This is a genomic window from Nostoc sp. (genome assembly GCF_036917095.1).
In the GTDB taxonomy this organism is placed as follows: Bacteria; Cyanobacteriota; Cyanobacteriia; order Cyanobacteriales; family Nostocaceae; genus Nostoc.
In genome coordinates, this window is sequence record NZ_JBALFH010000044.1 from 57,672 (window position 1) to 115,342 (window position 57,671).

At 42.1% G+C, this 57,671-nt stretch carries 47 protein-coding genes and 3 pseudogenes (1 of these 50 only partly in view); 28 read left to right on the forward strand and 22 right to left on the reverse strand.

The features are described from left to right. Positions 1 to 266 precede the first annotated feature (266 nt). The 4 genes and pseudogenes from V7L01_RS24725 to V7L01_RS24740 form a co-directional block, all read right to left on the reverse strand. The gene (locus V7L01_RS24725) at positions 267 to 983 is read right to left on the reverse strand and encodes an acyltransferase (RefSeq protein WP_335039407.1); all 717 of its coding nucleotides are present in this window, start codon (positions 981 to 983) and stop codon (positions 267 to 269) included. 626 nt (positions 984 to 1,609) lie between these two features. Next, the gene (locus V7L01_RS24730) at positions 1,610 to 1,741 is read right to left on the reverse strand and encodes a hypothetical protein (protein ID WP_335039409.1); all 132 of its coding nucleotides are present in this window, start codon (positions 1,739 to 1,741) and stop codon (positions 1,610 to 1,612) included. A 362-nt stretch (positions 1,742 to 2,103) separates the two neighbouring features. Next, positions 2,104 to 2,199, reverse strand: a pseudogene (locus V7L01_RS24735) (universal stress protein); the annotation flags it as partial. Between the two features lie 94 nt (positions 2,200 to 2,293). Continuing rightward, positions 2,294 to 3,796, reverse strand: a complete 1,503-nt coding sequence (locus V7L01_RS24740; RefSeq protein ID WP_335039412.1) for an acyl--CoA ligase — start codon at positions 3,794 to 3,796, stop codon at positions 2,294 to 2,296. 231 nt (positions 3,797 to 4,027) lie between these two features. Between V7L01_RS24740 and V7L01_RS24745 the strand changes: the two genes are divergently transcribed. Continuing rightward, entirely contained in the window at positions 4,028 to 5,170 is a 1,143-nt protein-coding gene (locus V7L01_RS24745) for a BMP family ABC transporter substrate-binding protein (RefSeq protein WP_335039414.1), read from the forward strand. Positions 5,171 to 5,416: 246 nt separating this feature from the next. Here V7L01_RS24745 and V7L01_RS24750 read toward each other — a convergent pair whose 3' ends face one another. Beyond that, on the reverse strand, positions 5,417 to 5,551 hold the full coding sequence (locus V7L01_RS24750; RefSeq protein ID WP_335039416.1) for a DnaJ C-terminal domain-containing protein: 135 nt from the start codon (positions 5,549 to 5,551) through the stop codon (positions 5,417 to 5,419). A 204-nt stretch (positions 5,552 to 5,755) separates the two neighbouring features. On the opposite strand from V7L01_RS24750, the pseudogene V7L01_RS24755 reads away from it, so the two are divergent. From V7L01_RS24755 to V7L01_RS24785, 7 genes and pseudogenes are all read left to right on the forward strand, one after another. Beyond that, positions 5,756 to 6,363: pseudogene (locus V7L01_RS24755) on the forward strand (efflux RND transporter permease subunit); the annotation flags it as partial. Positions 6,364 to 6,771: 408 nt separating this feature from the next. After that, complete coding sequence (locus V7L01_RS24760) at positions 6,772 to 7,050, forward strand: hypothetical protein (protein WP_335039418.1); 279 nt, start codon at positions 6,772 to 6,774, stop codon at positions 7,048 to 7,050. Between the two features lie 104 nt (positions 7,051 to 7,154). Next, on the forward strand, positions 7,155 to 7,292 hold the full coding sequence (locus V7L01_RS24765; RefSeq protein WP_335039420.1) for a hypothetical protein: 138 nt from the start codon (positions 7,155 to 7,157) through the stop codon (positions 7,290 to 7,292). Positions 7,293 to 7,353: 61 nt separating this feature from the next. Beyond that, positions 7,354 to 8,823: a sugar ABC transporter substrate-binding protein gene (locus tag V7L01_RS24770; RefSeq protein ID WP_335039422.1), complete on the forward strand. Its 1,470-nt coding sequence runs from the start codon at positions 7,354 to 7,356 to the stop codon at positions 8,821 to 8,823. 94 nt (positions 8,824 to 8,917) lie between these two features. Beyond that, a complete protein-coding gene (locus tag V7L01_RS24775) occupies positions 8,918 to 11,398 on the forward strand; it encodes a hybrid sensor histidine kinase/response regulator (RefSeq protein ID WP_335039425.1) in 2,481 nt (826 codons plus the stop codon). A 181-nt stretch (positions 11,399 to 11,579) separates the two neighbouring features. Then, positions 11,580 to 12,392 (forward strand): response regulator, encoded by an 813-nt coding sequence (locus V7L01_RS24780; RefSeq protein ID WP_335039428.1) that lies wholly within the window; start codon positions 11,580 to 11,582, stop codon positions 12,390 to 12,392. A 942-nt stretch (positions 12,393 to 13,334) separates the two neighbouring features. Next, positions 13,335 to 14,003 carry a sigma-70 family RNA polymerase sigma factor gene (locus tag V7L01_RS24785; RefSeq protein WP_335040817.1) on the forward strand — a complete coding sequence of 223 codons (669 nt, stop codon included), beginning with the start codon at positions 13,335 to 13,337 and terminating at the stop codon, positions 14,001 to 14,003. Between the two features lie 235 nt (positions 14,004 to 14,238). Here the strand turns inward: V7L01_RS24785 and V7L01_RS24790 are convergent, their stop codons facing one another. Beyond that, on the reverse strand, positions 14,239 to 15,813 hold the full coding sequence (locus tag V7L01_RS24790; RefSeq protein ID WP_335039430.1) for an AAA-like domain-containing protein: 1,575 nt from the start codon (positions 15,811 to 15,813) through the stop codon (positions 14,239 to 14,241). Positions 15,814 to 15,818: 5 nt separating this feature from the next. Then, positions 15,819 to 17,261 (reverse strand): AAA-like domain-containing protein, encoded by a 1,443-nt coding sequence (locus V7L01_RS24795; protein ID WP_335039431.1) that lies wholly within the window; start codon positions 17,259 to 17,261, stop codon positions 15,819 to 15,821. Positions 17,262 to 17,386: 125 nt separating this feature from the next. On the opposite strand from V7L01_RS24795, the gene V7L01_RS24800 reads away from it, so the two are divergent. The 4 genes from V7L01_RS24800 to V7L01_RS24815 all read left to right on the forward strand — a co-directional run bounded on the left by V7L01_RS24800 (position 17,387) and on the right by V7L01_RS24815 (position 24,375). After that, positions 17,387 to 19,363, forward strand: coding sequence for a CHASE3 domain-containing protein (locus V7L01_RS24800; RefSeq protein WP_335039433.1), 1,977 nt, complete (start codon positions 17,387 to 17,389; stop codon positions 19,361 to 19,363). Next, positions 19,332 to 20,879 (forward strand): sensor histidine kinase, encoded by a 1,548-nt coding sequence (locus V7L01_RS24805; RefSeq protein ID WP_335039435.1) that lies wholly within the window; start codon positions 19,332 to 19,334, stop codon positions 20,877 to 20,879. Before V7L01_RS24800 ends, V7L01_RS24805 begins: the two co-directional genes overlap by 32 nt. Before the next feature lie 174 nt (positions 20,880 to 21,053). Further along, the gene (locus tag V7L01_RS24810; protein ID WP_335039437.1) at positions 21,054 to 21,497 is read left to right on the forward strand and encodes a response regulator; all 444 of its coding nucleotides are present in this window, start codon (positions 21,054 to 21,056) and stop codon (positions 21,495 to 21,497) included. 64 nt (positions 21,498 to 21,561) lie between these two features. Beyond that, positions 21,562 to 24,375 carry a response regulator gene (locus V7L01_RS24815; protein WP_335039439.1) on the forward strand — a complete coding sequence of 938 codons (2,814 nt, stop codon included), beginning with the start codon at positions 21,562 to 21,564 and terminating at the stop codon, positions 24,373 to 24,375. Between the two features lie 104 nt (positions 24,376 to 24,479). Here the strand turns inward: V7L01_RS24815 and V7L01_RS24820 are convergent, their stop codons facing one another. From V7L01_RS24820 to V7L01_RS24840, 5 genes are all read right to left on the reverse strand, one after another. Further along, positions 24,480 to 25,004 carry a hypothetical protein gene (locus V7L01_RS24820; protein ID WP_335039441.1) on the reverse strand — a complete coding sequence of 175 codons (525 nt, stop codon included), beginning with the start codon at positions 25,002 to 25,004 and terminating at the stop codon, positions 24,480 to 24,482. 251 nt (positions 25,005 to 25,255) lie between these two features. After that, positions 25,256 to 26,758, reverse strand: a complete 1,503-nt coding sequence (locus tag V7L01_RS24825) for an HlyD family efflux transporter periplasmic adaptor subunit (RefSeq protein WP_335039443.1) — start codon at positions 26,756 to 26,758, stop codon at positions 25,256 to 25,258. Positions 26,759 to 27,163: 405 nt separating this feature from the next. Then, complete coding sequence (locus V7L01_RS24830; RefSeq protein ID WP_335039445.1) at positions 27,164 to 30,109, reverse strand: peptidase domain-containing ABC transporter; 2,946 nt, start codon at positions 30,107 to 30,109, stop codon at positions 27,164 to 27,166. 25 nt (positions 30,110 to 30,134) lie between these two features. Next, entirely contained in the window at positions 30,135 to 30,935 is an 801-nt protein-coding gene (locus V7L01_RS24835; RefSeq protein WP_335039447.1) for a peptidylprolyl isomerase, read from the reverse strand. Positions 30,936 to 31,171: 236 nt separating this feature from the next. Then, positions 31,172 to 31,930, reverse strand: coding sequence for a pre-peptidase C-terminal domain-containing protein (locus V7L01_RS24840; protein WP_335039448.1), 759 nt, complete (start codon positions 31,928 to 31,930; stop codon positions 31,172 to 31,174). 536 nt (positions 31,931 to 32,466) lie between these two features. On the opposite strand from V7L01_RS24840, the gene V7L01_RS24845 reads away from it, so the two are divergent. Continuing rightward, positions 32,467 to 32,670, forward strand: coding sequence for a hypothetical protein (locus V7L01_RS24845; RefSeq protein WP_335039450.1), 204 nt, complete (start codon positions 32,467 to 32,469; stop codon positions 32,668 to 32,670). A gap of 37 nt (positions 32,671 to 32,707) precedes the next feature. Then, complete coding sequence (locus tag V7L01_RS24850; protein WP_335039452.1) at positions 32,708 to 33,037, forward strand: hypothetical protein; 330 nt, start codon at positions 32,708 to 32,710, stop codon at positions 33,035 to 33,037. A 456-nt stretch (positions 33,038 to 33,493) separates the two neighbouring features. Here V7L01_RS24850 and V7L01_RS24855 read toward each other — a convergent pair whose 3' ends face one another. After that, entirely contained in the window at positions 33,494 to 34,258 is a 765-nt protein-coding gene (locus tag V7L01_RS24855; RefSeq protein WP_335039455.1) for a PPC domain-containing protein, read from the reverse strand. 981 nt (positions 34,259 to 35,239) lie between these two features. Between V7L01_RS24855 and V7L01_RS24860 the strand changes: the two genes are divergently transcribed. The 4 genes from V7L01_RS24860 (at position 35,240) to V7L01_RS24875 (ending at position 39,240) form a co-directional block, all read left to right on the forward strand. Next, a complete protein-coding gene (locus V7L01_RS24860; protein ID WP_335039457.1) occupies positions 35,240 to 35,431 on the forward strand; it encodes a bromodomain-containing protein in 192 nt (63 codons plus the stop codon). Between the two features lie 180 nt (positions 35,432 to 35,611). Next, positions 35,612 to 36,169, forward strand: coding sequence for an alpha/beta hydrolase (locus tag V7L01_RS24865; RefSeq protein ID WP_335039460.1), 558 nt, complete (start codon positions 35,612 to 35,614; stop codon positions 36,167 to 36,169). Between the two features lie 185 nt (positions 36,170 to 36,354). Beyond that, positions 36,355 to 36,927: an HdeD family acid-resistance protein gene (locus V7L01_RS24870; protein WP_335039463.1), complete on the forward strand. Its 573-nt coding sequence runs from the start codon at positions 36,355 to 36,357 to the stop codon at positions 36,925 to 36,927. Positions 36,928 to 37,155: 228 nt separating this feature from the next. Continuing rightward, entirely contained in the window at positions 37,156 to 39,240 is a 2,085-nt protein-coding gene (locus V7L01_RS24875; protein WP_335039466.1) for a glycoside hydrolase family 10 protein, read from the forward strand. A gap of 180 nt (positions 39,241 to 39,420) precedes the next feature. Here V7L01_RS24875 and V7L01_RS24880 read toward each other — a convergent pair whose 3' ends face one another. After that, positions 39,421 to 39,963 carry a DM9 repeat-containing protein gene (locus V7L01_RS24880; protein WP_335039468.1) on the reverse strand — a complete coding sequence of 181 codons (543 nt, stop codon included), beginning with the start codon at positions 39,961 to 39,963 and terminating at the stop codon, positions 39,421 to 39,423. Positions 39,964 to 40,460: 497 nt separating this feature from the next. On the opposite strand from V7L01_RS24880, the gene V7L01_RS24885 reads away from it, so the two are divergent. The 4 genes and pseudogenes from V7L01_RS24885 to V7L01_RS24900 form a co-directional block, all read left to right on the forward strand. Next, on the forward strand, positions 40,461 to 41,777 hold the full coding sequence (locus tag V7L01_RS24885) for an efflux RND transporter periplasmic adaptor subunit (RefSeq protein WP_335039470.1): 1,317 nt from the start codon (positions 40,461 to 40,463) through the stop codon (positions 41,775 to 41,777). A 437-nt stretch (positions 41,778 to 42,214) separates the two neighbouring features. Beyond that, positions 42,215 to 42,682 carry a hypothetical protein gene (locus tag V7L01_RS24890; protein WP_335039472.1) on the forward strand — a complete coding sequence of 156 codons (468 nt, stop codon included), beginning with the start codon at positions 42,215 to 42,217 and terminating at the stop codon, positions 42,680 to 42,682. Between the two features lie 259 nt (positions 42,683 to 42,941). Further along, entirely contained in the window at positions 42,942 to 43,682 is a 741-nt protein-coding gene (locus tag V7L01_RS24895; protein WP_335039474.1) for an SDR family oxidoreductase, read from the forward strand. Between the two features lie 545 nt (positions 43,683 to 44,227). Further along, positions 44,228 to 44,692, forward strand: a pseudogene (locus V7L01_RS24900) (DUF4351 domain-containing protein); the annotation flags it as partial. A gap of 166 nt (positions 44,693 to 44,858) precedes the next feature. On the opposite strand, the gene V7L01_RS24905 reads toward V7L01_RS24900, so the two are convergent. Then, complete coding sequence (locus V7L01_RS24905) at positions 44,859 to 45,197, reverse strand: hypothetical protein (protein ID WP_335039476.1); 339 nt, start codon at positions 45,195 to 45,197, stop codon at positions 44,859 to 44,861. A 141-nt stretch (positions 45,198 to 45,338) separates the two neighbouring features. Beyond that, a complete protein-coding gene (locus V7L01_RS24910; RefSeq protein WP_335039477.1) occupies positions 45,339 to 47,864 on the reverse strand; it encodes a sigma 54-interacting transcriptional regulator in 2,526 nt (841 codons plus the stop codon). A 185-nt stretch (positions 47,865 to 48,049) separates the two neighbouring features. On the opposite strand from V7L01_RS24910, the gene V7L01_RS24915 reads away from it, so the two are divergent. Both V7L01_RS24915 and V7L01_RS24920 read left to right on the forward strand, forming a co-directional pair. Continuing rightward, entirely contained in the window at positions 48,050 to 48,685 is a 636-nt protein-coding gene (locus V7L01_RS24915) for a transaldolase family protein (protein WP_335039480.1), read from the forward strand. A gap of 6 nt (positions 48,686 to 48,691) precedes the next feature. Then, positions 48,692 to 48,832: a hypothetical protein gene (locus tag V7L01_RS24920; RefSeq protein WP_335039483.1), complete on the forward strand. Its 141-nt coding sequence runs from the start codon at positions 48,692 to 48,694 to the stop codon at positions 48,830 to 48,832. Positions 48,833 to 48,852: 20 nt separating this feature from the next. Here V7L01_RS24920 and V7L01_RS24925 read toward each other — a convergent pair whose 3' ends face one another. After that, positions 48,853 to 49,623 (reverse strand): DUF1877 family protein, encoded by a 771-nt coding sequence (locus V7L01_RS24925; protein WP_335039486.1) that lies wholly within the window; start codon positions 49,621 to 49,623, stop codon positions 48,853 to 48,855. A 92-nt stretch (positions 49,624 to 49,715) separates the two neighbouring features. Here V7L01_RS24925 and V7L01_RS24930 point away from each other — a divergent pair, with 92 nt between their 5' ends. After that, positions 49,716 to 50,354, forward strand: a complete 639-nt coding sequence (locus tag V7L01_RS24930) for a Uma2 family endonuclease (RefSeq protein ID WP_335039489.1) — start codon at positions 49,716 to 49,718, stop codon at positions 50,352 to 50,354. 147 nt (positions 50,355 to 50,501) lie between these two features. Beyond that, positions 50,502 to 51,077 carry a TMEM175 family protein gene (locus V7L01_RS24935; protein WP_335039492.1) on the forward strand — a complete coding sequence of 192 codons (576 nt, stop codon included), beginning with the start codon at positions 50,502 to 50,504 and terminating at the stop codon, positions 51,075 to 51,077. Between the two features lie 68 nt (positions 51,078 to 51,145). Here V7L01_RS24935 and thrS read toward each other — a convergent pair whose 3' ends face one another. After that, the gene (thrS, locus tag V7L01_RS24940; protein WP_335039494.1) at positions 51,146 to 52,987 is read right to left on the reverse strand and encodes a threonine--tRNA ligase; all 1,842 of its coding nucleotides are present in this window, start codon (positions 52,985 to 52,987) and stop codon (positions 51,146 to 51,148) included. A gap of 393 nt (positions 52,988 to 53,380) precedes the next feature. Here thrS and V7L01_RS24945 point away from each other — a divergent pair, with 393 nt between their 5' ends. Next, positions 53,381 to 53,698: a DUF2605 domain-containing protein gene (locus tag V7L01_RS24945; protein WP_335039496.1), complete on the forward strand. Its 318-nt coding sequence runs from the start codon at positions 53,381 to 53,383 to the stop codon at positions 53,696 to 53,698. A gap of 322 nt (positions 53,699 to 54,020) precedes the next feature. Then, complete coding sequence (locus tag V7L01_RS24950; protein ID WP_335039498.1) at positions 54,021 to 54,350, forward strand: DUF2973 domain-containing protein; 330 nt, start codon at positions 54,021 to 54,023, stop codon at positions 54,348 to 54,350. 173 nt (positions 54,351 to 54,523) lie between these two features. On the opposite strand, the gene V7L01_RS24955 is transcribed toward V7L01_RS24950, so the two are convergent. The 4 genes from V7L01_RS24955 to V7L01_RS24970 all read right to left on the reverse strand — a co-directional run. Then, positions 54,524 to 54,769, reverse strand: a complete 246-nt coding sequence (locus V7L01_RS24955; RefSeq protein WP_335039499.1) for a DUF7219 family protein — start codon at positions 54,767 to 54,769, stop codon at positions 54,524 to 54,526. 46 nt (positions 54,770 to 54,815) lie between these two features. Further along, on the reverse strand, positions 54,816 to 55,091 hold the full coding sequence (locus V7L01_RS24960) for a hypothetical protein (protein ID WP_335039501.1): 276 nt from the start codon (positions 55,089 to 55,091) through the stop codon (positions 54,816 to 54,818). 300 nt (positions 55,092 to 55,391) lie between these two features. Beyond that, complete coding sequence (locus tag V7L01_RS24965; protein WP_335039503.1) at positions 55,392 to 56,915, reverse strand: chlorophyll a/b binding light-harvesting protein; 1,524 nt, start codon at positions 56,913 to 56,915, stop codon at positions 55,392 to 55,394. A gap of 83 nt (positions 56,916 to 56,998) precedes the next feature. Next, positions 56,999 to 57,671 carry the 3' portion of a chlorophyll a/b binding light-harvesting protein gene (locus V7L01_RS24970; RefSeq protein WP_335039505.1) on the reverse strand. The gene runs 386 nt beyond the window's last position, so the window shows 673 of its 1,059 coding nt (coding positions 387-1,059); its start codon lies beyond the right edge, outside the window; the stop codon is at positions 56,999 to 57,001.

The following is a 57,671-nucleotide window of genomic DNA, read 5'->3' on the forward strand; positions in this document are numbered from 1 at the left end:
TACTAAATAGGATGCAGCCGCAAAGAAAGATATTTGGGGAAATAGGCAGATAAAACAAAAAGTCACGCACGAACACCAAGATTGGCCCATGATTTAGATATAGGCTATAGGAAGTACCAAGTGCGATCGCCAATGGTATTGTAAGAGTCGGAGTACGAAAGAATGCTCAATTTTTCTGTTCTATTCTGTTCCCAAAAGATTGGGCATCTAACTAGTAAATAGCTGCCTGTGTTCAAAGAAAACTACCCAGGCAAACCTAATAAAACTTAGTTTGAAGATGATATAGGTAATTCTGTAGACTTGGCAATTTTCTTACCGTCGCGGCTTTTAATTACTCGTGCAGGTATACCCACAGCTATGGATAATGGAGGAATATCTTTAGTAACAACAGCGCCAGCACCGATAACACTGCCTCTACCAATGGTGACACCATCTAATACTTTCACCCCATGTCCTAGCCAACAGTCATCTTCAATCACGATCCCCTTAGAAGTAATACCTTGGTATTTAATTGGCTCCATTGGATCTGTAAAATTGTGATTATTGGCATATATTCCAGTGTGGGCTGCAATTAAGCAGTGCTTGCCAATCTTTATGTCTCCAGGGCCACCAATACAAACGCTAGGGCCAATAAAAGTATCTCGATCGATGTCGATGGAAGTATTGTTTAGTGCCCCGATGACAACGTTACGCTCAATGACAACTCCATTTTCTAGATTAATCCTATTATTCTCGTGTCCTTTTCCATCGATACGAACACCTTTAAAAATATAAACTCCATCCCCAATTGTAATAGAATCAGTACTAATAAATTCAACGCCATCTTGAATATAAACTGAGCTACCTATTTGCCCGAAAATAGCGCGATATAACAAATTACGTAACTTTACGCCTCCAAGGATTGTTGGGATGTCTCCTAATAAAGTAGTTAACAAAAGTTCTTGAAGTCGCTTCATTTTTGAAAAATGTTTCAAGTTATCCATAGCTCTATTATTCCCAGCTAAATTGTGAACTTGGAGATTCGTGGAATTATGAAATGCCTAAGTAAAGACATCCTGCATTTGAGTCTTGCTATCTACCATTTATATTTTTATATCTGCATTTTTAGATTGCAGATTAATAAAAAAAGATGGCTAATATAAAGTTTTCAAGCATTTGACAAAACCCAAGGCAAGCTCTAAGATTAGAAGCTATTAAATACAGGTGTTATTTAATTGTTAGACATAGCAAGACTTTAAATGCTGTATCTGTTTACAAGCAAATTTTGTAATTACAGCAGTTTGCAACCGTCTTAATTATGCCATTATATTATTTAGTACGTGTACTACTTGGAAATTAAAGAAAATACTTTTTAATATTCGGAACTGATTAATACTGAAGCTTAATGCTTTACCACAACATCAAATACCTAACTCTAGATTTATATTAGTTAGCAATTTGACAAGCTATTCTAATTCAGATATTCAGTTATAAAATATCAAAGTACTTATTTCAATTCAATTACATCTGTTTATGCTGTTCCAAAGTCGGAATTAAATTTACTCGCTGCCATCAAGATGTAATTGTTGAATTCCTCATAAAATTTCCAAGCAAGTACAAGCACATTAATTTAGGGGGGAGTATCTCCAACTTCAGCCATCACATTGAAGTTAACCATCGGAGCAAACAAATAAATACTTCCCCGATTACTATAACGGCTTCCTTGCAGCCAGTTTTTAGAGTCTGCTGCTGTTGTCATCATTACGTACACAGAGAATTTACATATTCACTAAAGCGCCTTTATAGTGACACAAGTAGTGTGCTTCCACTATCGTAGAAGAGAGTTATGAAATTATTATCAAGGAACAGTAAAGTTTAAAGTAAAAATATAAAGATTTCAAAAATACCATATTTTCATAATCAGTATTTTTGTAAATTTATGTATTAATTTTACTAAGAATAAGCCTCTATTAATTAAATAGATAGCCGCTAAAAATCACAGTAAATACAGATATAAAAAAGCAACCATTATTTTATTTTGGTGCTTCATTAGACTATAATTTTCTCGCTAATTTGTAATACAAAGCGTTGCCAGTAAACTTTTTACTTATATTCGAGAAAAAGCTACCTAAACAGCAACATAGGGATGTGGCTGCTGCGTAGCATTTGGGCTGTAGTACTGCCAATAACTAAGTGCCGAATACGGCTATGTCCGTAGGCAACACTACACTAAATCTTTAATTTAGTGGTCTTCAATAAGTGGCGGATCTCTTTTGTAAAGTCACAATCCTATGAGTGAAAAGTCCTGATGCTCCTACTGCACTATGTTCAACAATTTTGCCATAGCCAACCGTTGCAGTTTCCCGGTAGCACCACGAGGTAGTCGATCCAAAATGTGAACTTGCTTGGGAACTTTGAAGTCTGCCAGCATGGTTGAACAGTGGGCTAAAAGCTCTTTTTCGCTAGCTTCTGACTTGAGGACAACAGCGGCGTGGATATCTTCACCTAAAGATTTGTGAGGGACGGCAAAGGCCAAGGCTTCGGCGACGGCGGGATGGCGCAGCAAGACATCATCCACTTCCAAAGGAGAAATTTTTTCTCCACCCCGATTAATCAATTCTTTAATGCGTCCAGTCAAGCGGAGGTAGCCGTCTGCATCCAGTGTGCCCTGATCCCCTGTGCGGAACCAACCGGTTACAAAAGCTGTGGCGTTGGCTTCCGGGTTGTTTTCATAGCCATCTATAACATTGGGGGCTTTTACCACTACCTCGCCCAAGCTTCCCTGAGATAGCAGGTTGCCTTCGGAGTCCATGATGCCGACTTCCACACCAAAGCCATAACCGACAGTACCCGGTTTCCGGACTTTTGGCGGTAGGGGGTTGGTAGTCATTAAGTGAGATGCTTCAGTCATGCTGTAAGATTCCACCACAGGAGCATTGAGAGTTGCCTCTAGCTGTTCAATGATAATCGGAGGCAAGGGAGCGCTACTAGAACGAATGAAACGAAAGCGATTAGCTTTGACAATTTCTGTGTTGCGGCTAGCGCGAGCCAAAATTGTCTGGTGCATGGTTGGCGCTGCGGAGTACCAGGTAGGTTTGTAGGTATCTACCAGTTTCCAAAACTCTAGAGCATTAAAACCATTGGGACAAATTAGTGTGCCGCCCGATGCCAGAGTTGCCAGCAAACAGCCCACCAATCCGTGAATGTGGAACAGGGGCATTAGGCAAAGTGTAGTGTCATCTGCTGTGAGTGAGTAAGCACCAATGATGTTGCCCGCTGAGGCGATTAAGTTGCGATGACGAATTGGCACACGCTTGGGACGACTGGTGGTGCCGCTAGTGTGGAGAATCATCGCTAGATCGTCAGACTGAGGCAAGGGAGCTCTTAGCTGGGATCTGGGGGGAAGTTTCTCCTTGAGTAATTCAAAGTTCAATGTGCCGTCAGTGTTTACCTTGGCATTAATTAACATCATGTTGGGTGTGACGGCAGCAATAGCTGCTTCTGGCCCCTCATATAACGTAATCAGTGCATTTGCTTGGGTATCTTCGTAGTAAAAGGCAAATTCTTCTTGTTTGTATTTAGGATTTAAGGGTGCAGCAGTACCACACAGGGCGGCAGCTAAAAAGGTAATAGCCATTGGTGAACCGTTAGTCATGGCAATGGCAATGCGTTCTGGCCGTTTCAATCCAAAGCTGTTGAGTTGGGATACCAATCCAACAACATTCTCGCGCAATTGCTTATAAGTTAGCGATCGCCCCTCAGGCGTAACTAGGGCTGGATGATTGTCTTCTCCTACTAAAAGCTCAAATAAGTTCATTAAAAACCTCCAGTAAACCGCATCCCCTTATGGGAGTTGTGAGCAAAAGGGATTGGGAAAGAAACTCTTTTCTTGTCCCTCTTGTCCCCATGCCCAATTCAACCATTATTTGCTTTCTTTCGTAAGTAAGTTTACGGCAAAAAACAAGAGCTAAAATTAAGTCAATAGTGTGTTTGTCGCTACTAGGAATCAGAGAAATATTTTTCAGCAACTAAACCCCATCGATAAAATATGGATCGTCGGAATTTTCTAAAGTATGTCACTTTAGCAGGATCTAGCTTTGCCTTAACTAGTTGTGTTCAAGGCAAAAATTCCAAATCGCAGGGTGAGGTGCCTCCCTCAGCATCGTCTGTGACGGTAAATGAACCTCTCAAGGTAGGATTTGTTTATATGGGCGCTGTGGGTGATTTTGGCTGGACTTATGCCCACGATCTAGGTCGCAGAGACATGGAAGCCAATCTTCAAGATAAGGTAAAAACTACCTTTGTTGAAAATGTCAACGAAGCTGCTGACGCCGAAAGGGTGATTCGCCAACTAGCATTAGATGGTAACAAGTTGATTTTTACAACTTCCTTTGGGTACATGAACCCAACAATTAATGTTGCCAAAGACTTTGGTGATCTTGTCTTTGAACACTGTGCGGGATACAAACGTGCTGCCAATCTCGGCACTTATCTAGGACGCTTTGAAGAACCGCGTTACTTAACCGGCATGATTGCTGGCAAGATGACAAAATCAAATGTAGTTGGTTTTATTGGCGCATACCCAATTCCAGAAGTAATTCGGGGAATCAGTGCATTTACTCAAGGAGTGCGGCTAACAAATCCTCAAGCAAAAGTTAAGGTACTTTGGGTAGAAAGTTGGTACGATCCAACTAAAGAAAGAGAAGCGGCTCAAGCTTTGGTCAATTTAGGTGTGGATGTACTAACGCAGCATACTGGCTCTGGTGCAGTTGTCCAATTGGCTGAGGAAAAAGGCATTTATGCTTTTGGCTACAACACTGATATGAGTAAGTTTGGTCAAAAAGCCCACCTGACATCAGCTATTAACAAATGGGGCAAATTCTATACAGATAAAGCCTTGGCTGTAATGAGTAATACTTGGAAATCTCAAGAGGTTTGGGATGGGATTGGTCAAGGAATGGTGGATATTTCCCCGATGAATCAGGCGATTCCCGCTGATGTGCAACAACTGGTGAATGCGAAGCGCGATGAGTTTATTCAGGGTACTGCACATCCTTTTGATGGCCCCGTGAAAGACCAAAAAGGGGTGGTGCAAGTGCCAAAGGGTAAGGTGTTAGGCGATCAAAAACAACTGGCGATGGATTGGTATGTTGAGGGAATTGAAGGGTCAATTCCTAAGGTGAAATTATAGTAAGCAATATTTAAAAAATCAACAAACAGAATTACAATAATACCAATTCTTTCTGAAGCTGCATAGAATTCGATCCCCCCTAGCCCACGCCAGTCGCTCCACTTGGGGAGACCCCAAGACCGCGCTGGCTCCCCTTAAAAAGGGGGGAATTCAAAGTCCCCCAATTTATCGGGGGATTTAGGGGGATCAAGATATGTGCAACTTCACATTAAATTGGTATAAGCTTCCTGGCTGATGATGGTGGTTTTAGCTATTAATCTCTAAATTGATGTATAAATCGCCAGGAGCGCCATTGTGACGACCAGTATTACCTTCACCGATAATCGTTAAGCGATCGCCTGCTACACTATGAGGCTCAATAGCGATCGTAATTTTTCTCACTACTTGGTTTTGTCCCTCTCCCAAGCAGACAAAAGAGTTATTACATCGCCCTCTTCAAGGCAGTACGATTGTCCTAAGTCGTCCCCGTGCAGAGATATTCGATAGTACCTACAAGGCAAGATTTAGGGCATAAGCCTTAGTTTTTATGGTTTTACGGTTAACGGAACCGTATTGCATGTGAAACTAGCTACGGTAGTATTTTTAATCGATCCGGCGATTATTCTCTTGACTGTACCGTTAGCGTTGTTAGGCGCATTGAGTGCCTTAGCTTTGCGCGGTTTGGTTAATGATGTCTACGCCAACGTGGCTTTAGTGATGCTGATTGGATTAGCGTCGAAAAACGCGATTTTGATCGTCGAGTTTGCCAATCAAGCCCTTGAAGAAGGCGTGACAATTCGACAAGCAGCCATAACCGCAGCCCAAGAAAGGTTTCGTCCGATTGTAATGACTTCAAGCGCCTCCTTGCTGGGATTTTTCCCCTTGGTAATTGCCACCGGAGCCGGTTCTGCCTCGCGCTGGTCGTTACAGCCTTATTTGGCGGACTACTCGTAGCAACGATTCTGAGTTTGCTGATTGTTCCAGTGCTGTATGTAATCATCAAGACTTTGGAAGAACGCTTCTTGAAGAAAAAACCTGCTAAACCCTCCGAACCACCATCCCCAGATGGAAACGAAGATGGAAACCAAGATGGACAATCAAGAGTGATGCCAACTCCAGTCGGAGACGCTGCGCGAACAACGAACGCTCATCAAGATTCCTCTGTAATTGTTAGGCAAAATGATGATAACAGACGTAATGATTCGAGTAATTGAAAAAGGGAGTTAGGAGCAATACAGTTCAGTTAAGGAAATTTATCTGTTAAGGGAACTCCAAAAAATAAATTATCCAATTTTTGGAATCAAAACCACTTTTCTTCCCCCTGCCCCCTGCTCCCTTTCCTAAAAGCGATGGGAGATTTTTTTATTTTGAAGTCCCTAAGGCAGGCTCTTCTTGAGCAGGGGGAGAGAAAAAAGCTTAACCCAAGCGTATTGGCATAGAGAGTTGGGAGTTATTATCTTCATCTCCCTTATTCTTTTGTTTGCTCAGACTTCTCTCGTCATCTCCCCCAGTGTGCCTTATGTTACAAGAGGTAAAGATTAAGTTGCAACTTTAGGAGCTACTGAGACAATATAGGGGATCTCCTATTATTTAGCAAAATTATAAGCATTGGAGCAAAGCAAATGAATGGTAAACTGATCGCTTTCTCTGGCTTTGTGACAGCATTTGTGGGTGCAGGAATTGGTTTTATTGCTGCTAATTTATTTCCTTGCCCCTACACGAGTCAAATGTATCAAGATTTAGAGCAAAAATACGCCCTTGTAGGTGCAGTTGCTGGTTTGGTGATTGGTTCTAGTCAAGAAATGATTCGAGAACTCAAGCAAGAGCGGGATGCGGAAGAAGACTTGCTGCGGGATTTGAACAAAGCTATTCACTCAAGTATAGATAAAGACAATTACTGATTTGTTAGTGCAAGACATCGTTCTTTCAAAATTCGCTACACAACAACACACTACTCGGTGGAAGAAGTGGAAAAGTTGCGCTGGCTAAATTTCCATCCGAAAAGATGAATATTATCTATGAGTTAGTGCGTCCCGATGCTGGCGAAATTTTTTGGCAAGGGCGACAGATTAATATTAATAGTCTAGCGGAGGCAATATCTCTTTTAATTGGGATGGTGTTGCAGCACTTTAGTTTATTTTAAACAGCGACAAAAGGCTTTAAATTGGGTATATCTACTCAGTTTAAATATAAGCTCTATAAGTGTGGTACCCAGAAAAAAAGCCAGTCAAATTTCTAAAGTCAAGAATCAGCAAAGAACCAACGAAGCTTTTACCATAGTGCCAAGACGAATCAGCCGTCGCTATGCATTCATGGCATTGATACTCAGCTTGATAATCGTTGCTTGCACTAATACGTATCAATCATCCCCTTCTCCAGTCAATAAACTCTCCATTGAAAGTGCAGATTTAAGAATTTGGTGGGATAAAGGATTTACTGTGGATGAAGATGAAGCAATCCAGCAGTTAGTAAGCAATTGGGAAAAACAAACTGGTAACAAAGTCAAGCTTTCTTTCTATATTGGCGATGAGTTACCACAGAAGGCGCGTAGGGCTATTCAGGCAGGTAATGCACCCGATATCATGATGAGTTATGGCGCTGAGAGAGCATTAAATCCGCGTCTGGCTTGGGAAGGGAAACTGGCAGATGTAACGGATGTAATTAAGCCAGTCAAAAATCTTTATCCTGAGTATGCCCTGCAATCTGTTAATTATTATAATAATGCTGCAAAAAAGCGAAGTTACTATGCAGTTCCAATCAATCAGGCAACGGTTCATATTTTCTACTGGCGAGACTTGCTAGAGCAAATAGGTCGCAGTAAAAGGGATATTCCCAAAGATTGGGATGGTTTTTGGGAGTTTTGGAAACAAGTGCAGAACGATCTGCGAATGAAACAGCAAAAGCAGGATATTTATGGGTTAGGTTTTCCTTTCTCTGCTGGAGCTTCAGATACCTACATATTTTTTGAGCATATTTTAGAAGCATACGATGTGCAAATTCTCGACTCAAAAGGTAAACTGCTGATTGATGACCCAAAGGTCAGACAAAAAATTGTCCAAACCTTAGATTGGTATGCCAAATTTTACCAACAAGGTTATGTGCCACCAGATGCAATCAATTGGTTAAATCCAGATAATAATCGCAGCTTGCTCAACCGTGTGGTGGTGATGACTCCTAACAACACCCTCTCAATTCCTTGCTCTGTCCGCCAAGATGCCGGCACCTATCGCAATAAGCTTGGCATCTTAAAATTTCCCAACAAACCCAACGGCAAGCCAATGCGTTATCTACTCACACTTAGGCAAGCAGTTTTATTCGCCGATTCCCAGCAACAGACAAAAGCTTTGAATTTTCTTGCATATCTCATTCAATCACAAGTGATAGATAAGTATCTGAAAGCTGCTGGCGGCTGTAATTTACCAGTCATAAAACCGCTTTGGCAAGACCCATTTTGGAAAAACCCAACCGATCCCCATGTTTCAACTGCGGCCAAGACGGTGACAGAAGGTTCAACGCGGCTATTTTATTATGTGCAAAACCCAGCATACAGCGTAGTTTTAGAGGAGAATATCTGGGGAAAAGCTCTTAATCGAATAATTGTAGATAAAATTTCTCCAGAGCAAGCAAGTGATGAGGCGATCGCGCGGATCAAACAAATCTTTGCACAATGGTAATCGATAATTATTTATATTAACTAAAGGAATAACCTATTTGCATTAATAATAAAAAATATAAATATCTTTAAAAACAGAAACAGCTTGTAAATATATGAAGTTCTGGAATCAACACCTAACTATTAAAGTTGCCAGTTCATTTTTATTTCTATCCTTGGTGACTGTAGCTGTAGTAGGAGGATTTGCCTTCATCAATGCAAGGGAAGCTTTAAAGCAAGCTGCTTTTGAACGACTCAGTGCTGCTGCCACCCTTAAAGAAGAAGAAATTACCCGTTGGTTTGAAGACCAACAACGCGACTTTCTCTTACTCACTCAGTTTCCAGACGTACAAAATAATTTTCAAATACTTTTAAATTCCCAAGCCTCCGATGCAGATTCTCGCAATGCTTACAAAGTTCTCTCGGATTACCTCGCAAATATGGCTAAAATCAAGCCAAGTTTGGGAGAAATTTCCATTCTTGACCGTAGCAATCGGATTATTTTATCTACTAATAAGCAGCGTGAAGGTCAATATGAAATTTCAGCTAACATCACCTATATTGAACAGATTCAGCCAGGAGACTCCTTTGCCCCTATTTTTTATGTCTCGCCTATTACTGGCAAGCCATCAGTTACTTTTGCAACACCTCTACGTGACGCAGCTAAGGTACGCCAAGGTGTTCTCTTAGCTGATTTAAATTTAGACCGAATAGATCAAATTGTCCGCGAACGTACAGGCTTAGGTAAGAGTGGCGAAACTTATTTAGTTGGCTCTTTAGTAACTAAAAACGCTTTTATTTCTAAAGAGAAAGATAAAACACCAAACTTTCCTAAAGGAGTTAGTAGCCAAGGCATTGATGCAGCAATGAGTGGAATTAGCGACCAAGGACTTTATCCAAACTATGCCGGAGTGCTAGTAATTGGAGTGTATCGCTGGCTCAATGACCAAGACCTTGCCTTAATGGTAGAAATGAACCAAGAAGAAGCCTTTGCCCCGGCTCGTCGATTGGCAGGGACGATGATGCTAGTGGGGTTCTTATCAATGGGATTTCTATTGATTGGAGTGTCTTGGCTAACACGACAGTTAAAAATATCTGGCGAACAGTTAGAGAATTACAGCCATAGATTGGAGGTAAAAGCCAAAGAAGCCGAAACTGCCAATCGTGCCAAAAGTGAATTTCTCGCAAACATGAGTCACGAACTTCGTACTCCTCTTAATAGCATCCTTGGCTTTACCCAGCTAATGAGCCGCGATTCTTCTATTAATGCTTCTCAGTTGGAACATTTAGAAATTATTAGTCGCAGTGGAGAGCATTTGCTGACTTTGATTAATGATGTGTTGTCAATGTCCAAAATTGAGGCGGGTTTAACGACACTAAACAATAATAGCTTTGACTTGTACACTCTACTTGATTCACTTGAAGAGATGTTTCAACTCAAAGCAGAATCCAAAGGTTTACAGTTGATGTTTGAACGTAGACCTGAAGTTCCTAAATATGTGCATACAGATGAAAGTAAATTGCGTCAAGTCTTGATTAACCTTCTTGGTAACGCTGTCAAATTTACTCAAGAAGGCGGCGTTAGTTTGCGAGTTAGGATGAAGGAAGAAAGTAGACTACAGCAGCAAGAACGGGCACAAGCAATAAAAAGCTCCGATCCTTCATTCTTCTGGCTTCATTTTGAAGTGGAAGACACTGGGACAGGGATTAAACCTGCTGAAATTGAAAAGTTGTTTAAACCCTTTGTCCAAACAGAAGCAGGTCGGAAATCTCAGCAAGGAACAGGTTTAGGTTTAACCATTAGCCAACAATTTGTGCATCTAATGGGGGGAAGTATTACTGTTAGCAGTACTTTGGGACAAGGAACAATTTTTTCTTTCGATCTCCAAATTAGCCTGGCAGAAGTAGCTGAAGCTCCAATTCAACAGCTAAAACGACGAGTAATTAGTCTAGAGCCTAATCAACCAAAATACCGAATCTTAGTAGTTGAAGATAAATGGGAAAATCGCCAACTCCTAGTCAATATGTTGGTATCCCTTGGCTTCGAGGTACGTCAAGCTGAAAATGGTCAAGAAGGGGTTAACCTTTGGGAAACCTGGGAACCGCAACTGATTTGGATGGATATGCGGATGCCTGTGATGGATGGGTATGAAGCCACTAAACAAATCAGAGCTACTTTAAAGGGTCAAGCTACTGTCATTATTGCTCTAACTGCTAGTGCTTTTGATGAAGAACGGTTTGTGGTTTTATCGGCAGGCTGTAACGATTTTGTGCGTAAGCCCTTCCGAGAGGAAGTAATCTTAAATATGATGTCTAAATATTTGGGGGTGCGTTATGTATATGAAGATAAACCCCTGCAAAAAGACGAATTTGCCGGAAATTCCGACCTTAAACTTTTATCATTAGAAGAGATGCTGGCTCAGATGCCCACTGAGTGGGTGACACAGCTACACCAAGCGGCACTGTGTACTGATGAAAAGCTGATTTTTAGCTTGCTTGAGCAAATTCCTGAAGAATCTGCTCTTTTGGCAAACACTCTGTCTGATTGGGTTAATAACTTTCGGATTGATAAAGTTATTGATTTAACACAACCGTAAGAAATGATTTCTAAAGTGAATCTTAAGAGGTCAGACGATTTAGGATAAGTTGTTCCGTGGCTATATAAATGGGTTTTTAGACATCTGTACTGTGCTCATGTTCTTTATAGAAAGTTATGGTAATAGCTTCTTTTCTCTAAGAGTTTTTAATATTTACTTTTATAAATTATTTCTAATAAATATGGATAACTATCAAGTTCAGCTACCAAAAGCAAATATTCTTGTTGTTGATGATACACCCGACAATCTGCGGCTTTTATCCGCCATGCTAACTCAGGTTGGGTATGAAATTCGGAGAGTGATTAACGGGCAAACAGCTTTGAAAACAGCACAAGCTGCGCCGCCTGATTTAATTTTGCTTGACATCATGATGCCAGAAATGAATGGCTATGAAGTCTGTCAACACTTGAAAGCCTCAGAGAAAACCCGCGACATTCCGGTGATTTTTATTAGCGCCTTGGATGAAGTATTTGACAAAGTTAAAGCTTTTGCAGTTGGAGGGGTAGATTACATTACCAAACCTTTTAGTGAAGAAGAGGTTTTTGCCCGTGTAGAAAATAATTTAACTATCCGGAGGCTACAAAAACAACTTACTGAGCAAAATATACTTTTGCAACAGGAAATTAGCGATCGCCAAAAAGCAGAATCAGCACTGCGCCTCAGTCAGTTTTATCTAGATAAATTTAAGGATTCTATCTTTTTTGTCAATTCTGATGCCCAGCTTGTTTACGTGAATGAAGCTGCCTGTCGTCATCTTGGATACTCCCGCGCCCAATTGCTGACTATGACTGTTTACGATATAAATCCAAATTTTTCGACGGTTGCTTGGCGATCGCACTGGCAAGAAGTTAGACAGAAAGCCTCTCTCACTTTTGAGTCTACTCAACGAACTCAAGATGGTCAGGACATAGCCGTAGAAATAACTGTCAATTATCTGGAGTTAAACGGACAGGAATACCATTGTGCTAGTGTCCGCGATATCACCTCCTATTAACACCATTTCAGCAAGCCGCTAAAGTGTTTTGTATCAAAAGTTCTGTAAATAAATATATAGTCTGAGATTGCTGGAAGATACCTTTAGAGGGTGTTTGAAAAGTCTAAATTATTACTAGCCTTGGCGATTGGAAATCGCGGCTACACAGACAAAACCCACCTACGTGGGTTAAAGAGTTTGATTTTGTGTTAGTCCGCGTAGGCGGACTTTGCTTGTGTAGCCGCGATTTCCAATCGCCCAAAACTTTTCAAACATCCTCTTAGTCAAGACTTCTAATCCAAAACTGCTAACACAGGTGGGAAAAGAGATTTTTCTGACGTTACTGACATTTTTTACATAAATTAATAAAACTTTGACGGCAAAATTCCTGACGAATTATGACTTTTTCATGCTGTCAAAAAGTGAATGATTCACTTAAATTAAAGGTATGGTCAAAGTAAACTTCGATCCAGAACCTCAAGAACCTTTAATAAGTTAAAGCAAAAGGGAAAACCCCAACAGCAACAGGTTCTTATGATTTGCATTTTACATTTAATTATGTCGTCTTACTGAGTTGATTATGTGGATTGAATTGAGTCAGCGAGCAAAAGGGGATTGCCCATTGCAACCATGCTGTTATCACCTCTAATATCTGACAGATAATGACAGCATCAAAAATCAAGCAAAGAAATGCCTGGCTACTGCATCAAGCCTGCAAAGTATGCCCAAAAAAGAAACTTCAGGAAAGAAAATAAGATGCGAAAAAATAGTATAAACCAAGATTTTATCCCGCCTGAAGAAGCAATTCATCACAGTATTCAGGTATCTGAGCAAGGAAATATGAATAGCATTACTGTTAAAATTGATGATGTGAGCAACAACTCTTTGACTGTAGAAGATGTTACTACTGATTTAGCCATTCAAAGTCATTCACTACCAGTAAACCAGGAAGTCAGGCATCTGTTGTCTAGCTCCTCAGTTAAGGAGGATCTAAAGGAACAACTAGCATCCTTAGTTGCCCAAGCCCGTAGACATCCACCTGGAAGCCCTCAACGTCAGAAGTTGCTCACGCAAGTCATTCGTTTGACACAAGGTAAACTCTGGAAGGAAAATACTCCCTACTATCAAGACGCACTGCAACAAACTTGGTTGTATTTCTGCCGCAATGTTTGTGATGGTACGACAGGTCAAGCCTATGACTCCACTCAAGGTAGTGTGATTAATTGGCTAGATGCGTACCTAAAACGCAGACTACAAGACTTTTATCTCCAACAAAACCGGGAACAAGCCACAACAGTCCCCTTTGGGGTTCATCAGTCTAAGTCGGGTGAGATTGGTGAAACTATTGACCCGATAGATAATATACCAGCTACCCCCCAAGCGCCTCCCATTTTGGAAAACCTGGAGATATGGGTGCAGACAGACTCCGATATGGAACTACGTAGTACTCACATTAAAGGGCGTCCAGACGTAAATTGTCAGGTATTAATTCTCAAACGCTTACCCCCGGAAGTTAGCTGGAAAGAATTATCTAAAGACTTTGGGCTGCCAATTGCGACATTAAGCAGTTTCTATCAACGGCAGTGTCTACCACGCTTGCGGAAATATGCTGAGATAGAGGATTTATTCTAAACTAGACTTTCACTACAGGAAGGTGGCTCACAAAATTCCAGATACTGACAGCAAATCAATATTTCAACAGATAACCTAGAGAGGCAGTCTAGGATAAATATCGATTTGGATTTTACCTATTTATCGAAATATATTAGTGCTGAGTAAATAGTGCATAATTTCTAATAATTAAAAATTCCGGTTAACTATCATAGATGTAATTTTATTTGGGTTGCAGATATAATCGTTGTCCTACTCATGGTTGATGTAGTAATTGCTTTGAGGTTACTGAACAGTGCTTTTTATACTCGAAAGTCACCATCGCCAATCCTAAAACAACTATTAATGCCCAACCGAATGCGCCTATAAAAAATAATCTTTGAAATCTAGCTGCTTTTTGCTCTTGAACTAGTCTAGCTTTGACTTCTTTTGTTCGTTCTGCTTCTAACCATGTCTCAACTTCTCGGCGATCGCATTCTTGGCTAGCTGCTAAAAACTGATAATCTAGATCGCTCAAGCTTTTGCCTTGCGACCAAGCTAGAGCTTCATGTAAAGCTGTCCCGCGTAATAGTCGGGAATGATCGCGATGCTCTGAGACTACCCAAGCGTTGAATGCTTGGGAGTAGGGTCGTAATTTTGCTAATTGTTTTTCTACCCAAGTTTGATTAAAAACCTCTTCATAAATCCGGTTTTTTACTATTAATTGCCCTTGGTGCTTGGTTACTAACCCCGATAACAGCAGTTCTATTTGTTCTTCTCCATCATCACTAGCTATCTGAATACCTTGTAAAATTTGCTGGTACATTCCCAGTAAACCTCCAGCCCGCTGCTCATTTCTCAGCAAGCGATCGCGGATTGTTTTCAAATGCTCTGGATCGTCTTTTGCTTCCCATTTCTCAATAATATGGGTTTGCACTAGCTTTTCTAAAATTAACAAGGGGAATTGGTAATAAAAATTTATCAGATGTTGATTAATAATCGGTAAATGGTTATCCAATTTATAACGCTCATCAACTTCTAAGCTTCTGTGCTCCTGAACATCCTTGCTTCCACTGTGTCTTTCTTGCACTACTATCTGACAGAGCTTTTGAGTGAGAAATGGCTGACCATTTGTCCAAGCTAAAATATCTTTGATAACTGCCATCGGATTAGCTACTTTACTTTCTAATCCGGCTGCTAATGGCTGAACTTCTGATAAGTTAAAGCCGTGTAGTTCAATAGATTTACCAATATTAAATGGGGTACAGTTGCGATCGGCAATCAAATCTGAAGGCGTTGCGACTCCGAACAGTGCCCAAGTTAGACGGTTATATTCTGGATTTTCGGCTCGCTGATTATAGCACGAGCGAATCAGAGTAAAAAAATCGACAACAGGGAAATTCAAACCTAAAACACTATCAATTTCATCAATGAAAATAAAGATTTTTTCAGTTTTCAGTTCAACTAACAAAATGTCTTCGACAAACTGACTCAATCGCTGTAATGCAGGTAAATCTTCACGCTCCGACCACCAGGCTTTTAAATTAACTTTGCTAAAGAGTTTAAAGCTTCTTAATAAGTCAACTACTATGCCCTTATACCACTGAGCAGGAGTAATATTGCCGTTGCCAATCCGAGTCATGTCGATAGAAGCACAACTGTAGCCTGCTTGTTCTAATCGATGCCTCGTTTGTAACCGCAAGCTAGATTTACCCATTTGCCGAGAGCTAAATACATAACAAAATTCACCTTGAATTAGAGCATTATAAAGTTCAAAATCAGCCTGCCGTTCTACATAGCTAGGAGCATCGACTTTGAGACTACCGCCAATTTGATATTCGTACTTATTCATAGCATTTAGGTTAATTGCTCTCGGAAATACAGCTGATACAACTCACAGCTAGGCATTGCCTGATTTCCTTCAAGTTTTACCAGACCCATACTTTCTAATTTATAGGCAGCGATCGCTTCTAATTGCACGCTTGTTGGAGAGGTAACTACCCGTTTGAGTGCGATCGCAAGTTCGGGATGTTCTTGAAGATTGGCTAGATGATGCCGTAAATAGTTGCTATAAATGCCGGCAATTGTGGGAGCTTCTTTTAATAGCTGCTCTAGGGTTACTTCTTCGCGTCCCAGGTTATAAAGAGCCAGACGAGCTAGATAGGGATGACCTCCAATCATTGCTAGCAGAGGAGCCAGCTTTTGCAATCCTTTCTCACCTTTGGCCCAATCCAATCCATGACGTACCGCCAATTCTTGCATCTGCTCTAAACTAAATTCTGGTAACTTAATCGGTAATCCTACATTGAAAGGGGATTGATTAATATCTAACGGAATATAAGCTTCAGTGGCATGAACTACCACTAGTCGGAGTTTTTGCCAGATTTCTAATTCGGAAGCATCTTCATACCAAGAACGCAGTAGGGGGAGAAAATCCCTAGAGATTTCTGGATACTCGAAAATTCGATTCACTTCATCCAATGCTAAGACTAGCGGAGCGTCGATTTTTTCTAGCAAATACTCCTGTAAATACAATGTGCAGCTAACTTTGCTGCCAATATCCTCATCCCAATAATCATCGAGTCTGATTTCTAGATTCAACTGCCGACTGACGTTAGCACAAAACCAGCGTAAGAATTTTTCTAAGCTAGTGAAAACTTGACTATCTGCTCTCTGTAAACCAATCTGTACGGTGTGTACCCCAGTCTGTTTAGCATGAATGAGAATTCTGTGCATTAGGGATGTTTTTCCCATTTTGCTGGGGGCTTTGATTCTGATTAGGCTTCCAGGTTTGTTGATTTCGGCATATGTGCGTTCTTCAATTGGCGGACGCTCTATGTAAAAAGAAGAATTGAGCGGTACTGAGCCACCAGGATTTTCTAAGAAGTCGGGATTAAGGACTGGGGTTTTTTTCTCATCCTGCTTTTCTATTGCTGAAGAAGATGCTGATATCCCATCTTTCCCTGTGCTTCTTGACTGAGACTGTTTCAAGACTGCTGGTACAGTTTGTAGTTTTTCTGACAAAACGCTACTTTGCATAGGCAAAGCCCGTTGGAGGCTTCGCCGTCTCAATACTGAGCGAAAATTACTTTTTGTCACTTCCTCCCCGAAAGCCTGTGAAAGTAACTTCCATAACTTGGAACCAACATCTTTTATATAATTGGCATCATAACCACAGCTTTCGGCGATATCTGGATAAGTTTGTCCTTCCCAAGCTTTACGAAATATTATTTCTTGAACATCACTTAAGCCATGTTCAAGGAATGTATCTAAAATTACTAATGCTTCTTCTATATTCATTTTTAAAAAGAATAAAGCTTGTTTTAAATAAGACTTTAGCGGAATTTTTCATCCTTTTTTCCTTATTTACTTAAATTTAAACAGTTGTGTCGTTTACTGTACAAGCACTGCTATAGCATAAATAAATGCTGCAAATTACTCAAGTTGCATTCAGACGTAGGCTGATCGGCGCGATCGCTCTGCCAATTATCTTATTATTGTCGTTGTCAGGAGTTTCAATCTGGCAAATTAACCGCCTGCTTTCGGCTATGCAATGGGTTGACCACACTGACCAAGTAATTGCCAGAGCAAATGGCTTACAAAAACTATTACTGGATCTGGAGACAGGAGTCCGTGGATACCAGCTTACAAGTAAGCCAGAATTTCTTGAACCTTATCAGCAAGCTAACTCTACTATTAATACTACTTTTGATCGGTTGGGTGATTTAGTGTCAGATAATCCCCAACAAAGTCAACGCTTAAGGCAAATCAAGGCAGAGCAAACAGTTTGGAATATCTCTATTTCCCAAGCGCTCGCCCGCAAACAAAGAGGTGAAACTGAACCCCTATCAGCAATTGAGGCTCGCAAACAGCGTATGGACGTGATGCGAAATCAAATTAGTGATTTTATTGCTACTGAAGAGCAGCTACGGTCTCAGCGCAACCAAACAGTCCAACAGACTACTGGGCGAGTCATCTTTAGTAGCATAATTCTGTCGCTTGCTGCTGGTGGCGTCCTTGCCTTTTATATTCGGCGGCAAATTGTACATGTGTCTGACAATTATGAGAATGCTCTCAAAACTGCCCAAGTACAAACTGAAAATGTTCAGCTTTCTGCCCAAAGACTTGCCGCTTTACATAATATTGACCGAGCAATTTTAGCTGCTGAGTCGATCAAATCTCTAGTCCGAACTGCCCTGACACGAATGCGTCAGTTAGTACCCTATGAGCAAGCATTTGTTGCCTTGTTTAATTTTGAGGTAGGCACAGCTGAGATTGTGGCAGGCAGCAGCACTAAAGAATTACAACCGCTTGAAGGTACAAAGATGCCAGTATCAGACTTTGCGCCTGAGCAAAGTTTACGGCAAAACCTTAGTTATGTTAAAGACTTGACAAGTGTTGAGCTTTATCCACCTATTTTAGCACAGTTGCATTCGGCAGGAATGCGTTGTTGCTTGCGGATTCCGATGTTAGTTGAAGAAACGCTGCTAGGAGAACTTAACTTGGCGGCGACTCAGACAGCCGTTTTTGATGCTCAAGCACAAGATGTTGTGGTTGAGGTGGCGGCTCAGTTAGCGATCGCTATCCAACAATCTCTCCTACGCGAACAACTGCAAAATTACGCTTTGGAACTAGAACAGCGTGTTGCCGAGCGCACTGCACAGTTGCAAGAAACAAATCAAGAGTTAGAAGCGTTTACTTACACGATATCGCACGATTTACGCGCACCGTTACGTACCATGCAAGGCTTTGCTCAGGCATTGCAAGAAGACTACACAGATAAACTAGACTCCGTTGGGCAAGAATACATTCAATATATTACAGAGGGTGCAGTCCAAATGGACACCCTAATTGCTGAACTCCTGGCATACAGCCGCCTCAGCCGTGCCCAAATTCAAATGCAAAAAGTTGATTTAACTGATGTTGTTGAGGAAGCTTTAAAACAACTCAGCAAAGAACTTCAGGAACAGCTTGCACAAGTTACGGTAGCAAAACCCTTACCGTCAGTGATGGCTCATCGCTCTACGCTTGTCCAGATAGTAACCAATCTACTCAGCAATGCAATGAAATTTGTGCAGCCTGGAATACAACCAAAAGTAAAAATCTATGCAGAGGAGCAGCAAGATTCGATACAATTGTCGATTGTAGACAACGGCATCGGTATTGCGCCAGAACATCAAGAGCGCATTTTTCGGGTCTTTGAACGACTGCATGGCGTTGAAATCTATCCAGGTACTGGTATTGGTTTAGCGATTGTCCGCAAGGGGGTAGAGCGAATGGGCGGTCGAGCCGGAGTAGAATCGCAATTAGGTACTGGTAGTCGCTTTTGGATTGCACTGCCAAAAGCCGTTCCTCACAGCAACGATAAGAATGACGCAAGTACTCCGCATTCTGATAATTGATGACAATCCAGGCGATCGCGCCTTAATGCTCCGAGAACTGAGGCGAGAATTTCCGCAATTTCAAGCTCAAGAAATTCGGGAAGCCTCTGTCTTTGCTAGTGCAGTAGCAGCAGGCGAATTCGATTTGGTTATTACCGACTATCAATTGGGCTGGAGTACTGGACTAGAAGTTTTGCATAGCATTAAGCAACAGTATCCAAACTGCCCAGTGATTATGTTTACTAATACAGGTAGTGAAGAAATTGCGGTAGAGGCAATGAAGTCTGGGCTAGATGATTATGTCCTGAAATTACCCAACCGCTACATTCGCATACCAGCTGCTGTGCGAGTTGCATTAGAACGAGCAGAAATCAAACGACGAGCTACTTTACTTGAAATCCGTCTCCAAGATTTGCTCAACCAATTAAAACTAGGTATATTTCGTACTTATCCAGATGGAAATCTTATTGAGTGTAACCCAGCATTTCTGGAATTGTTGGGGCCGGATTCATTATCACAAGCCTCAGTGATGAATCTATTAAACATCCATGAATACTACTCAATACTACAAGAACTGCCGCCACCTCAACAGCAAGAGCAAGAGATTCAATTACAACGAGCAGATGGAAGATTTATTTGGGTTGGATTAAGCATAGCTCTAAATACAGTTGAGGGACAACAGGTAATAGATGGCTTAATTGAAGATATTACATCTCGTAAACAAGCTGAAATTGAAATTCAGCAACTCAACCAAACCTTAGAGGAGCGAGTCAGGGAGCGTACTGCTGAATTAGAAGTAGCAAATCGAGATTTAGCGCAGACAAATCAGGAATTAGCAGTGGCTAATCAAGATTTAGAAGCATTTACTTATTCAATTTCCCACGATCTGCGCGAACCATTACGCGCTATCCAAGCGTTTGGTTCAATCCTCCTAGATAACCAGGATAGGGAATCTAACCTAGAGAACCAACAAAACTATTTGCAGCGCATTATTGCAAGTACACAGCAAGCAGACAAGCTTGTTCAAGATTTGCTTGAATACAGCCGCCTCAGCCGGACTGAAATGCCATTACAAGCTATTAACTTATCTTTATTGATGATACAAATACTGAGACTGCTAGAACTAGAAATAACACAGCGACAGGTGAGAGTGGAAGTTGAAGAGCCTTTAGCTGAACTTACGGGAAACCCTACTATTTTGATTCAAGTAGTTACCAATTTGCTAACTAATGCGATTAAATTTGTTGCACCGGAAATCCAACCTCAGTTACGAATATGGACTGAGAAACGTAATAAATTGGTTCGCTTATGGGTGCAAGACAATGGCATTGGTATTGAGGAAAAATACCAAAAACGCATTTTCAATGTTTTTGAGCGCCTACACAGCTATGAAGTTTATCCTGGTAGTGGTATCGGTTTAGCAATTGTCCGCAAAGGAGTCGAACGTATGGGTGGGCAAGTTGGTGTAGAATCCCAACCTGGACAGGGAAGCCGATTTTGGATAGATTTACCTATAGTTATAGATGTAAATCCCTAAAATCTCTCAATCGCCTTGATTACGGGCAAACATAAAGTTCTTTCTACGCTCCTAAATATTTGGTGCAAGATCCTTACCCTATGCCATGCCCTGAGGCGCACAGTAAGTTATGAAAAACTTTCTTTCTCCCTGCCCCTCCTGCCTCCTGCCCCCTGCCTTAAAGACGGAAATTTCATGAGTAAAGAGCAAGACACTATTTTACTTGTAGAGGATAATCACAAAGATGTGCTTCTGCTGCAACGAGCGTTCCGCAAGGCTAATATTGTTAATCCAGTTCAGGTGGTAAATGATGGCGATGCAGCAGTGTTATATCTGTCAGGGGAGGAACCTTATGGCGATCGCACTCGTTATCCCTTGCCTGTACTAATCTTGCTCGATCTGAAACTCCCCCGCAGATCCGGGGCTGAGGTTTTGATGTGGTTACGGCAGCAACCAGAACTCAGGCGCTTACCTGTCGTAGTTCTCACCTCATCGAGGGAGTATGCCGACATCAATCATATTTATGACATAGGTGTAAATGCTTACATAGTTAAGCCAGTTATTTTTAATGAATTAGTAGAAATTGTTATAACCCTTAATCTCCACTGGATTATGTTTAACGAAAGACCGCAATTTTGAACTGTTTGAACATTTTTTGGGCTTTCTTGCAGCCGTTATCCTTACGTAAATATAATAAAGTTAAATGTTACGTATTCTTCTAATTGATGATAATTTGAATGACCGCCTACTGGCGATTCATGTACTAAAGCAAGAGTTTTTTGACCTCCAGTTTCACGAAATTGTTCAAGCAAAAGACTTGGAAGAAGCACTGGAGACAGGACAGTTTGATTTAGTAATAACGGACTATCAATTACGCTGGAGCGATGGCTTAACCGCGATCCGGGCAATTAAAAACCGTTATCCTGATTGCCCAGTAATAATGTTTACCAATAGTGGCACTCAGGAAGTTGCCGTTGAGGCAATGAAATCGGGATTGGAAGATTACATCATCAAGTCTCCTAAGCACTATGTTCGATTACCCGCAGCAGTCCGCCGAGCAATAGAGCGGACTGAAGCTCAACGTAAAGCAGTCAGGCTAGAATCACGCTTTCAAACTTTACTAAATAATTTAAATGTGGGAATTTATCGCTTAACGGCAGATGGTACTTTACTCGAAGGTAATCCCGCATTTCTGCGGCTGTTGGGTTTGAATTCTCTAACTGAAATTCCTGCAAGTCAAACTCTTGAGTCTTATTTCCAACCATTGAACTATGCCGAAGTTCTCAACCAATTAAAGCAAAATAGCGAAATCCGCGATCGCGAGATGCAATTGCGCCGAGCGAATGGTACTTTCATTTGGGTACGAATTAGTACAACTTTTACCCAAGTAGATGGTACAACCGTTATTGACGGCTTAATAGAGGATATTAGCGAACCGCAAGCCGCGCTGCGCGAACGCAAACAAGCTGAAAAAGCTCTACACCAAAGTGAGGAACGCGCCCAACTTGCCGTTAACATCAGTCGGCTTGGGACTTGGTATTATGACCCCAGTACGAACCTCGTCGAGTTGGACAAGCGAATGCGCGAGATTTGGGGCGAACCGGATGACACCGCCTTTATCCCTCTGTCGATGGTAATAGAGCGCATCCACCCAGATGACCAAGAGCGTGTAGTCAACACTATTAGCAATGCGCTCAACCCGATGTCATCGGGTACTTATGAAATTGACTATCGGATCGTCTGGAAGGATGGAACTGAGCGGTGGATATTCGCTAATGGGCAGATGCAATTTGAGGGAGAGGGGGTGTCCAAGCAAGCGGTAAGGTTCCTGGGAACCGCACTCGACATCACCGAACGCAAACGAGCAGAGGAACGGCTGCACCTGCTGTATGAAACGACCAGCGATTTACTGGCCACGGAACATCCCATGCAGTTGATGAATAACTTGTTTAACAAGCTCTCAGCCCAGCTAGAGTTACATTCTTACTACAACTACATGGTTGAGGTAAAAGACAACCAGCAAATGCTGCATCTGAGCAACTATGGGGGGATCTCTGAGGCAACGGCTCAGTCACTCGAATGGATTGAAATTGGTGAATATCTTTGCGGGCTGGTGGCACAACAGCGGCAGCAAATTGTCCTCGATCGATCGCAAATCTCCACCCATCCCAACGCGCAGCTTGTCAACTCAATTGGCATCACGGCTTATGCTGGACAACCGTTGATTGTACAGGGACGATTATTGGGAACGCTCTCCTTTGCCAGTCGTACCCGCACCTGCTTTACTCCCGAAGAAATCGAGCTGCTGCAATCCACTTGCGAGCAGATAGCGATCGCTATTGAGCGGGCAAACCTACTTGCTTCAATCCAGCAACAAGCTCAACAATTGCAACAAGCCAACCGGATTAAAGATGAGTTTTTGGCAGTGTTATCCCATGAATTGCGATCGCCCCTTAATCCGATTTTGGGTTGGTCGAAACTACTCCAAACCTCTAAGCTTGACGAAGCCAAAACCGCTTATGCTCTGAGTGCGATCGAACGCAATGCCAAGTTACAGTCCGAACTGATTGAAGACTTGCTAGATGTCTCCCGAATTCTGCAAGGCAAACTTAGCCTGAAAGTTTGCCCAGTCGAGCTAGTATCGATCGTTCAAGCTGCAATGGAAACTGTGCGGCTGGCGGCTGAAAGCAAGTCGATTCAAATTCAGGCCAAACTTGAACCAAATGTAGGGAAAGTTTTGGGCGATCCCAACCGATTACAGCAAGTGATTTGGAATCTCGTCTCGAACGCAATTAAGTTCACTGACATCGGGGGACGAGTGGATATCCGGCTCCAGCAAGTTAGCTCTTTTGCCGAAGTCACTGTTATCGATACAGGTCAAGGAATTCACCCTGACTTTCTCCCCTATGTGTTTGAATACTTCCGCCAAGCAGATGGTGCTACAACCAGAAAGTTTGGTGGACTGGGGTTAGGGTTGGCGATCGTCCGTCACTTAGTCGAATTGCATGGCGGAACTGTTCGGGTAGAAAGTGCAGGTGAAGGTCAGGGGGCAACCTTTACTGTGAAACTTCCGCTCATGGCAACTCCACCCCAGACGAACGCGGACAGTAAACCGTCTGAGCCATCCTTAAATTTGTATGGCATCAAAGTTTTGGTGGTAGATGATAATGCAGATACACGGGAGTTTATTGCTTTTATGCTAGAGATGTATGGAGCGAATGTAACAACTGTCACCTCAGCCGTTGAAGCTCTTGCCACTTTAACCAAGTACAAAGCAGACGTGCTACTCAGCGATATTGGGATGCCAGAAATGGATGGCTATATGCTAGTGCGCCAACTGAGAGCCTTACCGTGCCAACAGGGCGGGAAGATTCCAGCGATCGCCTTAACAGCATATGCTGGAGAAATTAACTATCAAAAGGCTATAGAGGCAGGTTTTCAAGGTCATATTCCGAAGCCAATCGATCCAGTAAAGCTGGTTGAGACGATTACTGACTTGCTTAAACAGAGGCAGTAAGGGAGGCAGGGGGCAGGAGGCAGGGTGAGAAATAAAAGCTCAAGCGTATTACCCCATACCCTTACAACCCTTTAATTTCTAACGCTCTACAATAATTGTAATTTTTAATTAGTGGGGATTTTATTGCTTGGAAGTCCCTTAGCAACAACGATTCTAGCAATGTAGTCTTTGGTCACAACATTAATTCCGCTCTTTGGGTAAGGCAAAACGTCTCTCAATGTCACCGTATATTTATCTAAAAATTGAATTGGTGGAACATCACGACCTGGTATAAGGGTTAGCGTTAATGTTGAAACCTTCTTACCATTTTTTATGATGTCTAATTCAATAACAACTTGCCCTTGCCAAATACAATTTACATTAGAAGGACACCTAGAATCCTGGATAACTTTTGAAAATTTTATTTCAATATTTTCATTTTGAAGGTAAGCTATCTGTCCATACTTCAGATTAAATTGAGTATCTAAGGTAGTTTTAACTCTGTGGTTAAACTGTTGATTATTACCTTGAGCAATTGATTGGGCTTCTATTCTTGAAGGCTTGATATTTGATAATAGTCCATAGCTAGGGAGACAATTTACTCCGCTAAGAAATGTTAAAATAAGTGCTGCACTAGTTACACTTTTCATTAGTAATACTCCATAGTCATAATTTTTTGTTATTTGAGCCAAAAAATAGGCTTATCAATTGTTATGTTTACTGGTAGAGTAAAGCTTTAAAACATAAAACCCAGCTAACTCTTGTGCGATCGCCTATTGTTTGCCTTTATTTGTTAGCATTCACTAGGCTAACTTAAATTATACATTAGAACGCAACTTAGTATAAAGAGTCTCCCCTAGAAGGAGAGAGGAATAGAAGGGAGGTTTTTCAATGCTTTTGTTCAGCGGAGAGACTTTAAGCTTTCAGTCTTTTGTACTAAGAAATCAGTGAAGATACTCATAATCGTGCGCTGACGTAATTTCACATTAGCATTAATGGACATACCTGATTGCAATGGAACTTGACGCTGATTAATCAGTAATTTCTGCCCATGTAGGCGGACTTTTGCGGAAAAACGCCAGAAATTATAAACTTGGTCTGGAGGTAGAGCATCAGAGCCAATCTCAACTAATTCGCCTTTGATATCACCATACTCTTGGAAGGGAAAGGAATCAATTCTCACATCCACTTGTTGCCCTTCTTTGACAAAGCCGATGTCGCGGTTGGTGATGTATACATTAGCAACCAAGTTATCGCTAGGAACGAGTTTCAAAAGCGGTTCGCTGGAATTAACCACAAATCCTGCTGTTTTGGCTTTGAGTTCAAAGACAGTTCCATCTACGGGTGCAGTAATTTTCTGATATTTCAGGGTTTGTTCTGCCTGAATTAACTTACTATCAATCTCTCCAATTTGACCATTAATTTCATAGATGCGTTTCTGATTATCTACAATTACCTTGGTTAATTGGCTATCAATTCCGGCAATATTTTTGTCATTATCTGTAATTTTGGCAAGTAAGTCTTCTTGAGACACAGCCGCAGTATTGCGGAATTTTTCATTTGACTGTGCGATCGCTAATTGTAATCGCTGCTGTTCTCTACTCAGTTGGATCACTTCAGCTTGTTTAGTGCTGACATCCTGTTGCTGTTTCAAGTATTGTATTTGGGAGATAGCCCCCTGCTGTGCTAGAGGTTCAAATTTATGAAGAATTTTTTGATTAATTATCAGCAACTCTTTAGCACTAGTTAACTGTGCCTGAGTCTGGAAAAATTGCTGTTGCGTCTGTCCCGTTTCTAAATTAGCTGTGGCTAAACGCGATTCTAATTCTATTTGGCGATTTCGCAAGCGTAACTGTTGCTCTCTTGTGAAAGTATTTCCAGCAGTCGCACCGTTTAACTGTGTCCGATACAACTGGTTTTCGGCAATAATCGCGGCTCGACTTTTGGTCAAGAAGGCTAGTTCTGGTTTAATTTTCAACAGAGCAGTTTGCTGTGCTACTTCCTGTAGTGATATGCTCCCTTGAAGCTGACGGCGATAGAAGTCATTTTCTTGCTCTAGTGCTTGTTTTGCAAGTAATTGAGCCGCCCGACTTTGTTTTAATGAAGTTAACTCCGCCTCAGAAGAAGTTTTTTCTAGGGTAACGAGCGTTTCACCTTTTTTGACTCGCTGACCATCTTTGACTAGAATCTCGTTAACAACACCATGAACCGGAGCCTGAATTTCTTTGACTGCACCCTGTGGTTCTAACTTGCCAGTCGCATGAATTGATTCATCAATTTGGAAAACTGAGGCCCAGATTACGGTGAAGGCGCTAACTCCGATAATAGTCCAAGCGATCGCTCGCGACCAAGTAGGAGTTTGTTGCAAAAGTACTGGTCGATCGAATTTATATTGAATGTTCATAATAAATGGGGAATGGGGAATGGGGCATTGGGGAGTGCAGAGAGACGCGATTAATCGCGTCTGTACAAGAGTTAGGAGTGCTAAGGTTAAAGTTCCGAGTTCAAAGGCTCAACGTTCAAGCAAAAAGGTGCAACTTCCGAGTTCAAAGGCTCAACGTTCGAGTAAAAAGGCTCAACTTCCGAGTTCAAAGGCTCAACGTTCGAGTAAAAAGGCTCAACTTCCGAGTTCAAAGGCTGAAGTATCGAGTTTTAAGCTTGAAGTTTCATTATTTAAAGTTGAAACAATAGTATTTACGGCTGACAAATGACTAATGACAAATGACAAATGACAAATGACAAATGACTAATGACTAATGACTAATGACAAATGACTAATGACAAATGACTAATGACTAATGACTAATGACTAAACTTTCGCTTCCTGTTGCTGATACAGACAGTAGTAATAACCTTTGAGCGCCATCAATTCTTCATGAGTTCCCTGTTCTACCACAGCACCTCGATCCATCATTAAAATGATATCGGCGTTGCGAATTGTGCTGAGGCGGTGAGTAATGAAAAATACTGTTTTACCTTGGAAAGTTCTCGCCAAGTTACCGCAGACTTGGGCTTCGGCATTGTAATCTAAGGCGCTCGTTGCTTCATCGAGAATCAGTAATTGGGGATTTTGCAGAACAGTACGAGCGATCGCTACTCGTTGGCGTTGTCCTCCAGACAGCCCCGAACCTCGTTCGCCGACACGGGTGTTATAGCCATTGGGCAGAGACATAATAAAGTCGTGGGCGAATGCTACCTTGGCGGCGGTAATAATTTCTTCATCGCTAGCATCAGGATATCCCAAGGCAATGTTTTCCCGGACTGTCCCATCAAACAGGAGGGTATCTTGTAGCACCATCCCAATCTGACGGCGTAAGGAATAAAGTTCTACTTTGCTGATATCGTAGCCATCAATCAAGATTTTGCCGGACTTGGGTTCGTAAAGCCGAGGTAACAATTTTAGCAGAGTGCTTTTACCGGAACCGCTTTGACCAACAATTCCCACAAAGGAGCCAGCAGGGAAATCTAAGTTAATATTGCATAGTTGCATCGGCCCGTGTTCCGCGAAACTGAAGCTGAGATTTTCAAAGCGGACGCTACCTTGAATACTGGGCATGAGGATATTTTGAGAGTTGCCGATTTCTGTTTCTTGGGGAGTGTCTAAAATATCAGCAAGGCGTTGCAGAGATAGGGCGGTTTCTTGAAAGTTCTGCCAAAGTTGCATTAACCGTAACAAGGGACTAGTGACATAACCAGCCAGGATGCGAAAGGCGATGAGTTGTCCCAAGGTAAGTTGCTGATTGAGGACGAGAAAAGCTCCCACCCACAGCACTAACATGCTGGAAAACTTGTTGAGAAAACTGCTAACAGAACTGGCGGTAGTTTGGGTAGAAACTGTTTTGAAACCAGCGCTGATGTAACGAGCATATCGTTCTTGCCATTGCCAACGCGATCGCATTTCTAAATTTTGCGCCTTGACTGTCTGCATTCCCCCCATTACTTCCACTAAGTAAGATTGCGTCTCGGCATTACACTCAGCTTTCTCTTGCAATTGTCGCCGCATCAAAGGTGATACCATCAAGTTGAGCAAGCCAAACAACGGTACTGTTGCCAAAGCAACTAATGTCAACACTGGGCTGTAAATTGCCATTACTACGATGTAAACCACTGAAAACACAGCATCCATCACCACAGTTAAAGCTGTACCAGTCAAGAAAGAACGGATGTTTTCCAATTCGTGAATTCGCGTTGCCAATTCCCCCACAGGACGGCGTTCAAAGTAAGATAATGGCAGACGCAACAGGTGATTAATCACCTCAGAACCAAGGGTGAGGTCAATCCGGTTAGTGGTATCTGTAAATAAATGAGTGCGAACGCTGGTAAGTATTGCTTCGATGACTGCTACTACCAGCAAAAAGATGCCGAAAACTTCCAGGGTATCAGGGCTGTTACCAACCAGTACTTTGTCAATAATCACCTGTGTAGCGAGGGGATTTACCAGCCCAAACAGTTGGATAACAATGGAAGCGATTAATACTTCAATTAATACTTTGCGATAGCGCCGCAGCGAGGGTACAAACCAACTCAAACTAAACCGCGCCTTGGGAGTATTTTTGGTGGTTTGTAGCAGTAGAACTTCTCCTCCAGCCCCCCAATTTTCTTCAAAGTCTCGGAGTTTGTAGCGCAGTAGTCCCATCTCTGGAACAGCAATGAGCAACTCTCGATCGCTATTTTTGTAAATGATGGCAAAACTATCTTGCCACGAAATCATTACTGGTAATTGCAAGCGTCCAACTGCGACGGCGGGAACTTTCACTATCTGTGTTGTCAACCCCATCAACTCGGCGGCGGCGGCGCAAAATTGCAGAGATATAATACCTTTCTGTTCCTGCTGCTTTGTCAACACCCGGCGGAGTGTATCTTTGCGCCAGGAGATGTTAAAGTATTGGCTCAACATTTGGAAGCAAGCTAGGGAACCATCTAAGGGGCCTCTACCCTTGATATAAGGATACTTTTTTTGTTTCCCCTTAGCTGCTGGTTCTTCTGTGACAGTAACTTCTGAGGCGTAGGGAATCTCTGCGGGTAAGAGTATTTTTGGCGTATGAGGGGCGAGATTTTCTCCAAGTATTGATTTGGGTAACCCCACCAGACGCATATTTACATTAAATTTCAGCTTAGGGTTGAGTTCATCCAACTCTAGGCGACTACCCACGGGGAACTCAGCATCAAAATTACTGCTGACTAACCACAAAAATTCTGAATTTAACTGCTGGTGAAAGACTTTGCGGGCAGGGATGGTTCGGAGGATAGCAACTTCAGTTGCAGCCTGGGCAAGCTTAATTACATTCTTGCTCCCATCTGCGCGACGACTGAGTTCTTCGGTGAGTAGTTCATATACTTCTAAAAGAGCGATTTCATTTTGCAATGCTTGGACAAAAGCCTCTTCCTGCTTGAGTAAGGTTAGAAAACTAGCAATAGGTAGATTAATCGCGATAACTTCAGTAGAAGCGATCGCAGTCTCACATGCAATACCCCGCACATGACTTACCCAACCCAAAACCTCTCCTGCTGAGAGTAATTTCAGTGTCGCTGGATTTTGTCCTTGAGTATTGTAGCCTAATAAACGCGCTTGTCCTTGGTAGATAATGCTAATCTGAGCGGGCATAGCTTCCCGTGCTACTATTACCTGCCCGATGCGATAGCGGCAAAATTGCACCTTGTCTAGCAAACTTTCTAAAGCATTTTTTGGCAGATAATTGAAAGGAAACAAATCGGCAATAAATTCTTGAATATCAACGGTTGTATTTGTCGTCATTTTAGACATCCTATTTTAATAACTTCTAGGCAGCATTTGCTTCTTGAACCTGTGCGGGTTTGGTGTTGATTCCCATCCAGGTTTTTTCTTCTGGTGATAGTTGATTCAGTTGTTGTTGAAACCAAGTTTCAAAATTCTCTTGCAGCAATCGTTGGCGCATAAAATCGTCCAACTGTGCAGTTATAAACTTTTCCACACGGACAATTATCCATGAGTCTCCAAAGGGTACGGGTGGTTGAACTATACCCACTTGGCTTGTGCAAAGTAACCGAGCAAAATTTGGGGTAATTGTACCAAGTTCCACTGGGCCGAGGATGCCGCTTGTATCAGCTTCAAGGCCTTGGGAATATTCACGCGCCAACTCAGAGAATGGCTGCTCTCCTTCTGTAATTCGGAAGAATAGCTCGTTAGCAGTTCCTCTGTTATTAGTCCGAATTAAAGAATAAATGACTTTATCAAAATGTCTTTTGTATTTGAGGAAGTAAGATTCTAGTTGATGTCCCCAAGTTATTTGTTTGAATTTTTCTACTCTCAGCTTGCGGGTGGCGAAAAGTTCTAGTTGTGCTTGAGTTAAACCATAACGCAAACACCAATCTTGGATTTTTTCTTCGCTGTTTAAATCCCAAAGCTGATAAAATTGCTCTAGAGCCTGAGTTGTTTCGGCTTGTGTGCAGGTAATTGGTGCGATCGCTAATTCAATAATGCTCTGAGATAACAATTGCGGGATTAGATTGTAACTTGCTAAAAAGGGGATAATTTCTGGCGGTAAGATGGCGCTGCCGCTACGCCCGTCGTAGGCATCGCCTAGTTGTAATGTTTTATTCATAATATTTGTGCAAAAACTTGAAAAGTCTTTCTCCCCCTGCTCCCTGCTCCCTGCCCCCTTGCAGTCTTAATGATAAGTCTTTAACCGGACACGATATGAGCCATGCAGAGATAAATTGAGAAATGCAAGCGGTAAAGTTCAGGTATGGATTTGTACCGCTTGCATCATTTGCATACTCTTGAAAGCATTGCCGTACAAAGCTTTCAAGTACTATTCACCACTGCTAATGCCTAAACTTAAGCAGGGACAGAGAACTGGTTAAAAGTCACGTTGTAGTTAGTGGCGCCAGTGAATTCAGTTACCTGCAAGAAGTAGTCACCACGTACACTAATGTTGGAAATCAGTTCCGAAGTAATACCTCCATTATTAGAGCTGGCAATTACCTCACCTGCATCGACGATACGATTGTTGTTAGAATCTCGAATCACCCGGATATCAGCATCGGCGCTTAATCCTTCCAATCTGATGTCAGCACCCTGACGAAATCCCAAAGAGAAGCTGTAAACATCAGTAGTATTCTGGTTATTGACGTTACCTGTACGAGTGATATTACCTGACAAGTCACCAAGTACAAATTCTTTAGGTAGAAGGTTGCTGGAACTGGCTGAAATCGGAAAAGTTCCAGCAGGTTCAGTCGCAGATAAGGCTAAATTGTAACTGACATTGCCTGAACTACCTGGAGCAAAGCGAGATACTTCCGCAAAAAAAGTACCTGGGCTAGTTTTAAAGTTAATCGCCTCATCTTGGTTGCTTCCGTGATTGGAAACAATTCCAACTTTTCGGTCGAAGTCATCCAATACACCGTTAAGGTTAGAATCCTTAAACAGCCGGATATCGGCATCATCACCCGCGCTGATATCTGTGAGAGACAGGTTGATATTTTTGCCACTGGTGGTTTTGAACTGAAAGACATCCGTGGTATCAGATGTAGTTAAATCAGAGTTATTCTTAACAACAGGGGTGCTACCGAGTGTACCAAGATCGAAAAGTGCCATTTTTTTGTCCTTTAGATGTTGATTGTGATGCGATCAAGTTCAGATGAAGTTATGGTTTGCACAGATGTAAATCTTCGATTTAAATCGATATTTACGGGAATTAATGGCTTAGGGTTTGATGAAAATAAATATTATGTATTATTTTCAATAGAGCCTTAGCTATTTGGTTGTGTGCTTGCCGTGTTCAGAACTTGTTGTTTATCTATGAATCTAAATTAAACTGTTTTTTCAATAAACACAGCATGAAAAAGACTTCTATAGTTAGGTGTTTGTTCAAGTAAATTTCAAGTGTTTTGTATTGTTTAGTCATAAAAAGTCTTATGACTCACCATTGGCGTAATTGAGAATGAGTTTGATGAAATAAGGGATGTTAAGACTTACGCACTAAAGTCTAAAACTTAGATTCCTCTGAGCAGGCCTTAAAAAGGCTACTGTGTACACATAAGTCTTTTAGAGTTGCTGCGTAACGTAGAGTGAGTTAATTTTTATAAGCATTGCAGGTCGATGCATTGGCATTGCAGGTCGATGCATAAGCATTGCAGGTCGATGCATTGGCATTGCAGGTCGATGCATTGGCATTGCAGGTCGATGCATTAACATTACAGGTCGATGCATTGGCATTGCAGGTTGATGCATTGGCATTGCAGGTCGATGCATTGACATTGCAGGTCGATGCATCAAGAGACTTGCGTGTACACTGTAGCTTTTTAAGGGGAGAATTTCTAGAGCCAACTTTTTAAGAGGGTTGGGGAATCTGAGTGCGTAAGCCTTGGATATGTGAAGAAGCAAGTGAAAGCTTGCGTCAAGCGATCGCTTTGGCAAACTTTTGTCACAAAAATAAATGTATATATTGATACGAAAAAACCTCTGGTAATTCAGAGGTTTCTTATGATTAACTGGATGTTTCTGGTAGTCTTTAAGCGATCGCTAATTTATGAGTTTTCACTCGTCACTTGTTACACTTCACTTCATCAACCGACGATAGAACCCCACAGACATACATCTGTGCCTAAATCCCTTCCCCGAAGGAAGCTTAAAAAATCTTTAACATCAATTTTGTTGAAATATTTGATCGATGCAGCTATAATTTATCCAATGAAGCGGTAAGTTCAGGTATAACTTTTTGCCGCTTGTATCATTTGCATACCCTTGAAAAAATTGCCGTACAATACTTTCAAGTACTAGTCACCACTCCCGATGCCTAAACTTAAGCAAAGGGGGTGGTGAACTAGTTAAAAGTCAAAGTGTAGTTAGCGCTATCTTTGAATTACTCGACCTGTAGAAAGTATTTACCAGCATTATTAATATTGGAAATAATATCTGAGGTAATACCGCTCTTAATAGAACGGGCAATTTCCTCGATTGCAATTAAAGTCTCAAATTAGTTGGATATCAGCATCGTTGCTCAGTCCGCTTTAGTTAAGTCTGATGTAATTTTTTTGTCTAAAGTGGGGAATAAAAGCGGCAAAGTTCAGATAGAATTCTTTGCCGCTTACATCATTTGCATACTCTTGAAAGCATTGCCGTACAAAACTTTCAAGTACTACTCACCACTGCCGATGCCTAAACTAAAGCTTGGGGGGTAGTGAAGTGGTCGAAAGTCACAGTGTAGTTAGAGGTAGAGAATTGAGTGACTTGCAAGAAGTAGTCACCAGATAAGTTAGTGTTGGAAATAAGCTCTGACCCAGTACCTCCACTAGTAGAGCGTGCAACTTCCTCACCAGCATCAACGATGCGATTGTTGTTAGAGTCCCGAATCAGCCGGATGTCAGCATCGCCGTTCAGTCCGTTCAATTTAATGTTGACACCCTCAAAAAATCCCAAAGAGAAGTTGTAAACATCAGTAGTGTTTTGGTTATTGACGTTACCTGTACGAGTAACATCAGCTGACAAGTTACCAAGTACAAATTCTTTAGGTAGAAGGTTACTGAAACTGGCTGAAATCGGAAAAGTTCCAGATGGTGCAGTTGCAGACAAGGCTAAATCGTAACTAACACTGCCTGAACTACCTGGAGTAAAGCGAGATACTTCCGCAAAAAAAGTACCTGGGCTAGTTTTAAAGTTAATCGCCTCATCTTGGTTGCTTCCGCGATTGGAAACAAGTCCAACTTTTCGGTCGAAGTCGTCTAATACACCGTTAAGGTTAGCATCCTTAAACAGTCGGATGTCGGCATCATCACCAGCGCTGATGTCTGTCAGAGACAGGTTGATGTTTTTGCCGCTGGTGATTTGGAACTTAAAAACATCTGTGGGGTCTGTAGTAGTTAAAGTAAAGTTATCTCTGACAACAGGGGTGCTACCTACTGTACCAAGATTGAAAAGTGCCATTTTTTTGTCCTTTAAGTGCTGATTGTGATTTGGTCAAATTCAGGTAAGTTGTGGTTTGCACAGATGTAAACTTTCTATTTGAAGTTACATTTACTGGAATTTGGCGGCTTAGTAGTTTAATGAAAATAAATATTATTTATTATCTTCAATAGAGCCTTAGCTGTTTGCTTTTGTGCTTGCCGCGTTCAAAACCTGTTGTTTAACCATGAATCTAAATTAAGCTGTTTCTTCAATAAACACAGCATGAAAAAGACCTCAATAGTTAGGTGTTTGAAAGTCAATTCAAACTGCTTTGTATTATTTAGTCAGAAAAAGTCATATAATTCGCCGTTGGCGTAATTGAGAATGAGTTTGATGAAATAAGGACTTACGCAAAATTATGAAAAAACGAACCGCGTTCGCGTAGCGTCTCGCAGAGAAAGAAGGACACGAAGGAAAGAGGGTTTCAGAGAGTTCTCGCGTAAGTCCTAGAAATAAGGGATGTGTGAAGAACTAGGCGATCGTTTTGGCAAACCTTGGTCATACCAAAAAATTGTTGTAATAAATTGATACAAAAAAACCTCTGAGTTACCAGAGGTTTCTTATGCTTAACTGGATGTAGTAGCCTTTAGGCGATCGCTGAGTTACGATCGCTTCTTACACCTTCACATCATGGGCGAAACTGCCCCATCGAATCTGTTAAGGCAGGCTGGCGTTGCAGGGGGAGAGAAAAAAGCTTAACCCAAGCGTATTGATGTTTAATTCGATTATGCAAAGATGTTTTTTAGCTTAGTTATTATGTTTGCGATCGCCACTCATGGCTTGTTCTTTGCGTGCTAATCGCTCAAGCCCTGCCCATTAGAGTATTTTTACTCTAAGATAATGTAAAATTTATACCCTCTGAATGAGTTTCTTCAACCTATAGCAAGAGTCTCATTTTCCATTAAGCGCCTAGTATGAAGAACTATGTAATCAAATCGCAGTATATCTGCCTTTCAAATTATGGACTGGAAGTACAGGTGGAAAAATGGCTATAAACCAAGCCGAGACGAAGCAGCCAAAAACCCTCATTTGTTAGATGAGAGTCAGTTCGAGAACGAGCAAGACCGAAAGCTAGCTGAAGAATCTGCAAGGAAGCATTTGGGTATACCTGCACCAACCTTAGACGAAGATCGGTCAATATTACCTCATTAGCTTCGCCTAATGAAAAGGCTTAATAACACCATTTCCAAAAATCTTTGCAACAAATTGGCTGTAGGGGCGTATAGCTGTACGCCCCTAATCATCTACCTGTAGCAAGAATTTTTTGAAACCATATACAGCTTGGGCATTTTGTGCCTATGTACGCTCCACACCATTATAAAACTCCACAAAATGCAGATTTCTCAACTTTTCAATCGATTAAACAATAGGAAATTTACTAAGTTACTCACTCAAACAGTAGGTTTAGGTGTAAGTATATGTGCTATTGTTCTCCTCTCAACTACTAATGCTAATGCTGCCGAGCAAGTTATCTTAAAGTATGGTAGTTTTCAGGGGCAAATATCTGTTCAAGAATTAACTCAGTTTACAGAAACTGGTAAAACTACCCCGACGTTAACAGCTTATTTGCAGGCGGCCCAACAAGACCCCGCAGTAGCTCGTAAGGCACTGAAAGCTCGTATAAAAGCCGATCCTGCTTTTTTAAATAACTTACTGTCTAGCTGGGCAGGGCCAATTTTGGTTAACCAAATTGGTGAAGTAGTTCACCCTCCCGCAGGACAACTAAATCAGCAAGCGCTGCAAAGTGCTTTAAGTGCATCTATTCAACAAAATGGTGAAGTTACACTGCTTGGAGCCATTCAGAATTATCCAAATACTGCTGTTGAACTTGAAGGAGATCGTCTCATCGGTGTTTATGAACGCCTAAGCAATCTTGCAGAGCTATTGTAAGGGTTACATAGACATAATACAGTTGCGATCGGATGATTAATTTGGTATTTCAAGAGTCGTAAATTCTTAGTCACGATCGCGATTAAGTTAATACTGATGAGTCTATCTTAGGGTTCATACCCTCTTACTTAGAAATTCCCTAACCTAAATGTAGAGTTTAGTTTAAGAATAGGGAAAAGATTTGTATGACAACCGATGTTTCTAAAGATATTAAGAAGGATGTTAATGGGTCACTGATAAGTGGTGTTCTTTTGACTATTTTTGGGGTTATTGCGATCGCAGCGCCTAACCTCTCGACCATATTCGCCGAGACTTGGATTGCGGTGATTTTGATTTTCGCCGGATTTACAAAACTAGTTTATGCCACTCAAACCCGCCACCAAGGAGGTTTTATTTGGAAACTTCTATTGAGCGGACTCTATATTGCAACCGGCATAATGCTGTTTGTTTATCCTTTTACAGGTATTCTCACACTGACTCTGTTGCTTGGCAGCTTTTTACTGGCTGAAGGTACATTCGAGTTAATTCTGGCATTCCGGTTACGTCCGCAAGATAACTGGACGTGGATACTAGGTAATGGGATTATTACGCTGGTCTTAGGCGCAATGATTTGGTTCCAGTGGCCCTTCAATTCGCCCTGGCTTCTTGGGACACTAGTTGGTGTCAGCATTCTTTTCACTGGCGTTTCACGCGTAATGCTGTCATTGAATGCGCGTTCTACCTCCAATCCTACTAATGAAGCTGCAAATCCTACTTAGTAGATAGGGAATGGGGAAGAAGCAGGGGAGCCGGGGAGCCGGGGAGCAGGGGGCAGGGGGCAGGGGGCAGGGGGAAAATTCCTCTCCTTTGCACCCTGCCCCTCTGCCTCTTTTCAATGCCCAAAAATTGAGTAGTGAAACTTTATAAGACATTGCAGCAGCGATCGCTCTGATATTGCTAAATTAGCTAAGGAAATCAAAATCAAGGCCAGCTAGCTGCAATCAACAATGGTATCTATTGCTACTCCCTTCTCGGATATTCAAAACCATTGGGCACGCTCATTTATTACAGCCTTAGCCCAACGTGGTATTGTCAATGGGTTGCCTAACGGCACTTATCGCCCCGATAACTCAGTTACCCGCGCTGAATTTGCCGCCATTATCGCCAACGCATTTGGGACAGTTTCCAAGAAACGGCAGTATGTTCCCTTTGTTGATGTACCCACTAATTATTGGGCAGCAGCAGCCATTCAAGCAGCTTACGAAAAAGCATTTCTTACCGGGTTTCCTGATAAAACTTTCCGTTCAGCTAACCGAATTACTAGGGTGGAAGTTTTAGTTTCCTTGGTAGGAGGCTTAGAAGTAGCCACCAAGGTAAAACCTGAACTCCTCTCACAACTCCCACAAATTTATCAAGATTCTGTTCAGATTCCTGGGTATGGTAGAAATCAGGTAGCTATTGCCACTAGTGCTGGATTGGTGGTTAGTTTCCCAAATATCAAATTACTCAATCCCAATCTCGCAGCCACCCGTGCAGATGTGGCAGCGATCATTTATCAAGCTTTGGTCTATTTAGGTAAGGCAGAAAAAATTGTCTCTAGTTACCTAGTGCAGCTGCCAATACCAACGCCAACACCAACACCAATACCAACGCCGATACCAACGCCCATACCAACGCCGACACCCACACCTACACCTGTCGGTAGCGTTAGGGTAAATCATAGCCGGGAGTTCCGGGGGGCATGGGTAGTATCTGTGTGGAATGGTGATTGGCCTTCCAAAGCGGGACTTTCTGTAGCCCAACAAAAAGCCGAACTTAGCGAGATTATTAGTAAATTACAAGCGCTAAACTTCAATGCCCTCATTTTCCAGGTGCGACCGGAGGGAGATGCCTTGTATGAATCTAAATTAGAGCCTTGGAGTGCTTGGATTACAGGAACTCAGGGGAAAGCACCAGAACCATTTTACGATCCTTTGGCGTTTGCGATCGCAGAATGTCACAAGCGCAATATTGAACTCCATGCCTGGTTTAACCCCTACCGCGCTAGCACTTCCACCGACCCAGCCAAAACAGTCCGTCCCCACATAGCAGCTACCAATCCAGAAAGCGTTTATTTGTGGAAAACTCAACGTTGGATGGACCCAGGACTAAAAATAGTTCAGGACAGAGCTTACAACGTAATTATCGACGTAGTGAAGCGCTACGATGTTGATGGCATTCACTTAGATGATTATTTCTATCCATATCCCATCGAGGGACAACCTTTCCCCGATGACAAAACCTACGCTGCATATAAAGCAACTGGTGGTACACTCAGCCTTGGCGACTGGCGACGCGACAATGTTAACAGAATGGTACAGCGCCTCTGGCAGGGAATTAAACTAACCAAACCCGACGTTAAATTTGGTATTAGTCCCTTTGGGATTTATCGCCCCGGACAACCTGCTGGTATTACTGGGTTGGATGCTTACAATGTGCTGTATGCTGACTCGAAAAAATGGTTAGAAGAAGGCTGGATTGATTATATCGCGCCTCAACTTTACTGGCGCACAGACCAACCACAACAAAGTTATTCAGCGTTGCTAAAGTGGTGGACAGAGGTAAACACAAAGCAAAGACATGTTTACGCTGGTAACAATTTGACAGAACCCAGCAATAAAAGTCGGGAGAGTGATGAGATTGAAAAGCAGGTGAAAATTAGTCGTAGCCAAGCTGGACAGTTGTCACTGGGGAATATCTTCTTTAATATCGGTGTTTTGGCGGAAAATAGTCAGGGCATTGCTGATAAATTCCAAAGTCTGCTTTATAACAAACCTGCGCTACCGCCAACTTTGTCTTGGCAGGATACATCACCACTCCCTCCACCCATTGAACTACAAGTAAATAACCGCAAACTGAATTGGCAGCCTGGTGATAATCAGCCAGTTCGTTCTTGGACACTTTATCGACAAACTGGCGATACTTGGACAATTCAGCGAATTTTGTCTGCTGGCACAACCTTCGCTACAGTCCAACAAGCGGGAACCTATGCCGTGTGTGCGGTAGATAGATTGGCGAATGAGAGTGTGGGAACAGTTATTACAGTGAGTTGAACCCAAACCCGGATTTCTCACTTCTAGATATCTCTGTAACTCATTTGGGTTAAGACAGTACACCTGTAGCTATGGGTACTGAGATGACTATTTTTGCTGGCTTGAGCTTTGGAGTTGACCTTTTGACGATCTGCTCAAGCCATTTCTTTCTATCTTTACCAAAAGTTGCCAAGTACCAATTTAGTTTGCAAATAGAATCTGGAAATTGCTCCTGTATTGGTATTCTCGTCCACCCCAAGGAACGTAGCAGGTTTTATTTGGTGGATAGTATTTCCCTGGTGTATACTCCCCATCAACAACGGCTCGGCAAAAATATAATGTGTTTCTACCATTATCCTCAGTGCCACCTGCAACATTATTACCAACGATGTACCCCGGAAAATTTCCCCATGTCCAGCTATTAGTTGCGTAAAATCTGATTGGCGATGTGTAAGAATATTCTTTACCTCCCCATGAAACGTAGCATCTTTGATTTGGTGGATAGTATTTTCCAGGTGTATACTCCCCATCAACAATGGTTGAACAAATATACAATGTGTTCCTACCATTATCCTCAGTACCACCTGTAATATAACGACTAGAATTACTAGTATTGGGTTTCACATTAGTCCTTGAAACAGCCGCTAATGCAGGTAATCCTATAGAAACTACTATTCCAACTGATAGAAGTGTAGCGCTCCGATTAAATTTTATTAAATTTGTTGCGATAGTTTTCAATTGCATATTTGATAAACTCCCACTTTTTAGAAAAATCGTAAAATTAACCTTTTGGAGAGTAGTAAATAATAAATTAATATTTGAAAAGAATTAACTTATTAAAAACCCAATCTAATATTTTCATGTTTTATTATGCGTTCGTAAAAGAAAAATAAAAAGTTACAGTTACATTCTTACAAGATTCAGTAAAGCAAAACTTTTTAGAAGCCTTACCATCTGGACATTTCAGCTAAAGCCACCTACCTCGCCACTGCCCTACCACTGTTGCAGCGATCGCTGTGGGATGGGTATGCCATCATCATCAAACCCTGCCCATGATAACTTGATGGAAAATTAGGGATTCACCTTTGGGTAGATTTAGACAGAATTATTAAAACTGTATATTTGGATGGAGTAACACATAACTTGCCACAAAACCTCATGCCAAATCAGTAATTTCAATATCAACAGATGCAATTTTGATTGATTTATAGTTAATTTGTTCCTTAAGTTCCTCATAAGCCATGACATCCCCTGAGCCTCAAACTGATTTTGGAGACAAACCTCCACAAAACTCATTTGAGCCACCTTCTGGAAAACGGCGGTGGCTTTGGTTATTTTTACCTGCACTACTATTATTAGGCGGTGGAACAGCTATAGTTTGGCGTTTGCTCGCTCCCCAAAATTCAGCACCTTCAACTGCTAATGCTCAACCTCAAGGGGTAAGAGTCAAAATCTCGAAAGTACAAAGTGGCATAATTGAGGAAAGTTCAGATTTTATTGCTAGCCTAAAATCCCAGCGCTCACTCACGCTCCAGTCGAGAATTCAGGGCCAAGTTACCCAGATATTTGTCAAATCGGGAGATCCAGTCGCAGCAGGAGCAGCAATTCTCCAAGTAGATTCTACGCCACAAGCAGGTGTAAATGGAAGGAATACTGTGCCTCAAGGATTTTTAGTGCAACTGGCAAATTCCCGCGCTACACTCAAATCTCTGGAAGCAGCACGGCCATCCTACGTTACAAATGTGCAATTGTACCAACAGAACTACGAAAAGTTTGTCACCCTAGCTGAGGAAGGAGCCGTGTCTCGACAGACTCGCAATCAGTTTGCCGATCGGCTCGCCGCTGCTAAAACTGGTCTTGATGCAATTGATTCTAGAATTCAAGCACAACGATCGCTCATCTTGCAGGCTGAAAAAACTTTACAGCAAGGTAATGTAAATATTCCAAATCAACAAGGGAACCTCCAGTCCGACAAAATTACCGCTCCCTTTGGTGGCACAGTTAATAACATCGCTGTGAAAGTAGGTGATTTAGTTAATACTTCCACACAATTAGTTAATATCGCGCAAAATCGACCTTTAGAAGTCAACATCTCTGTGCCATTACAGCAAGGGCCCCAACTACGTAAGGGAATGCCAGTGGAGGTTATGAACACACAAGGTCAAAAGCTGGGTAGAAGTAGGGTATTTTTCATTTCACCTACTGCTAGTAATGAAACCCAAGGAATATCGATCAAAGCACTTTTTGACAACCCTAACGGCCAGTTACGTGCAGATCAATTGGTAAGAGCCAGATTATTCTGGAATCAGCGCCCCGGAATTTTAATCCCCACAACAGCAATGACTCGTGTAAGTGGGGATACTTTTGTTTATGTAGTTGAAACAGAAAAATCTCCCCAAGGTGTATCCCAACAAGTAGCTCGGCAAAAACGAGTGAAGCTAGGCGAGATTAAAGGTAATAACTATCAAGTTATTGAAGGGTTACAACCAGAAGATCGAGTTATTATCTCAGGGTTGCTCAATCTCAGGGATGGCGTTGCGATCGTTCCAGAATCTTAATTAAGGAACTCCAAAAAAGAATTTATCCAATTTTTGGAATTAAAATGACTTTTCCTCTCCCTGCTCCCATGCCCTAAAAGCAATGGGATAGTTTTTTATTTGGAAGTCCCTTAAGGGGAGTAGAGAGGAGGGAGAAGTTTCAATCTCATTCGTAAGAGAAAATATAATTCGTTTTGTCAATAGTGATTATGCCGTAAATTATCTATGCGATCGAGTATTTATCTAATTAAGCTTTAAGGACAAAAATGAACGATGATTTGAAATATGATGCATAGGCGTATCCCGCGCTATGTATGCATCACAGGTTAGAAATATGTGTTTTTAACCTTGATTTCTGCTGGATTTTACCATTACTTATTGACAGGTTAATGACCTTAACTTGTCAGCAATGGGTAAAGGTAAGCAATTACTTAATTACGTAAAACAGGCAAACAATTATGTCAGTGCAATTCATCCAATCTAAACGTGGTTTAATTTTAACTTGTTTACTTGGACAGATAATGTTATTTGCTGCGCCAGTACAAGCTGGAGTGGTGGGTAAAAGCTACAATGTCAATGTTACGTCGAGTCTGGGAGATAATTTTCCTGCATGTTTTGCATTTGGCCCCAACGGTACTCTACGCTTTCTTAGACAAAACGCTACGTATACTACTTCTAACAATCACACAAGTTGGCAAGCAGTCACAAATCCACCTGCACCATTAGTAAGTATCGCCCTTAACGGTGAAGTACAAGGAGGCTTGGTTCCAGATGGGACGATAAGTGGTAATGGGATGAATTCCAACGGCACTACTTTTACATTTAATGGAACACTCTTATCTGGGGCAACATGTCCGGCTGAATTGCAGTTAAGTCCATCCGATCTTCAATTCGGGAGAAATCCAGAAAATCCCTTCTTAAAATAATTTAATCTACGCAGACATGATAAACCAGATGAGCTTTTGGTTATAATCTGCGGTGAAGATGCCGCCTAGAGCGCACGTATCCTCTCCTGTTGCAAAGTATTTTCATTTCTCCCGCCTGACGGTTACTTGAAGTCGCTGGCGGGATTTTTTGCATGAATGACGTTGGCATTTTAGCAGCGATCGCTAAATTTAACCTTGCTACAGTACGTTTAACAGCAGATAATCACTTTGGTGAACCAAAATAAAACTAGATTAATCTATGGCATCAATAGCAGGAAAAGTTGCAGTGATCACTGGTGCATCGCGGGGAATTGGACGAGCGATCGCACTCAAGTTAGCTGGTAACGGCGCATCTGTTGTGGTTAACTATGCGGGTAATGCAGCCAAAGCACAGGAAGTTGTTGCGGAAATTGAAAAGTTGGGAGTAGAAGCGATCGCTATACAAGCTGATATTAGCAAAGTACCCGACATCCAACGGTTATTTGAGCAAACACTTGAACGCTTCGGTAAACTGGATATTTTGGTCAACAACGCCGGAATCGCCTTCTATAAACCAATTACTCAGGTGAGTGAAGAAGATTTTGACGCGATTTTTGCTATTAACGTCAAAGGCACTTTTTTTACTTGTCAACAAGCCGCGCAACACATGGCAGAAGGGGGACGGATTATCAACTTTTCTTCATCAACTACGGTGATGATGCTGCCAACTTATAGTGCCTATGTAGGAACCAAGGGTGCTGTTGAACAAATCACGCGGGTACTAGCTAAAGAATTGGGTGCAAAAGCGATCGCAGTTAATGTTATTTCTCCTGGCCCCACCGATACAGAACTGTTTCGAGAAGGCAAAACACAAGAACAGATAGATCGTTTAGCCCAAATGGCTGCTTTTGGCAAACTGGGAGATGTGCAAGAAATCGCCGATGTAGTAGCGTTTCTCGCTAGCGACGAAGCCAGGTGGATCACTGGGCAAAACATCCGTGTAAACGGTGGAATCGCGTGAGATAGTCAAAGCCTTCCTCTTCAAAATCGCAAGTGGGTATTGCTAGTCCCGTTAGGATAAGTAAAAATTAGACTGTTTCCATTGATTCGAGCTTTTACCGGAACATCAATTCAGGAATCCTGGAAGAACCTCTCCCCCATCTTTGTTAGCGTCAGCCTGCCGTTAACAAAGATGGGAGTGGGGAAAACGAGCAGTCTAGAAGTCTCAATCTGGTCTTTTATCAATGCTTATCTAAAAGCGTTAACTATAGCGAGCGAATATTCGTAATAGTTTAAGATATGATTCGTTTTGTCAATAGTGATTACGCTGTAAATTATCCATATTATTTATCAAGCATTTAATTAAGCCTTATACTAACTTTGAAGGCAAAGATAAACGATGTTTTTAAATATGATGCGTAGGCGTAACCAGCCTTCTCCAAGAGACGCTATGCGTAGCTTGCTTCCCTGTAGGAGGTAAGGTATTGGAGGCTGTAAATTTGCGTTTCTGACCTCGATTTTGACTGAATTTTAAGCACCATTACTTATTGGCAAATGGTTAATGACCTTAACCTTTTATCAATATTACCATTAGCACCACTGGCGGCAACCACGCAACCTCAAGCATTGTTACAACAAGTTGTGGGCAAAGTTAATCAACTTGAGCCAAGACAACGACCAGAAATTTCCGCGTATACCCAAATCTTAGCGGGGTTAAAATACAATCAAGACTTGATTCGACAATTATTTCGGGAGGGTATGATGCGCGAGTCAGTGATTTATCAAGAAATTCTCGCTGAAGGCGAACAACGAGGAGAACAACGAGAACGAGCGCTGATTCTCCGTCTGCTTACTCGACGGGTGGGAGAATTACCCCAAGAAGTGCTAGACCGGATTGAAACTCTCTCTTTAGAACAATTAGAAAATCTCGGTGAAGCATTATTGGATTTTCAGGCGATGCCTACGGCGGTAAACTACGCGGATTTAGAAACCTGGTTTAATACATTAGACGTAGGAGTGAAAATAACGTAGGTACAATTTATGAATTATGCCTACCAAGGATTTTGGGCAACGCATAATTAATTTCACTCCTATGTCTATTAGATGAATTTTTCCATTTGAGCCAATATCTGATGGCGCTAGGGGAAAAAATAGTTTCAGAAGAACGAAAGCGAGTTGAGCTTGTCAGATTGTCACTTTAAAGCTTAATTAACTTGAAGCCCCAAGGTTTGAGAGCTGCTAAAGCTATTTCCTCATTTACACCCTCATAAGCCTCCCATTCCAACGGATGCTCTTTAGGATGTCCGTCGCCGACATTACCTGCAACTTTAATGATCGGACAGTTGGCGATGCGATCGCGCTCCAACCCTTTTGGCACTACTAGTTCGATTTTATGCCCGACAAACTTCGCTGTACTTTCTTTAGCTACAGATTCACGGATTAAACAGATATCGCCAGCAGTCCCCCAAGTCGTTTGGTAGATGTGGAGGAACGAGATATAAGTTTGTGGTTTGATGGATCTTTTTAGAACGTGCATTATCTGTAATCCTTATACTATGAGTCAAAAATCATAAATCATACAAGTATTTTCTATCACGTTCGTAGGGAAGAATGTTCTTAACTCACATTTTGCACCTAGCCCAGGCGATTAAAAACCGCCTGGTGGAAGATGTGAAGCTCAAAAGACGATAATCGCCCACATACTAATTCCCAAGGCAATGGCTGCTAGGTGTTGTGGCATGAGCGATCGCACTGGTTGCTTGGCAATCTTTTGCGTTAATAATATAGTCATCAACACTGAGAAAATTATCGTTGCACCTTGCAAAAAGGCAATCACAGCCGGGTGAGCAACCAATATTGGCAATTGTTCGCCACTCAAACCAAGAGTAGCAAAAGTCACGGGTAAAATCCGCCCGCCTTCGCCTAAGCCCAAACGTAGATAGTGAGCCAAGTTTCCCCCCAAAACTAATGGTAGGTAGCCATAGGCAAGTTCTACAAACGAGCGAGATTTACGGTTAAAGTTGAACACTTGCAGCAAGCCATAAGCCCCAAAGCTAAAAATCGCTGGGATAATTAACACTAGCAGCGATAATCCCAAGTGCTGCCAAAACTGAGTTAAATCTAGTTGTAACCCCAACCAAGATTGTAATTCTGGCAAGCGATGCAGATATATCCCACCCAATAGCAAAAACAATAATGCTACTTCATAAGTGCGGGGTACATGAGTTGTCCACAGTTCAATAGCAGGGGGACGCAAGTTGAATTCGACGGAACGATGGGGACAGGCTTTGAGGCAAGTCATGCACAGTACGCAATCTCGGTTATCTTCTAACTGCGCTGGGTGGGAGTATAAAGGACATCCATTAGTTTCTAGCCCTTCGCCCTTTTGCGGCCCACCTTTATAGCACTGATAAGTGGTGCAACTGGCAGAACAAATACCTTGCTGCGCCCGGAGTTCCGTCATTGAGAGTTTGGCAAATAAACCATTCATCCCGCCGATGGGACAGAGATAGCGACACCAAAACCGCCGCTCAAAAAGAGCCGAGAAAATCATCGCCCCAGCCGTAATTAACAGCAGCAAACAAGCGCTGAGGTAGGCAGTATTTTCTAAATGCCAGAGTTCTTCCCATAAGAAAATTAGGGAGAACAAACCAAACATGAACCATCCGCCCCATTTCTCAGCTTCCTCTCTGGGCCAGCGTTTGAGTTTTCGAGGCCACAGCCATAAAGATAACTTTTGGGTAATTTCCCCGTAAATCATGAACGGACAAACAGAACACCAGATCCGTCCCAAAAAGGGAAAGAGAAATAAGAAGAAAGGCCACCACCAAGCCCAAAATAGATTTAAGACGAAATTGCGATCGCGGGTTTGCGGTCCAATAAATAACACTGCAACAATAATCGCAAAAACCGTTGCAGTAAAACCATAGTTAATGCGATCGGGCCACCAGGGGCTACGTAAAAATCGCCGCAAACGAGGATAGGCATTTAACAGATTCACCCGAAAACGTTTTTTCTTTGTTTCGGCTGGCCAGAAAATTTCTTCTGTTAATTCATTAGCACCCTCCGCTTGTACGATCGCTCTTTCTACCAGATTTTTCAATTCCTTGAGGTTGCCTGGAAAATCATAAGACTGGAGGCGACGCAAAGCTTCTGGGGTGATGTGCGGTTTCGGAACGCCTCTAGCCCGAATGTAGAGACTAGTATAATATTCAACCTGTGTCTGAACATCGGCTTTCCGCACCCGTAGCGGCGGTACTTTTATAATGTGACCAACAGAACGTTCAATAGTCGGCTGAGTTTTTTCTGAAACAATCAGAATTCTGGCTTTACTAGGGCGAGGTTCAGGTGCTGGTTCTCCGGAACGAGCCACGGGGGTATATGTGCCAGTTTTGAGCAACTCCGTCACGGGAGCTAATAATTCTTCGGGCAATTCTTGGATATTGTTGAGAACTAGAGTACCTTCTCCCAACCATTCCAACAGCCCTGGTTTACCGCCAGCGCGACCAAATAAATCTGCACCGCTCGTTTGGAGAATACCACAATTTACTTTAATAATTGGTTCTCGCCGTTTTGGAGAACCAAAGTGGATGAGGGCTGCGATATTGTCTTTTTCTAACCCTGGTTCTCCAAAAATATCCACTGATTTGCGATCGGCAGCTGCTTCGCGAATTTGCTCCCGCAACCGCACAGCATAACGACTTGTACCGACAATTCCCCGTTGCGCCTTGGTAACTAAATATGGTCGCAAAGCAATGGAACGTTCTTGTTCGTAGCCAAGTGCAGATGTAACCTGAGCTAATTCTTGAGCCAATTGACGCGAAAAAGCCTGAGCAATTTCGGGGTATTGGGTGGCTAATTCCCGAAATTTAGCAGCAGGAACAACCCACAACTGACATTCTGTTACCGTAGTAATTGTGAATGGGGTTAATTCATCCAACAGCAATTGTTTGAGTTCAATCACCGAGCCGGGGAGGAATCCACAAGCTAAAGCTGGGTTAGTTTCATTGGTGGTATTGCTTTCGAGTTGACCTTCTACAAGAATATAAAGGGCTTCTGGAGGAGTGCCTTCGCTAACTAAGTCAGTTTCGGCACTTACAACTTTTTCTTCAATTACTTGAGCGATCGCATTTAACACCTCAAGCGAGAGAATCCCTAAACTCGTGCGTTTTTGTAGCCATGTAACCATTTCTGGAGATGTCATCTTAAGTTCTCCGTGTCGGCTGCTGTATAACAAGAATTATCGCTGAAAGAGGATGTCAAAATATCTGTGTTCATCTGTTGTGCATTAATACAGAATGTGCAATGTTTGTTCTTGCTGCTTCGTGTGGTTCACAACGCACGATCTATAAATACAGAATTATAGCAAGACCATTAAGGGAAAGAATTATGGCAATTTATCTAGACTCAGCGATCGCATCGGAAGCTGAAGTTGTTAAGCTTTGGGGATGGGTGAAAGGCATTACCACAAATCCCACGCTGTTGTCTCAAAGCGATACGCCACCAGAAACCACGCTCAAAAAATTGGTTGCCTTGACAAATGGCCCGTTATACTACCAACTTGTGGCATCTGATAAAGCTGGGATGCTAGCTGAAGGTAGAAAAGCTTTCGAGATTATTGGTTCGCAAACAATTTTGAAGATTCCCGCAACACCGTTAGGGTTTGAAGTGGTGGCTAGTCTATCCTCAGAAATTACCTGTTCGGTGACAGCGATTTACAGTGCAGCACAGGCAGCAGTAGCACGGGAAGCAGGAGCTAAAATTGCCATAGCTTATGTAAATCGGGCGACGCGGTTGTTAGGTGATGGTATTGCTTTGGTGCGGGATATGGCTAGCGTCCTCAAAGGCAGTAATATGGAAATCTTGGCAGCTAGTATCAAATCTCCCGAAGAAGCAGCCGCTTCATTGCAAGCCGGGGCGGATCATTTGACTTTACCATTGGCAATGTTGCAGGCGATCGCTACTCACGAATTCTCACAGAAAACTGTTGAAGAATTCGCTAAAGGAGGCATTGGCTTAAGATAATTCGTAATGACGCTCCTACGTCGCTACCGCTACGCTAACGTAATTCGTAATTTAAATATGAGTTTGTCAGATATTCCTAATCTTTGGGTTCCCTTGGCACTTTTAGGTTTAATTATTGTCGCTGCTGTATTTTTCAGCCGCAGTTGATTACCAAAGCATTACAAAAGTTACGTAAGGTAAAGTAGCAGAGCCTTCTGCTGCCTGACAGCACTTTGGTAATAATCAACAATCTCGTTGTAGTAATCTGTCATCCAGTCCAACATTTCTTCTTCTGACCAGTCAATCCAGGAAATTGGTGCTGATTTCTGTGACTCTTGGATGAAACGATTCTGGAAACCCTCTCGTGAAAGTTCTAATAATCCATCAAGAATTTGTCCAACTTCATCACCTGGCGATAGATAACGGATAGGGCCATAACCCGTTTCATAACCGATTTCTGTACCAGCACCAAAGGCATTAACCAAAGGCATACCATCCCACGCAGAATTTTCTACCACTAAAAATGGTAGGAAATCTTTTTTATATCCTTTATCTACGATCAATTCTGGAATTTTACCTTGAGGTGTAGCATAATAACCCGGAATATACCCAGCTAATAGAAACGTTAGTTCCTGCCAAGATTTGTGTAAATCTAGTGCGGGGTTTTCCCATTCACCAAGAAACTGTTGTTCTAGTGCTTGCCAGTCATAAGTCTTTTTCCACTGTTTCCGATTTCCAGGAATGAACCTGCTTAAACCCTGTGTTTTAGACAATTTACCAAACCGCGCTCTCACTTCTTGTTTGATTTTTTCATATCCTTTCCAATAAGTTACTCGTTGCCAAAGAGCATATTCTGGCAAATATTCAGCATCACGAAATACCTCAACAAGAAGTGGATCTCCTTTCAATAATTCAAGCGTTGATGCAGAAATCTGCTTAATCTCACCTATAATTCCCATAAAATTTTGTTGCAGCGCTTAACAGTTATTGTCCTCGAAGTATAGCTACAGTTTATCTAAAGCATTACAGTTGAGGTGGAGGTATCAGTTCTATGTTCGCTGTTGTCACACCCGATACAATCCATTTGCCCCCAGGCGCAGTAGTCCGCCTACCCGGAAGTTGGCAAGACTATCAAGCATTGAATGAACAACTAGGCGATCGCTCTTCGCCTCGTATCAAATATCGAGATGGAGAAATTCTCTTGATGGCACCGCTACCAGAACATGGGCGTAAAGTAAGTGTAATTGCAGATGTAGTCAAAGTTTTGCTCGACCGTTTGGGACGAGAATACGAAGCATTTACCCCAATCACAATGGAACTGCCACAGCAAAGTGGTATAGAACCAGACTACTGTTTTTATATTGAAAACTGGGAAGCGATCGCAGGTAAAAACCGCATCAATTGGGGTGTCGATCCATCACCCGATTTAGTGGTGGAGATAGACATCACCAGCTACACCGATGTGAATGACTACCTGCCTTATCGAGTACCAGAAGTTTGGTTGTGGAGAAAGAACCAGCTTGTGATTTACAGATTGCAAGGCGATGTCTACACTGTTGAAACCAGTAGCCGTTATTTTCCCAACATCAATGTGTCAGAGGTAGTCACAGAGTGTTTAAAAATTGCCTACGAGCGTAATACTAGCGCTGCTATTCGGGAATTGCGACAGAAATTGGCGAGTGAGAATTAAATGATTTTGCGATGTCTTCTCTACGAGACGCTACGCGAACGACGGGCTACGCCAACGCCGACAATCTTCATCAACGGCGGCTACTTGGTACGATAAAGTACAGAGTGTCACAACTTACTTTCAAGTAAATAAAAAAGGAATGCGTATATGGGGAAAGGCAGGTTAGAAGCATTCAGCGATGGGGTGATTGCCATCATCATCACCATAATGGTGCTGGAAATCAAAGTGCCGCATGGATTCGATTTAGCCGCGCTGCGTCCGCTTATCCCCATATTTCTGAGCTATGTGCTGAGTTTTATTTTTATCGGCATTTACTGGAACAATCACCATCACCTACTACAAGCAGTTCGGCACGTTAATGGCCGTATCCTTTGGGCTAATCTGCATTTGCTATTTTGGTTATCGCTAATTCCCTTCGTCACTGGCTGGATGGGCGAGAATAACTTTGCCGCTATGCCAGTAGCACTTTATGGTGTGGTGCTGTTGTTGTCTGCGATCGCTTACTTCATCCTCACCCGCGTCCTGATTTTTCACCACGGTAAGGATTCGGCTCTAGCGATCGCAGTCGGTGGAGACTTCAAAGGAAAAATATCCGTGGTGTTCTATGCAGTGGCGATTCCACTTGCTTTTGTGAACTCATGGTTTGCCTGTGCATTATACATTTTAGTTGCGATCGTGTGGCTTATCCCCGATCGCCGCATTGAGAGAACTCTCACTTCCTGAACGAATTACAAAACCCTACTAGACAAAACGCACACCAATTGTGATTAGTGTGCGTCTGCGGTTAGATTTTAAAAATTCTCGAACTTAGCGATCGCATCCTTCATCTTATCCAGCACCTCATCTACAGGTATGACTCCCAATTCCCCAGAGGCGCGGGTACGGATACTCAAAGTGTTGGTTTCCACTTCCTTAGCTCCCACCACAGCCATCACGGGTATTTTTTCTTTCTCTGCATTGCGAATCTGTTTACCCAAGCGATCGCCACTGGTATCAACTTCAGCACGGATGCCCAACGCACGCATCTTCGCCACCACATCTTTCGCAAAGTCTAGCTGTGTATCGCCCACTGGGAGTAATCTAGCTTGCACTGGCGCTAACCACAAAGGGAAATCACCCGCATATTCTTCAATTAAGATCCCAATCAACCTTTCCAGCGAACCAAAAGGCGCACGGTGAATCATCACTGGGCGTTTGCGAACGCCATCTTCGGCAACGTACTCCAACTCAAAGCGTTCTGGTAAATTGTAATCTACCTGCACAGTTCCTAATTGCCACTCCCGATCTAGGGCATCACTAAAGATAAAGTCGAGTTTGGGGCCGTAAAAAGCTGCTTCTCCAATACCTTCAAAGTGTTCCATCCCCAAGGTTTCAACTGCACGGCGAATTGCACCTTCGGCTTTGTCCCAAACTTCATCTGAACCGATGTACTTATCACTAGCTGGATCGCGGAAACTGAGTCTAGCTTTAAAGTTCTTCAGTTGCAGCTTATTGAACACTGACAAAATCAAATCCACCACACTGAGGAACTCACTATCTAGCTGTTCTGGGGTGACGAACAGGTGAGAATCATCCACAGTAAAACCGCGCACCCGCGTTAAACCGCCCAATTCCCCTGATTGTTCGTAGCGGTAAACAGTACCAAATTCCGCCAGTCGCATCGGTAGTTCCCGATAAGAGCGTAACTCACTCTTATATATTTGGATGTGGAAGGGGCAGTTCATCGGCTTCATGACGAAGCCCTGTTCCTGTGCAGCAGCTTCGGAGTTATCTGCCATTAAAGGGAACATATCTTCTTTATATTTCTGCCAATGTCCAGAGGTTTTAAATAAGTCTACTCTGGCAATGTGAGGCGTTACTACAGATAAATAACCCCGTTTTACCTGTTCTTGTTTCAGGAAGTCTTCTAAAGTACTCCGTAACAGAGTACCTTTGGGCGTCCACAAAGGTAAACCCGGCCCCACTAAATCAGAGAATATAAATAATCCCAGTTCCTTACCCAGTTTCCGGTGATCTCGCCGTAGCGCTTCTTCTTTGCGTCGCTTATATTCAGCGAGTTGTTCTGGGCTTTCCCAAGCGGTAGCGTAGATACGTTGTAATTGGGCTTTAGTTTCATCCCCACGCCAATAAGCACCAGCAACGCTTTCTAGTTCAATTGCCTTAGGGTTTAATTCGCTGGTATTTTCCAGATGAGGCCCTGCACACAAATCCCACCATTCATTCCCCAGGTGGTAAATCGTGATTGGTTCCTCTTTGATATCTGCCAGGATTTCTAGCTTGTAAGGTTCGTTAATTCCCTGAATCCGGCGTTCGGCTTCTTCGCGGCTGACTTCTTCTCGAATAACCGCCAACTTGCGATTAATAATCTTCGCCATCTCTTTCTTGATGGTTTTGAGATCGTTTTCGCTAAATGGTACTGGATTGTCGAAGTCGTAGTAAAAACCGTTTTCTATCCAAGGGCCGATTGTAACTTGCGCCTTGGGAAACAGCTTTTGTACTGCCATTGCCATAACATGGGAAGCAGTGTGGCGAATCTTCTTTAAGTTCTCCGATTCGCTGGTACGCGGTAAATAAATTTTTTCAACTTGTTCGGACTGATTGGATGAATTTGGCGACATTGGCTGCTGAACCATTGGCGAAGTGATTACAAAAGGTGATTTCTCTGAACCTGTAGGCTTATTCAACTATAACGACTTTGATTTTTGCTTTTTTCACCTTTATCTTCCAACTATTGACTTAATTTGCGATCGCGGATAAAGATAAATTTTTGATCGGTTTCCTGAGTATCAAATTCAGTATTCCACGCGATCGCTAAATTCTCTAATGAATTGCAACTCGGTGTCAGCTATACCTATAGATGCCTCTCTAAAGGCACTGTACAATCCCGATCTCAAGAATATATAATAAAAACTGTGTTCTTTGTTACACTTTTTTACATCCTCTAATTATGAGAGAAACAAAAAAAACGTTAAGAAACGTAAATAACGTTAATATTAGTAAGAAAGTTTGAAATATCCTTCTCATTTATGTCAGACTCAAATTTACCAGGGACTGAGTTGTTGAAAACGGTTTTAGAACCCCTGCTGGAAGATTTTCAGCATTGGTTTACGCGATCGCGCCACTTACTCGAAACTGAACAGCTATCATTTATGAGTAACCAAGAGCAATCAGACTTACTCTTGCGGGTTAAGCAAGCGCAAGACGAACTAAGTACGGCGAAGATGCTGTTTAATGCGACTGATAAACAAGTCGGGATAGATATGGCAACTTTAATGCCTTGGCATCAATTAGTAACAGAATGCTGGAATGTCGCAATGCGCTATCGTCAAGGGCGTGAAGTCTAAGCAGCCAAGAGCATCTGCTAAATTTCGGCACACAACTTAGCGATGTCTGTTGACTTGCCAAGGAAGTGTTTACGCAAAACGGTAGATTCAGTCATCGAAGAGATAGTACTAAACTCTTAATATTTTCTTAACATTATTTGGATTAACAAATTAATGTATCCTATGTTACCGTAAGTGGAATAACGGTTGACAAATAGCTTCATATAAATGTAAGCGCCCAAAGAGAGCGTCAAATACTCATCTTAACTGTGAGTCACAGTATCGGCGAAACAAAGCGTTACAAAATAAACTTTTAAAAATTGCTGCCCTGGAGGAAAATTCAATGTTACACCTGCTTTACATTCTTGCTTTTACAATCCTTGCATTTATAGCTGTTGGCAACTTAATTCGTAACCTGATTATGTTCAGTTTCGATCGCGATCGAACTTACCCGACGAATTCCTCGCCAATGAATAATCAAGGTAACTACGGTTATTATTCATCAAAAAAACAGTTTGTACCCCATCCAGAGTTATTAGATAGCGCGGGTAACTTAATTAAAGAGCCACTTTTGGTAATGCGTTCGATTAACGTTGAAGATGCGCGGCAACATCTCGATGCACTTTATGAAGCATCCCCAGGACATAAAAGAGATAATTCCGAAGAAGCATAACCTAGAGACGCGATTAATCGCGTCTGTTAGCAGTTTGGGTGTAAATGATTCTTGTTCTTACATCCTTAACTTTTTCTAGTATAAATTTATTACCATATCAATCAGTCAATGTAGCTTTTTCGCATTTTGTTAAAAATACTCGCGATCGCAGGCGGATGCAATTTTCATTCTATTTAGCGAATTTGCAATTCTTTTTTGGCACTTTTCAACTGTCTCCAGAGGATGTGAATTTGTTTGTAAGCCTCTTCTGGGGAAAGTTTACCACTAGTTTGGAGGCTGCAAATGTAGTTTACCCGTTGAGAAAAATCTTGAAGATTAGCGTTAAATACTAGATACTCTGGTTTAAATTGCCCATAATATGGACTACGAGGATATAGAAAATCACATAGTTCGGATAGCAAATCAGGTTGTCGGTTCATAAGAATTTAGAGTATTACGGATTAGAAATTATCTAATTGGAAAATTTTAACAAAGCTTTCGCGCACCCTTTTGACAAGCATTACAGGAAGAAGTTTGAGGTTCAAAGTCAAGACACCCGAACGCTTCCTCAGAACAAGCTTTAATTGGATGTACAGTACACTTAAGGCGATAGTCGTTAGTGAAATATTCACAAGCATGACAAGGAATTTCATGTAGCTTTTTTAAATGATTTATCCCTTGTTTTAAGGTAAACCAGATACTCAAAACAAAGAAAATCAAAGTGGCCCAAGCAAATGAAGCACAAAAAATTGTAGCCAGCATAAGTCATCCTCCTAAAGATTAGAAATAAAATGCCCGCAGTCAACTGCTTTTAACCGCAGGCATGAAATATTATTAAGCTGTGTTGAGTGAAACTAAAATAACTAAGTCAGTAGGTAGACATAAATCAATATGTCATTGCCTAAGCAATCTAATTATTAACTTGTTGACATTGGGATTGCCGTATCTATGCATTTCTCACTAGGTGGGTTTATTGATATAAATACTGATTTAAGCAGTACTTAATTTCACTAGATACTTTACTGTAAAGACGTAGCATTCTACGTCTTTACATCATGGATGCTAAATCGAGTTAATTGCGATCGCAGCGAATAAAGCAACACTAGTCAATAGCAGATAAGCGAAGATTGCTCCACCAATTCCACCAATCAAGAAGCCCTCAGTAAATTGACTCCATTCGGCGACAGTATTGATGCTCTGTGGCACTTTGGCAACTGTTGCAACCGAAACCGATCGTGAATAGATTTCCTGTTGTCTTTCGTAGCTGGTAGTGCCATAAAGCGAAAAACCAATTGTCAGGATGATAATCAAACTGCCTGTAGCTAGTAAACCAACCAAGCTGCCCACATTAGAATTGCGTAATAAACCTAATGAACCTAACGTAGCAAAGGGGCCAACTAGCCAGTAACCATGAGCCATGCCAATTTCTAATCCCCGCCACAAAGCAGATATACCAGGGCGGTAAATTGGCAAGTATTTGAGAAACTTCAGCGTCAAATCAGAAGAATTGACTGCGGTTATCTGATTACTTGTTTGGCGATTTACCCGTGGCGGCTGAACCATATCACCATTTTTAAAATCAAATCCGCCTGCGATCGCACGAGCGCGGAGAGCGTGCCAAATGTGACCTAACAGAAATATGAGCGCTAGGACAAAATGGAAAGTTACCAACCAACCACGAGCGGAAACTATACCAGCAGAAGTTTCTATAGCTCTAACTGGCCCATAAAAAACTTCGGGATAGACAGTGTTATTGACTGATGCAAAATATGCTGCTAAAAAGCCCATGTATGCTACAGCACCAATGCTGTAAGATAAATATGCTTCCCCTGAGTAAATCAAAACTCGGCGTGCCCAAGCAAATGGCTTAGTCAAGATGTGGAAAATACCACCGCCAATTAACATCAAACCAACCCAGATGTGACCGCCAACAACATCTTCCAAGTTATCAACAGCAGCCAATCCCTCTGAACCCCAAGCCCCAAATAGGTAGCCAAAAATGCGGAATGGGTTAAGTGTCGGATGATTGATTACCCTAACATCTCCACCGCCAGCAGCCCAAGGATCAAACAGTCCACCCCAAAACACCGCCTTAGCAACTAAAGCCAAAGCACCCAAACCTAAAAGTGTTAGGTGAATGCCCAAGATGGTTGTCATCTTGTCCTTATCTTTCCAGTCATAGCCAAAAAATCCAGCCCAAGTGGGATTATCTTGTAACACTTCTGGCCCCAGCAGAGAGTGATAAATACCACCGGCTGCCAGAATCACTGAAGGTATCAGATGCAATACGCTGATTACAAAGTAGGGATAGGTGCTAATAACTTGCCCACCAGCACCGACACCCAAACCTAGAGTTGCTAGATGAGGCAGTATGATTAACCCTTGCTCATACATTGGCACATTAGGGTTGAAGCGCGACAATTCAAACAGCGTCATCCCTCCAGCCCATAACAAAATCAATGCAGAATGGGCAATATGAGCGCCTAGTAATTTTCCCGATAAATCAGTGAGACGAAAGTTACCAGCCCACCAACCAACATCAGGTATCTGTTGCTTATATGGGCTATCTTCAATTACTGCTGTCATTTCCAAAACTCCTTGAGAATATTTAGCAATATTGTTGAGCTTATGCTTCTAGACAATTGCAAATCTATTGCATTAAATTGAATTTAGCTAATTGGTTGCGGAATTACCGCCTCCTGACTCACCCTACCTTTGCGAAAATCGAACCCACGCGCCCGCAAGGCGTGCCATATATGACCTTGGAGAAAGAAGAAAGCTAACCAAAAATGGGCATTAGCTAACCAAGTCCGGGCAGTTACCAGGTCAGGGTCAGGTGATGAAAAGTACGGCACGATATTCTGTCTAACTACAAGCGCCGGCCCATAAAAAACTTCAGGATAAACAGTGGTGTTTACCGATACAAACAGAGTTGCAATAAAACCCATCAGTGCCAAAGCGCCTAGACTGTAAGAAAGGTAAGCTTCTCCAGACCAAACAAATAGTGGATGTGTCCAGGTAAAGGGCTTTGTCACAATGTGGAAAAGTCCACCGAAAATCAATATCGCACCAACCCAAATGTGTCCGCCAACCACGTCTTCTAGGTTGTCAACGCCAGCAATCCAGAATTTCCTAATTGCGCCAAACAGATAACCAAAAATGACGGCTGGGTTTAATGTTGGATTTGTAATTACCCGCACATTTTCAACATTTGGGTCGTACAAACCCCCAAAGTACATTGCTTTGGCGACTAACAAGAATGCACCACAACCCAGTAAAACTAGATGTATACCAAGGATTGTGGTCATTTTACCCGTGTCTGACCAGTCGTAGCCAAAGAAA

What these genes read in the sequence shown, in the direction of transcription:
- V7L01_RS24725 (WP_335039407.1), bottom strand. Translation starts at nt 983, where the DNA reads ATGGATAACTTGAAACATTTTTCAAAAATGAAGCGACTTCAAGAACTT.
- V7L01_RS24730 (WP_335039409.1), bottom strand. Translation starts at nt 1,741, where the DNA reads ATGATGACAACAGCAGCAGACTCTAAAAACTGGCTGCAAGGAAGCCGT.
- V7L01_RS24740 (WP_335039412.1), bottom strand. Translation starts at nt 3,796, where the DNA reads ATGAACTTATTTGAGCTTTTAGTAGGAGAAGACAATCATCCAGCCCTA.
- V7L01_RS24745 (WP_335039414.1), top strand. Translation starts at nt 4,028, where the DNA reads ATGGATCGTCGGAATTTTCTAAAGTATGTCACTTTAGCAGGATCTAGC.
- V7L01_RS24760 (WP_335039418.1), top strand. Translation starts at nt 6,772, where the DNA reads ATGAATGGTAAACTGATCGCTTTCTCTGGCTTTGTGACAGCATTTGTG.
- V7L01_RS24765 (WP_335039420.1), top strand. Translation starts at nt 7,155, where the DNA reads ATGAATATTATCTATGAGTTAGTGCGTCCCGATGCTGGCGAAATTTTT.
- V7L01_RS24775 (WP_335039425.1), top strand. Translation starts at nt 8,918, where the DNA reads ATGAAGTTCTGGAATCAACACCTAACTATTAAAGTTGCCAGTTCATTT.
- V7L01_RS24780 (WP_335039428.1), top strand. Translation starts at nt 11,580, where the DNA reads ATGGATAACTATCAAGTTCAGCTACCAAAAGCAAATATTCTTGTTGTT.
- V7L01_RS24790 (WP_335039430.1), bottom strand. Translation starts at nt 15,813, where the DNA reads ATGAATAAGTACGAATATCAAATTGGCGGTAGTCTCAAAGTCGATGCT.
- V7L01_RS24795 (WP_335039431.1), bottom strand. Translation starts at nt 17,261, where the DNA reads ATGAATATAGAAGAAGCATTAGTAATTTTAGATACATTCCTTGAACAT.
- V7L01_RS24800 (WP_335039433.1), top strand. Translation starts at nt 17,387, where the DNA reads ATGCTGCAAATTACTCAAGTTGCATTCAGACGTAGGCTGATCGGCGCG.
- V7L01_RS24805 (WP_335039435.1), top strand. Translation starts at nt 19,332, where the DNA reads ATGACGCAAGTACTCCGCATTCTGATAATTGATGACAATCCAGGCGAT.
- V7L01_RS24810 (WP_335039437.1), top strand. Translation starts at nt 21,054, where the DNA reads ATGAGTAAAGAGCAAGACACTATTTTACTTGTAGAGGATAATCACAAA.
- V7L01_RS24815 (WP_335039439.1), top strand. Translation starts at nt 21,562, where the DNA reads ATGTTACGTATTCTTCTAATTGATGATAATTTGAATGACCGCCTACTG.
- V7L01_RS24820 (WP_335039441.1), bottom strand. Translation starts at nt 25,004, where the DNA reads ATGAAAAGTGTAACTAGTGCAGCACTTATTTTAACATTTCTTAGCGGA.
- V7L01_RS24825 (WP_335039443.1), bottom strand. Translation starts at nt 26,758, where the DNA reads ATGAACATTCAATATAAATTCGATCGACCAGTACTTTTGCAACAAACT.
- V7L01_RS24830 (WP_335039445.1), bottom strand. Translation starts at nt 30,109, where the DNA reads ATGACGACAAATACAACCGTTGATATTCAAGAATTTATTGCCGATTTG.
- V7L01_RS24835 (WP_335039447.1), bottom strand. Translation starts at nt 30,935, where the DNA reads ATGAATAAAACATTACAACTAGGCGATGCCTACGACGGGCGTAGCGGC.
- V7L01_RS24840 (WP_335039448.1), bottom strand. Translation starts at nt 31,930, where the DNA reads ATGGCACTTTTCGATCTTGGTACACTCGGTAGCACCCCTGTTGTTAAG.
- V7L01_RS24855 (WP_335039455.1), bottom strand. Translation starts at nt 34,258, where the DNA reads ATGGCACTTTTCAATCTTGGTACAGTAGGTAGCACCCCTGTTGTCAGA.
- V7L01_RS24860 (WP_335039457.1), top strand. Translation starts at nt 35,240, where the DNA reads ATGGACTGGAAGTACAGGTGGAAAAATGGCTATAAACCAAGCCGAGAC.
- V7L01_RS24865 (WP_335039460.1), top strand. Translation starts at nt 35,612, where the DNA reads ATGCAGATTTCTCAACTTTTCAATCGATTAAACAATAGGAAATTTACT.
- V7L01_RS24870 (WP_335039463.1), top strand. Translation starts at nt 36,355, where the DNA reads ATGACAACCGATGTTTCTAAAGATATTAAGAAGGATGTTAATGGGTCA.
- V7L01_RS24875 (WP_335039466.1), top strand. Translation starts at nt 37,156, where the DNA reads ATGGTATCTATTGCTACTCCCTTCTCGGATATTCAAAACCATTGGGCA.
- V7L01_RS24880 (WP_335039468.1), bottom strand. Translation starts at nt 39,963, where the DNA reads ATGCAATTGAAAACTATCGCAACAAATTTAATAAAATTTAATCGGAGC.
- V7L01_RS24885 (WP_335039470.1), top strand. Translation starts at nt 40,461, where the DNA reads ATGACATCCCCTGAGCCTCAAACTGATTTTGGAGACAAACCTCCACAA.
- V7L01_RS24890 (WP_335039472.1), top strand. Translation starts at nt 42,215, where the DNA reads ATGTCAGTGCAATTCATCCAATCTAAACGTGGTTTAATTTTAACTTGT.
- V7L01_RS24895 (WP_335039474.1), top strand. Translation starts at nt 42,942, where the DNA reads ATGGCATCAATAGCAGGAAAAGTTGCAGTGATCACTGGTGCATCGCGG.
- V7L01_RS24905 (WP_335039476.1), bottom strand. Translation starts at nt 45,197, where the DNA reads ATGCACGTTCTAAAAAGATCCATCAAACCACAAACTTATATCTCGTTC.
- V7L01_RS24910 (WP_335039477.1), bottom strand. Translation starts at nt 47,864, where the DNA reads ATGACATCTCCAGAAATGGTTACATGGCTACAAAAACGCACGAGTTTA.
- V7L01_RS24915 (WP_335039480.1), top strand. Translation starts at nt 48,050, where the DNA reads ATGGCAATTTATCTAGACTCAGCGATCGCATCGGAAGCTGAAGTTGTT.
- V7L01_RS24920 (WP_335039483.1), top strand. Translation starts at nt 48,692, where the DNA reads ATGACGCTCCTACGTCGCTACCGCTACGCTAACGTAATTCGTAATTTA.
- V7L01_RS24925 (WP_335039486.1), bottom strand. Translation starts at nt 49,623, where the DNA reads ATGGGAATTATAGGTGAGATTAAGCAGATTTCTGCATCAACGCTTGAA.
- V7L01_RS24930 (WP_335039489.1), top strand. Translation starts at nt 49,716, where the DNA reads ATGTTCGCTGTTGTCACACCCGATACAATCCATTTGCCCCCAGGCGCA.
- V7L01_RS24935 (WP_335039492.1), top strand. Translation starts at nt 50,502, where the DNA reads ATGGGGAAAGGCAGGTTAGAAGCATTCAGCGATGGGGTGATTGCCATC.
- thrS (WP_335039494.1), bottom strand. Translation starts at nt 52,987, where the DNA reads ATGGTTCAGCAGCCAATGTCGCCAAATTCATCCAATCAGTCCGAACAA.
- V7L01_RS24945 (WP_335039496.1), top strand. Translation starts at nt 53,381, where the DNA reads ATGTCAGACTCAAATTTACCAGGGACTGAGTTGTTGAAAACGGTTTTA.
- V7L01_RS24950 (WP_335039498.1), top strand. Translation starts at nt 54,021, where the DNA reads ATGTTACACCTGCTTTACATTCTTGCTTTTACAATCCTTGCATTTATA.
- V7L01_RS24955 (WP_335039499.1), bottom strand. Translation starts at nt 54,769, where the DNA reads ATGAACCGACAACCTGATTTGCTATCCGAACTATGTGATTTTCTATAT.
- V7L01_RS24960 (WP_335039501.1), bottom strand. Translation starts at nt 55,091, where the DNA reads ATGCTGGCTACAATTTTTTGTGCTTCATTTGCTTGGGCCACTTTGATT.
- V7L01_RS24965 (WP_335039503.1), bottom strand. Translation starts at nt 56,915, where the DNA reads ATGACAGCAGTAATTGAAGATAGCCCATATAAGCAACAGATACCTGAT.